Origin of the sequence: Paracoccus niistensis (genome assembly GCF_042432925.1) — a bacterium.
Classification (GTDB): Bacteria; Pseudomonadota; Alphaproteobacteria; order Rhodobacterales; family Rhodobacteraceae; genus Paracoccus; species Paracoccus niistensis.
In genome coordinates this window covers 441,774-496,705 of record NZ_JBHLWE010000017.1, presented here as the reverse complement: position 1 = coordinate 496,705, position 54,932 = coordinate 441,774, and the positions used below count along the sequence as shown (strand labels likewise).

Annotated in this window: 54 protein-coding genes, 1 tRNA gene and 2 pseudogenes (2 of these 57 cut by a window edge); 31 read left to right on the top strand and 26 right to left on the bottom strand. The window is 69.3% G+C overall.

Annotation, left to right across the window (positions count from 1 at the left end):
* The 4 genes from purB to ACFFII_RS06655 form a co-directional block, all read right to left on the bottom strand.
* Positions 1-759, bottom strand: the 5' portion of a protein-coding gene (purB, locus tag ACFFII_RS06670) for an adenylosuccinate lyase (protein ID WP_377698094.1). Its footprint begins 549 nt before the window's first position; the window shows 759 of its 1,308 coding nt (coding positions 1-759); its start codon is at positions 757-759; the stop codon falls past the left edge of the window.
* Positions 760-861: 102 nt separating this feature from the next.
* Entirely contained in the window at positions 862-2,031 is a 1,170-nt protein-coding gene (locus ACFFII_RS06665; protein ID WP_377698093.1) for a zinc-dependent alcohol dehydrogenase, read from the bottom strand.
* A 134-nt stretch (positions 2,032-2,165) separates the two neighbouring features.
* Positions 2,166-3,581, bottom strand: coding sequence for a type I glutamate--ammonia ligase (gene glnA, locus ACFFII_RS06660; protein ID WP_377698092.1), 1,416 nt, complete (start codon positions 3,579-3,581; stop codon positions 2,166-2,168).
* Positions 3,582-3,630: 49 nt separating this feature from the next.
* Positions 3,631-3,969, bottom strand: coding sequence for a P-II family nitrogen regulator (locus tag ACFFII_RS06655; protein ID WP_090752357.1), 339 nt, complete (start codon positions 3,967-3,969; stop codon positions 3,631-3,633).
* 156 nt (positions 3,970-4,125) lie between these two features.
* Here ACFFII_RS06655 and ACFFII_RS06650 point away from each other — a divergent pair, with 156 nt between their 5' ends.
* Both ACFFII_RS06650 and ACFFII_RS06645 read left to right on the top strand, forming a co-directional pair.
* Positions 4,126-5,796 (top strand): NAD(P)H-hydrate epimerase, encoded by a 1,671-nt coding sequence (locus tag ACFFII_RS06650; RefSeq protein ID WP_377698091.1) that lies wholly within the window; start codon positions 4,126-4,128, stop codon positions 5,794-5,796.
* A gap of 77 nt (positions 5,797-5,873) precedes the next feature.
* A tRNA-Leu gene (locus ACFFII_RS06645) sits at positions 5,874-5,958 on the top strand.
* A gap of 15 nt (positions 5,959-5,973) precedes the next feature.
* Here the strand turns inward: ACFFII_RS06645 and ACFFII_RS06640 are convergent.
* Complete coding sequence (locus ACFFII_RS06640) at positions 5,974-6,813, bottom strand: glycosyltransferase (protein ID WP_377698090.1); 840 nt, start codon at positions 6,811-6,813, stop codon at positions 5,974-5,976.
* Positions 6,814-7,011: 198 nt separating this feature from the next.
* On the opposite strand from ACFFII_RS06640, the gene tig reads away from it, so the two are divergent.
* On the top strand, positions 7,012-8,346 hold the full coding sequence (gene tig / locus ACFFII_RS06635; RefSeq protein ID WP_377698089.1) for a trigger factor: 1,335 nt from the start codon (positions 7,012-7,014) through the stop codon (positions 8,344-8,346).
* Positions 8,347-8,394: 48 nt separating this feature from the next.
* Here tig and ACFFII_RS06630 read toward each other — a convergent pair whose 3' ends face one another.
* From ACFFII_RS06630 to rpsF, 6 genes are all read right to left on the bottom strand, one after another.
* Positions 8,395-9,489 (bottom strand): YihY/virulence factor BrkB family protein, encoded by a 1,095-nt coding sequence (locus ACFFII_RS06630; protein WP_377698088.1) that lies wholly within the window; start codon positions 9,487-9,489, stop codon positions 8,395-8,397.
* 90 nt (positions 9,490-9,579) lie between these two features.
* The gene (locus ACFFII_RS06625) at positions 9,580-10,479 is read right to left on the bottom strand and encodes a hypothetical protein (protein WP_377698087.1); all 900 of its coding nucleotides are present in this window, start codon (positions 10,477-10,479) and stop codon (positions 9,580-9,582) included.
* 103 nt (positions 10,480-10,582) lie between these two features.
* Positions 10,583-10,786 carry a hypothetical protein gene (locus ACFFII_RS06620; protein ID WP_377698086.1) on the bottom strand — a complete coding sequence of 68 codons (204 nt, stop codon included), beginning with the start codon at positions 10,784-10,786 and terminating at the stop codon, positions 10,583-10,585.
* Between the two features lie 149 nt (positions 10,787-10,935).
* Positions 10,936-11,523 carry a 50S ribosomal protein L9 gene (gene rplI, locus ACFFII_RS06615; protein WP_377698085.1) on the bottom strand — a complete coding sequence of 196 codons (588 nt, stop codon included), beginning with the start codon at positions 11,521-11,523 and terminating at the stop codon, positions 10,936-10,938.
* 10 nt (positions 11,524-11,533) lie between these two features.
* Positions 11,534-11,761 carry a 30S ribosomal protein S18 gene (gene rpsR / locus ACFFII_RS06610; RefSeq protein ID WP_073060981.1) on the bottom strand — a complete coding sequence of 76 codons (228 nt, stop codon included), beginning with the start codon at positions 11,759-11,761 and terminating at the stop codon, positions 11,534-11,536.
* Positions 11,762-11,779: 18 nt separating this feature from the next.
* Positions 11,780-12,289, bottom strand: a complete 510-nt coding sequence (gene rpsF / locus ACFFII_RS06605; protein ID WP_377698084.1) for a 30S ribosomal protein S6 — start codon at positions 12,287-12,289, stop codon at positions 11,780-11,782.
* Between the two features lie 243 nt (positions 12,290-12,532).
* Between rpsF and ACFFII_RS06600 the strand changes: the two genes are divergently transcribed.
* On the top strand, positions 12,533-13,201 hold the full coding sequence (locus tag ACFFII_RS06600; protein ID WP_377698083.1) for a YceI family protein: 669 nt from the start codon (positions 12,533-12,535) through the stop codon (positions 13,199-13,201).
* Between the two features lie 69 nt (positions 13,202-13,270).
* Here ACFFII_RS06600 and ACFFII_RS06595 read toward each other — a convergent pair whose 3' ends face one another.
* Positions 13,271-14,569 carry a cytochrome-c peroxidase gene (locus ACFFII_RS06595; RefSeq protein WP_377698082.1) on the bottom strand — a complete coding sequence of 433 codons (1,299 nt, stop codon included), beginning with the start codon at positions 14,567-14,569 and terminating at the stop codon, positions 13,271-13,273.
* A gap of 142 nt (positions 14,570-14,711) precedes the next feature.
* On the opposite strand from ACFFII_RS06595, the gene prfA reads away from it, so the two are divergent.
* The 3 genes from prfA to ACFFII_RS17780 all read left to right on the top strand — a co-directional run bounded on the left by prfA (position 14,712) and on the right by ACFFII_RS17780 (position 17,774).
* Entirely contained in the window at positions 14,712-15,767 is a 1,056-nt protein-coding gene (prfA, locus tag ACFFII_RS06590; RefSeq protein WP_377698188.1) for a peptide chain release factor 1, read from the top strand.
* Entirely contained in the window at positions 15,764-16,594 is an 831-nt protein-coding gene (gene prmC, locus ACFFII_RS06585) for a peptide chain release factor N(5)-glutamine methyltransferase (RefSeq protein WP_377698081.1), read from the top strand. Before prfA ends, prmC begins: the two co-directional genes overlap by 4 nt.
* Positions 16,595-16,814: 220 nt before the next feature.
* Positions 16,815-17,774: a DUF4167 domain-containing protein gene (locus tag ACFFII_RS17780; protein ID WP_446686934.1), complete on the top strand. Its 960-nt coding sequence runs from the start codon at positions 16,815-16,817 to the stop codon at positions 17,772-17,774.
* Positions 17,775-17,878: 104 nt separating this feature from the next.
* On the opposite strand, the gene rsmA is transcribed toward ACFFII_RS17780, so the two are convergent.
* From rsmA to lptF, 6 genes are all read right to left on the bottom strand, one after another.
* Positions 17,879-18,739 carry a 16S rRNA (adenine(1518)-N(6)/adenine(1519)-N(6))-dimethyltransferase RsmA gene (rsmA, locus tag ACFFII_RS06575; RefSeq protein ID WP_377698080.1) on the bottom strand — a complete coding sequence of 287 codons (861 nt, stop codon included), beginning with the start codon at positions 18,737-18,739 and terminating at the stop codon, positions 17,879-17,881.
* A gap of 127 nt (positions 18,740-18,866) precedes the next feature.
* Entirely contained in the window at positions 18,867-19,838 is a 972-nt protein-coding gene (gene pdxA / locus ACFFII_RS06570) for a 4-hydroxythreonine-4-phosphate dehydrogenase PdxA (RefSeq protein ID WP_377698079.1), read from the bottom strand.
* 10 nt (positions 19,839-19,848) lie between these two features.
* A complete protein-coding gene (locus ACFFII_RS06565; RefSeq protein ID WP_377698078.1) occupies positions 19,849-21,198 on the bottom strand; it encodes a peptidylprolyl isomerase in 1,350 nt (449 codons plus the stop codon).
* Positions 21,199-21,229: 31 nt separating this feature from the next.
* Positions 21,230-23,569, bottom strand: a complete 2,340-nt coding sequence (locus tag ACFFII_RS06560; RefSeq protein ID WP_377698077.1) for an LPS-assembly protein LptD — start codon at positions 23,567-23,569, stop codon at positions 21,230-21,232.
* Positions 23,569-24,687 (bottom strand): LPS export ABC transporter permease LptG, encoded by a 1,119-nt coding sequence (lptG, locus tag ACFFII_RS06555; protein ID WP_377698076.1) that lies wholly within the window; start codon positions 24,685-24,687, stop codon positions 23,569-23,571. The genes ACFFII_RS06560 and lptG overlap by 1 nt, the downstream gene beginning before the upstream one ends.
* On the bottom strand, positions 24,684-25,826 hold the full coding sequence (gene lptF, locus ACFFII_RS06550) for an LPS export ABC transporter permease LptF (protein WP_377698075.1): 1,143 nt from the start codon (positions 25,824-25,826) through the stop codon (positions 24,684-24,686). The genes lptG and lptF overlap by 4 nt, the downstream gene beginning before the upstream one ends.
* 145 nt (positions 25,827-25,971) lie before the next feature.
* Here lptF and ACFFII_RS06545 point away from each other — a divergent pair, with 145 nt between their 5' ends.
* On the top strand, positions 25,972-27,585 hold the full coding sequence (locus tag ACFFII_RS06545; protein WP_377698074.1) for a leucyl aminopeptidase: 1,614 nt from the start codon (positions 25,972-25,974) through the stop codon (positions 27,583-27,585).
* Positions 27,586-27,597: 12 nt separating this feature from the next.
* Complete coding sequence (locus ACFFII_RS06540; RefSeq protein WP_377698073.1) at positions 27,598-28,044, top strand: DNA polymerase III subunit chi; 447 nt, start codon at positions 27,598-27,600, stop codon at positions 28,042-28,044.
* 96 nt (positions 28,045-28,140) lie between these two features.
* On the opposite strand, the gene ACFFII_RS06535 is transcribed toward ACFFII_RS06540, so the two are convergent.
* Positions 28,141-28,755 (bottom strand): retropepsin-like aspartic protease family protein, encoded by a 615-nt coding sequence (locus ACFFII_RS06535; RefSeq protein WP_377698072.1) that lies wholly within the window; start codon positions 28,753-28,755, stop codon positions 28,141-28,143.
* 191 nt (positions 28,756-28,946) lie between these two features.
* On the opposite strand from ACFFII_RS06535, the pseudogene ACFFII_RS06530 reads away from it, so the two are divergent.
* The 6 genes and pseudogenes from ACFFII_RS06530 to ACFFII_RS06505 all read left to right on the top strand — a co-directional run.
* Positions 28,947-29,123, top strand: a pseudogene (locus ACFFII_RS06530) (twin-arginine translocase TatA/TatE family subunit); the annotation flags it as partial.
* 186 nt (positions 29,124-29,309) lie between these two features.
* Positions 29,310-29,801 carry a Sec-independent protein translocase protein TatB gene (gene tatB, locus ACFFII_RS06525; RefSeq protein WP_377698071.1) on the top strand — a complete coding sequence of 164 codons (492 nt, stop codon included), beginning with the start codon at positions 29,310-29,312 and terminating at the stop codon, positions 29,799-29,801.
* Between the two features lie 3 nt (positions 29,802-29,804).
* On the top strand, positions 29,805-30,659 hold the full coding sequence (gene tatC / locus ACFFII_RS06520) for a twin-arginine translocase subunit TatC (RefSeq protein ID WP_377698070.1): 855 nt from the start codon (positions 29,805-29,807) through the stop codon (positions 30,657-30,659).
* Complete coding sequence (locus ACFFII_RS06515; RefSeq protein ID WP_377698187.1) at positions 30,649-31,491, top strand: ATP-binding protein; 843 nt, start codon at positions 30,649-30,651, stop codon at positions 31,489-31,491. The genes tatC and ACFFII_RS06515 overlap by 11 nt, the downstream gene beginning before the upstream one ends.
* Before the next feature lie 69 nt (positions 31,492-31,560).
* Entirely contained in the window at positions 31,561-31,914 is a 354-nt protein-coding gene (locus ACFFII_RS06510; protein ID WP_377698069.1) for a hypothetical protein, read from the top strand.
* A 9-nt stretch (positions 31,915-31,923) separates the two neighbouring features.
* Positions 31,924-32,727: a FliM/FliN family flagellar motor switch protein gene (locus tag ACFFII_RS06505; protein ID WP_377698186.1), complete on the top strand. Its 804-nt coding sequence runs from the start codon at positions 31,924-31,926 to the stop codon at positions 32,725-32,727.
* 219 nt (positions 32,728-32,946) lie between these two features.
* On the opposite strand, the gene dprA is transcribed toward ACFFII_RS06505, so the two are convergent.
* The gene (gene dprA / locus ACFFII_RS06500; RefSeq protein ID WP_446686933.1) at positions 32,947-34,284 is read right to left on the bottom strand and encodes a DNA-processing protein DprA; all 1,338 of its coding nucleotides are present in this window, start codon (positions 34,282-34,284) and stop codon (positions 32,947-32,949) included.
* Positions 34,285-34,337: 53 nt separating this feature from the next.
* Complete coding sequence (tldD, locus tag ACFFII_RS06495; RefSeq protein WP_377698067.1) at positions 34,338-35,756, bottom strand: metalloprotease TldD; 1,419 nt, start codon at positions 35,754-35,756, stop codon at positions 34,338-34,340.
* A 166-nt stretch (positions 35,757-35,922) separates the two neighbouring features.
* Between tldD and coxB the strand changes: the two genes are divergently transcribed.
* The 11 genes from coxB (at position 35,923) to ACFFII_RS06440 (ending at position 45,499) form a co-directional block, all read left to right on the top strand.
* Positions 35,923-36,825 carry a cytochrome c oxidase subunit II gene (coxB, locus tag ACFFII_RS06490; RefSeq protein WP_377698066.1) on the top strand — a complete coding sequence of 301 codons (903 nt, stop codon included), beginning with the start codon at positions 35,923-35,925 and terminating at the stop codon, positions 36,823-36,825.
* An 8-nt stretch (positions 36,826-36,833) separates the two neighbouring features.
* Entirely contained in the window at positions 36,834-37,772 is a 939-nt protein-coding gene (gene cyoE, locus ACFFII_RS06485) for a heme o synthase (RefSeq protein WP_377698065.1), read from the top strand.
* On the top strand, positions 37,772-38,041 hold the full coding sequence (locus ACFFII_RS06480; protein ID WP_377698064.1) for a cytochrome c oxidase system small membrane protein: 270 nt from the start codon (positions 37,772-37,774) through the stop codon (positions 38,039-38,041). Before cyoE ends, ACFFII_RS06480 begins: the two co-directional genes overlap by 1 nt.
* Positions 38,038-38,622, top strand: coding sequence for a cytochrome c oxidase assembly protein (locus tag ACFFII_RS06475; protein ID WP_377698063.1), 585 nt, complete (start codon positions 38,038-38,040; stop codon positions 38,620-38,622). The genes ACFFII_RS06480 and ACFFII_RS06475 overlap by 4 nt, the downstream gene beginning before the upstream one ends.
* Before the next feature lie 33 nt (positions 38,623-38,655).
* Positions 38,656-39,474, top strand: a complete 819-nt coding sequence (locus ACFFII_RS06470) for a cytochrome c oxidase subunit 3 (protein WP_377698062.1) — start codon at positions 38,656-38,658, stop codon at positions 39,472-39,474.
* Between the two features lie 96 nt (positions 39,475-39,570).
* A complete protein-coding gene (locus tag ACFFII_RS06465) occupies positions 39,571-40,245 on the top strand; it encodes an SURF1 family protein (protein WP_377698061.1) in 675 nt (224 codons plus the stop codon).
* 10 nt (positions 40,246-40,255) lie between these two features.
* Positions 40,256-41,644, top strand: a complete 1,389-nt coding sequence (gene thrC / locus ACFFII_RS06460; protein ID WP_377698060.1) for a threonine synthase — start codon at positions 40,256-40,258, stop codon at positions 41,642-41,644.
* Positions 41,641-42,906 (top strand): M16 family metallopeptidase, encoded by a 1,266-nt coding sequence (locus tag ACFFII_RS06455; protein ID WP_377698059.1) that lies wholly within the window; start codon positions 41,641-41,643, stop codon positions 42,904-42,906. Before thrC ends, ACFFII_RS06455 begins: the two co-directional genes overlap by 4 nt.
* Positions 42,906-43,487, top strand: a complete 582-nt coding sequence (locus ACFFII_RS06450; protein ID WP_377698058.1) for a GNAT family N-acetyltransferase — start codon at positions 42,906-42,908, stop codon at positions 43,485-43,487. Before ACFFII_RS06455 ends, ACFFII_RS06450 begins: the two co-directional genes overlap by 1 nt.
* Positions 43,488-43,557: 70 nt before the next feature.
* Positions 43,558-44,952, top strand: coding sequence for an FAD-binding oxidoreductase (locus ACFFII_RS06445; protein WP_377698057.1), 1,395 nt, complete (start codon positions 43,558-43,560; stop codon positions 44,950-44,952).
* Positions 44,953-45,049: 97 nt separating this feature from the next.
* Entirely contained in the window at positions 45,050-45,499 is a 450-nt protein-coding gene (locus ACFFII_RS06440) for a PACE efflux transporter (RefSeq protein ID WP_377698056.1), read from the top strand.
* Here the strand turns inward: ACFFII_RS06440 and ACFFII_RS06435 are convergent.
* Together ACFFII_RS06435 and ACFFII_RS06430 are read right to left on the bottom strand one after the other, a co-directional pair.
* Positions 45,469-46,008 (bottom strand): adenine phosphoribosyltransferase, encoded by a 540-nt coding sequence (locus ACFFII_RS06435; RefSeq protein ID WP_090752437.1) that lies wholly within the window; start codon positions 46,006-46,008, stop codon positions 45,469-45,471. The two genes, ACFFII_RS06440 and ACFFII_RS06435, sit on opposite strands and share 31 nt — an antisense overlap.
* On the bottom strand, positions 46,005-46,604 hold the full coding sequence (locus ACFFII_RS06430) for a flavin reductase family protein (protein ID WP_377698055.1): 600 nt from the start codon (positions 46,602-46,604) through the stop codon (positions 46,005-46,007). The genes ACFFII_RS06435 and ACFFII_RS06430 overlap by 4 nt, the downstream gene beginning before the upstream one ends.
* Before the next feature lie 136 nt (positions 46,605-46,740).
* Here ACFFII_RS06430 and ACFFII_RS06425 point away from each other — a divergent pair.
* Together ACFFII_RS06425 and ACFFII_RS06420 are read left to right on the top strand one after the other, a co-directional pair.
* A pseudogene (locus tag ACFFII_RS06425) lies at positions 46,741-47,226 on the top strand (GNAT family N-acetyltransferase); the annotation flags it as partial.
* A 97-nt stretch (positions 47,227-47,323) separates the two neighbouring features.
* Entirely contained in the window at positions 47,324-48,142 is an 819-nt protein-coding gene (locus ACFFII_RS06420) for an EcsC family protein (RefSeq protein WP_377698054.1), read from the top strand.
* A 55-nt stretch (positions 48,143-48,197) separates the two neighbouring features.
* Here ACFFII_RS06420 and ACFFII_RS06415 read toward each other — a convergent pair whose 3' ends face one another.
* Positions 48,198-49,748: an ATP-dependent DNA helicase gene (locus ACFFII_RS06415; protein ID WP_377698053.1), complete on the bottom strand. Its 1,551-nt coding sequence runs from the start codon at positions 49,746-49,748 to the stop codon at positions 48,198-48,200.
* A 136-nt stretch (positions 49,749-49,884) separates the two neighbouring features.
* On the opposite strand from ACFFII_RS06415, the gene ACFFII_RS06410 reads away from it, so the two are divergent.
* Together ACFFII_RS06410 and ACFFII_RS06405 are read left to right on the top strand one after the other, a co-directional pair.
* Positions 49,885-50,199 carry a hypothetical protein gene (locus ACFFII_RS06410; RefSeq protein WP_377698052.1) on the top strand — a complete coding sequence of 105 codons (315 nt, stop codon included), beginning with the start codon at positions 49,885-49,887 and terminating at the stop codon, positions 50,197-50,199.
* Between the two features lie 74 nt (positions 50,200-50,273).
* Entirely contained in the window at positions 50,274-50,831 is a 558-nt protein-coding gene (locus tag ACFFII_RS06405; protein WP_377698051.1) for a lipocalin family protein, read from the top strand.
* 61 nt (positions 50,832-50,892) lie between these two features.
* On the opposite strand, the gene ccrA is transcribed toward ACFFII_RS06405, so the two are convergent.
* Complete coding sequence (ccrA, locus tag ACFFII_RS06400; RefSeq protein ID WP_377698185.1) at positions 50,893-52,185, bottom strand: crotonyl-CoA carboxylase/reductase; 1,293 nt, start codon at positions 52,183-52,185, stop codon at positions 50,893-50,895.
* Between the two features lie 219 nt (positions 52,186-52,404).
* On the opposite strand from ccrA, the gene ACFFII_RS06395 reads away from it, so the two are divergent.
* Positions 52,405-54,381 (top strand): methylmalonyl-CoA mutase family protein, encoded by a 1,977-nt coding sequence (locus ACFFII_RS06395; RefSeq protein ID WP_377698050.1) that lies wholly within the window; start codon positions 52,405-52,407, stop codon positions 54,379-54,381.
* A gap of 65 nt (positions 54,382-54,446) precedes the next feature.
* Here ACFFII_RS06395 and ACFFII_RS06390 read toward each other — a convergent pair whose 3' ends face one another.
* Positions 54,447-54,932, bottom strand: partial view of a fasciclin domain-containing protein gene (locus ACFFII_RS06390; protein ID WP_377698049.1) — the 3' portion only. The gene runs 39 nt beyond the window's last position; the window shows 486 of its 525 coding nt (coding positions 40-525); its start codon lies beyond the right edge, outside the window; the stop codon is at positions 54,447-54,449.

The following is a 54,932-nucleotide window of genomic DNA, read 5'->3' as shown; positions in this document are numbered from 1 at the left end:
CTCCAGCACCTCGGTCCGCTGCATGTGGCGGATCTCGATGGCGATGTTCTCGATCGACGACGCGATGACGCCCAGCGTGGCGAAGAACATCGCGTGGCGGTCGCGGGGGATGACCTGCGTGCTGATCGGCTCGGGGCGCAGGCCCATCTTTGCGCAGACGTGTTCCTCGACGGCCGGGTCGATGTTGGCAAAGGTGCCGACGGCGCCCGAGATGGCGCCGGTGGCAACCTCCTCGCGGGCGCGTTCCAGCCGCTCGCGGCCCCGCGCCATTTCCGCATGGAAGCGGGCGAAGGTCAGGCCCATCGTCGTGGGCTCGGCGTGGATGCCGTGGCTGCGGCCGATGCGGACGGTGTCCTTGTGCTCGAACGCGCGCGCCTTCAGGGCGGCCAGAACGCGGTCCATGTCGGCCAGCAGGATGTCGGCGGCGCGCACAAGCTGGACGTTCAGGGTCGTGTCCAGCACGTCCGACGACGTCATGCCCTGGTGGACGAAGCGGGCCTCCTCGGCGCCGATATGCTCGGCCAGATGCGTCAGGAAGGCGATGACGTCGTGCTTGGTGACGGCCTCGATCTCGTCGATGCGGGCAACGTCGAACTGGACGTCCTTGGCCTTCCACACGGCCTCGGCGTTCTCGCGCGGGATCACGCCCAGGTCGGCCTGGGCGTCGCAGGCATGGGCCTCGATCTCGTACCAGATGCGGAACTTGGTTTCGGGCGACCAGATGGCCACCATCTCGGGGCGGGAATAGCGGGGGATCATGGCGGGCCTTCCGTCAGGTGGCGTTCGCCCGCCTCTTAGAACCCCCCGCGCCGCCTGCGCAACCGAATCGGGCCGCCGCGCGGGCCGGCACCGGTCAGCCGATCAGGGCGTCATCACGCATTTGGTGAATTCCGAGCGGTTGTCGCGGAAGTTCCTGTAGAACTCCGGCCCGTCCTCCAGCGTGCCGCGGTGGCTGATGATCGTGCTGGGGTCGATCTCGCCCGCCTCGATGCGCTTGAGCAGGCGGTCCATGTAGGCGCGGGTGTGGGTCTGGCCGCCGCGCATCGTCAGGCCCTTGCCGAAGGCCGCACCGATGGGGAACTTGTCCACGAAGCCCGCGTAAACGCCGGGGATCGAGACCGCGCCGCCCTTGCGGCAGCACATGATCGCGTCGCGCAGCGCGTTCGGCCGGTCGGTTTCCAGCATCATCGCGGTCTTGGCCTTGTCGTAGATGTTGCCGATGACCGAGGCGCCATGTGCCTCCAGCCCGACCGCGTCGATGCAGCGGTTGGGCAGCTTGCCGCCGGTCAGGTCCAGAAGCCGCTCGTAGCTGTCCTCCTTGGACAGGTTGATCGTCTCGGCCCCGGCCTGCCGGGCAAGGTCCAGCCGTCCTTCCTCGAAATCGAGCGCAAAGACCCGCTCGGCCCCCAGCAGGAAGGCCGAGCGGATGGCGAACTGCCCCACGGGACCCGCGCCCCATACCGCGACCATGTCGCCGGGGCCAGTGCCGACCTGTTCCACCGCCTGATAGCCGGTCGGAAAGATGTCGGTCAGGAACAGCACCTTCTCGTCGGGCAGGCTTTCGGGGACGGCAACCAGCCCCACGTCGGCATGGGGCACGCGCACGTATTCCGCCTGTCCGCCCGCATAGCCGCCGAACAGGTGCGAATAGCCGAACATCCCACCCGGCGACTGGCCGTAAAGCGGCTCGACCTTCTCGTGGTCCGGGTTGGTGGTGTCGCAAAGCGAGAAGGCGTCCATGCGGCAGAAGTCGCACTGCCCGCAGGCGATGTTGAAGGGCACCAGCACCCGGTCACCCTGCTTGAACTTGGTCACGCCGGAACCCACGGCGACGATCTCGCCCATGAACTCGTGGCCCAGGACGTCGCCCTTGCGCATCTCGGGGATGAAACCGTCGTAAAGATGCAGGTCCGAGCCGCAGATGGCGGTCGAAGTGACCTTGAGAACGATGTCGCCCGGCTCCTCGATGGTCGGGTCGTCGACGTTGTCCACCTGGACCTTGCCGGTGCCCTGATAGGTGATCGCGCGCATGGGTGCCTCCAACTGTTGTGGCAGTCGAACGGCAGCAAGCGCGGGACTGTTCCACCGATCCTTGTCGGGACGGTTCTGCCGCAACGGAAAAGGGCGCCCGACTGGGGCGCCCTTCCGGTGATCGTGCCGCGTTTTCAGCAGCTGTAATACATCGCGTATTCGATGGGGTGAGGGGTGTGCTCGTAGGCGTAGACCTCTTCCCACTTGAGCCGGATATAGGCTTCCAACTGGTCGCGGGTGAAGACGTCGCCCTGCAGCAGGAAGTCCATGTCCTTTTCCAGTTCCTCCAGCGCCTCGCGCAAGCTGCCGCAGACAGTCGGGATCTCGGCCAGTTCCTCGGGCGGCAGGTCGTAGAGGTCCTTGTCCGAGGCCGGGCCGGGGTCGATCTTGTTGCGGATGCCGTCCAGCCCCGCCATCAGCAGCGCCGCGAAGGCCAGATACGGGTTGGCGGACGGATCGGGGAAGCGGGCCTCGACGCGCTTGGCCTTCGGCGACTCGGTCCACGGGATACGGACCGCGCCCGAGCGGTTGCGCGCGGAATAGGCGCGCAGCACCGGGGCCTCGAAGCCCGGGATCAGGCGCTTGTAGCTGTTGGTCGAGGGGTTGGTGATCGCGTTCAGCGCCTTGGCATGCTTGAGGATACCGCCGATGAACCACAGGGCTTCCTGGCTCAGGTCCGCATAGCGGTCGCCTGCGAACAGCGGCTTGCCGTCCTTCCAGATCGACATGTTGACGTGCATCCCCGAGCCGTTGTCGCCCTTCATGGGCTTGGGCATGAAGGTCACGCTCTTGCCATAGGCGTGGGCCACGTTGTGGATCACGTACTTGTATTTCTGGATGTTGTCGGCCTGCTCGACCAGGCTGCCGAAGATCATCCCCAGCTCGTGCTGGCCGGTGGCGACCTCGTGGTGGTGCTTGTCCACCTTGATGCCCATCCGCTTCATGGTGGACAGCATTTCCGAGCGGATATCCTGGCCCTCGTCGATCGGGTTCACCGGGAAATAGCCGCCCTTGAAGGGTGCGCGGTGGCCTTGGTTGCCGGTCTCGTATTCGGTGTCGGTGTTCCAGGCGGCCGCGTGGGAATCGATCTGGAAGCTGACCTTCTGCGGCGTCACGGCATAGCGGACGTCGTCGAAGATGAAGAACTCGGCCTCGGGACCACAGTAGAAGGCGTCACCGATCCCCGAGGACTTCAGGTAGGCCTCGGCCTTGACGGCGGTGCCTCGCGGGTCGCGCGCATAGGGCTCACCGGTGTCGGGCTCGACCACGTTGCAGTGGATGCAGAGCGTCTTTTCGGCGTAGAAGGGGTCGAGGTAGGCCGAGGTCACATCGGCCATCAGCTTCATGTCCGACTGGTCGATCGACTTCCATCCGGCAATGGACGAGCCGTCGAACATGAAGCCTTCCTCGAACCAGTCCTCGTCGATCAGGTCCACGTCCAGCGTGACATGCTGCAGCTTGCCTTTCGGGTCGGTGAAGCGGACGTCCACATAGGCGACCTCTTCCGACTTGATGAGGTCCAGGACCTCGGCGACCGTTTTCGGGGCCATAAACTTCTCCTTGACCGCGTCTTTGCGGGTTAGTGGGATTCTGTCCGGTTCAGACGGCGTCGTCGCCGGTCTCTCCGGTGCGGATGCGGATCGCCTGTTCGACGGGCGACACGAAGATCTTGCCGTCGCCGATCTTGTCGGTGCGCGCGGCGCCGATGATCGCCTCGATGGCGGCATCGACCAGGTCGTCGGGCAGCACCATCTCGATCTTCACCTTGGGCAGGAAGTCCACGACATATTCGGCGCCGCGGTAAAGCTCGGTATGGCCCTTCTGGCGGCCGAAGCCCTTGACCTCGGTGACGGACAGGCCCTGGACACCCGCGTCCTGCAGCGCCTCCTTCACGTCGTCCAGCTTGAACGGCTTGATGATGGCTTCGACCTTCTTCATCGCGCTTTGCTCCTGTCCGGCTTGCCTTGAGACGTGAGTGGCGGGTTTGATGCAGGGCGTAAATGCGCGCGGGGTGTGCCCGACCCGCCGCGGCACACAACTGCTGAAAGGCGCCTTGAGATGCGGCAGACTGCACAAGAAACAGGCAAGCTGCGAATGGGGTGGACCGAGGCCCTGACCACGGCCGAGATGCGCGCGCTGGAAACGGCGGCCATGGCCAGCGGCGCCGTCACGGGGCTGGAGCTGATGGAGCGGGCAGGAACGGCCGTTGCCGACGCGATCCGCCTGCGCTGGCCCAAGGCCGGGCGGGTGACGGTCCTGTGCGGGCCGGGCAACAACGGCGGCGACGGCTATGTGGTGGCGCGGCATCTGACGCAGGCGAGCTGGCGGGTGCGCGTGCTGGGGATGGACAACACACCCGGCCCGGATGCGGCCGCCATGAAGCGGGGCTGGGCCGCGCTGGGCGGAATCAATCCGCTGACTGCCGCCTCCTTGGAAAGTGACCCCGGCGACCTGGTCGTGGACGCGATCTTCGGCACGGGGATGACCCGGCCGCTGGACCGGAAGATGGCGCTGATCAGCCGGTGGATGGGCGGCTGGACGCCCGCTCATGCCGTCACGCCGCCGCCCATCGTCGCGGTCGATGCGGTCAGCGGGCTGTGCTTGGACAGCGGCGCATGGCTGGGCGGTGAACGTGGCGAAGTCGGCGCAAACTGTCCGCGCGCTGCCCTGACCGTCACCTTTCATGCCCCGAAGGTCGGCCATCTTCTTGAACTGGGGCCTGTTCTCGGCGGCGAGCTGGTTGTTGCCGACATCGGCCTGAAGACGACCTCCTTGCGGGATACGGAGGGGAAGATGTGGTCCGGGCGCACGCTGGCCGTCATGGACCCGCCCCGGCACCTGCGACAGGACCGCGGTCCGCGTCCGTTGGGCAAGCGGGCCGGGTCCCACAAGTTCGACCACGGTCACGCCCTGGTGGTGGCAGGAACGGCGGGGCAGGGCGGCGCGGCACGGTTGTCCGCGCGTGCGGCTTTGCGGGTCGGGGCGGGGCTGGTGACGCTTGCGCCGCCCGCCGAAGCGATGGCCGAACATTTCGGCCCGCCCGACGCGCTGATGCGCCGCGCCGTGGATGACGCCGCTGCATTGTCGCGGCTGCTGGGCGACGATCGCCTGCGGGCGGTCTGCCTCGGCCCCGGCTGCGGGACCGGACGCGCCGCCGCCCTGCTGGAGCCGCTGCTCGCCTCGCGCCGACCGGCGGTGCTGGATGCCGATGCCCTGACTGCGCTCGCGCGCCGCCCTTCAGGTTTCGAGGGCCTGCACGAAACCTGCGTCCTGACCCCTCACATGGGCGAGTTCCGCCGCCTGTTCCCGGATCTCGCCACCCGGCTGGACCCGCCGTCGCGACCTCCGGCCCGGCCTCCGTCGCCCGAGCAGAAGAGCGCCTGGATCATTGCGTTGCAGACCTGGCGCCAAGCCCTGGTCGACATGCGCGGTCCGCTCTGCTCCCGGCTCGACGCCGCGCGCGAGGCGGCTGCCCGCAGCGGGGCAGTCGTTCTGCTGAAGGGCCCCGACACGGTGATCGCCGCCCCGGATGGGCAGGCCCGCATCCACTCGGCCTTCGACGCGCCCTGGCTTGCCACGGCAGGCGCGGGCGACGTGCTGGCCGGGATCATCGCCGGACTGCTGGCGCGGGGCCTTCCGCCCCTGGAGGCCGCCGCCACGGGGGCCTTCCTGCACGCCGCCGCCGCACGCCGCTTCGGGCCCGGCCTGATCGCCGACGACCTGCCCGAGCAGCTGCCCGGCGTCTTCCGCGACCTGGGGCTGTAGATTCCCCCTCGCGCGCCCGGAAGGGCTTTGCTAAGAGGGCCCGGCTCACGCGGACCTGCCGGTCCGCTTCGGGCGATGCGGGTGTGGCGAAATTGGCAGACGCACCAGATTTAGGTTCTGGCGCCGCAAGGCGTGGGGGTTCAAGTCCCTCCACCCGCACCACGGCAGGAGAAGGCCTCAGGCCACCGGGGCTGCTGCTTCCGTGAGGCCGGCGATCCGCTTTCCCGTTTCGGTCAGGAAGGGGAAGAACCGCTCTCTGGCCGCCCGAATTTCGTCCCCGGTCATTCTGGTCATGCCCCGACGCCTTTTGCGCACATCGGACGGCAGGTCCGTGTCATTCGTGCCGTCATGCGTCACAAGCGACATCCCGCGCGGCAGGGTCATGTGCGGAAATCTCTGCGGCAGCGCGTAATGCCCGTAGCGGAAGATGCTGCGCTTGGGATGATGCAGGGCGGCGCCGGCGCTGAAGAAGGCCACGGGCCAGTTGTAGACCCTGGGCTCTGTTTCCTCCAGGACCGAGAACATCACGCCCGTCAGGCTGGCTGCGAAGATGTCGTTCTTGTGGAGCCTGGGCAGGACATGGGTCTGCATGGCCTCGATATAGTCGGCACAGACACAATCGTCGTCATCCAGCCGGAACTGGAGCGTTTCACGGAAACGGATCCCCAGTTCCTCGAAAGCCAGTTCCTGCGCCCGTGGGGTCGGGATGACGGGAAAATACCGCAGCACGACCTGTGGGACCTGCGCGCACAGTGTCTCGAGCCTGTTCTGGTAGACCTCGGGCATGAGGCTGGAGGCAAGCACGACAAAGGTGAAGTCAGGGTTGGTCTGCGCCTTCAACGAGGCCAGCGTGAGATGCTCGAAGCTGGCAAGCCGCGCTTCCATCCGCCGGGTATCGAACAGGATCTTCGCCCGATCCCTGGCCACTGCCTGGAACTCGGCCGACGTCAGCCGGCGGGCGTCCTTCCAGTCGCCGCGTCCCAGCAGGGAGAAGCGGCACAGACCAACGATCCTCATGACATCACCCTGCGTTGACCATCCTGCGATGGACCAGACGCGGCCCGAGGACAAGACCGCGATGCAAAGCCATTCCCGCTGCCGCCGGCCCGGAGGCCCCGTTCCGCTTGCGCGCGGGGCCTCCGGTCCCTAGAAGGGCGGTCAAACTGCACGGCCGCCCCTGCCGCGGCCCCTGACGACATGACAGAAGGAACCCCCATGCAGGTCACGGAAACCCTGAACGAAGGCCTCAAGCGCGGCTACCAGTTCACGCTGCCCGCCGCCGATCTGGCCGCCGAGGTCGATCGCCAGCTGGCCGAGGCGCAGCCCAACATCGAGATGAAGGGCTTCCGCAAGGGCAAGGTGCCCATGGCCCTTCTGAAGAAGACCTATGGCCAGCGCGTCATGGGCGACGCCATGCAGAAGTCCATCGACGACGCCATCGGCAAGCACATGCAGGAAGGCAATGTCCGTCCCGCCATGCAGCCGAAGATCGAGATGGAGAACGGCGAGAACTGGAAGGAAGGCGACGACGTCGTCGTCAACGTTTCCTATGAACTCCTGCCCGAGATCCCGGAAGCCGACCTGTCGGCGGTCGAACTCGAGCGTCTGACCGTCCAGCCCGAGGACTCGGCCGTGACCGAGGCGCTGGAGAACCTGGCCAAGAACGCGCAGAGCTTCGAGGACCGGGCCGAGGGCGAAGCCGCCCAGTCGGGCGACCAGGTCACCATCGACTTCAAGGGCATGGTGGACGGCGAGGCCTTCGAGGGCGGCACCGCCGAGGGCTATCCTCTGGTGCTGGGCTCGGGGTCCTTCATCCCCGGCTTCGAGGAACAGCTGGTCGGCGCCAAGGCCGGCGACAAGGTGAACGTCAATGTCACCTTCCCCGAGGACTACGGCGCGCCCCATCTCAAGGGCAAGGAGGCGGTTTTCGAAACCACCGTCCATGCTGTCAAGTCGCCCAAGGCCGCCGAGATCGACGACGAGTTGGCCAAGCGCTTCGGCGCCGACGATCTCGAGGCGTTGAAGTCCCAGATCCGCGAGCGCCTGGCCGCCGAGTACCAGGGCGCCAGCCGCGCGCTGGTCAAGCGCCAGCTTCTGGACCGCCTGGACGAGCTGGTCAGCTTTGACCTGCCGCAGTCGCTGGTCGATGCCGAGGCCGCGCAGATCGCGCACCAGCTGTGGCACGAGGAGCACCCCGAAGAGCACGGCCACAACCACTGCTCGATCGAGCCCACCGACGAGCACAAGAAGCTGGCCGAGCGGCGCGTCCGCCTGGGGCTGCTGCTGGCCGATGTCGGGCAGAAGGCCGAGATCACCGTCTCCGACCAGGAGATGACGCAGGCCGTCATGCGCCAAGCCCGCAACTTCCCCGGCCAGGAACGCGCCTTCTTCGAGTTCATCCAGCAGAACGAGGCCGCCCAGCAGCAGCTGCGCGCCCCGATCTTCGAGGACAAGGTGGTGGATCACATCATCTCGGGCGCCAAGGTCACCGAGCGCGCCGTGACCAAGGAAGAACTGGAAAAGGCGCTCGAGTCGCTCGACGAGGTCTGATCCCCTTCCGATGGATCGAAAAAGGGCCGCCCCTCGGGGCGGCCTTCTTCATGCGTGGTTCAGGTCCTCGCGCGTCTTGGGCGGGACGCCGTTCTCGATCTTGATCTGCCGCTCGACTTCGGAGTTCACCTCGGCCCCCATCAGCACGACGATGGCCGCGATCCACAGCCACATCATCGTGGCGACGGCCGCACCCAGCGAGCCATAGGTCTCGTTGTAGTTGGCGAAGTTCGCCGCATACCAGGAAAACAGGATCGAGGCGACCAGCAGCCCCAGGGTCGCCAGCACCGCGCCGGGCGAGATCCACTGCCACTTGGGGTCGTCCTTGCTGGGGCCGAAGCGGTAGATCACCGCAAGACCCAGGATCAGCATCCCGGCCAGGATAGGCCAGCGCAGCCAGTTCAGCCAGGTCTCGAACCCACTGCCGGCAAGGATGGTGTTCAGCAGGACCGGCAGGATGGCGACCAGGCCGATCATCAGGATCACCCCGATGATCGCCCCCAACGTCATCGCAAGCGACACCAGGTTCAATTTGATGAAGCCGCGCTTCTCGGTTTCGAACCAGGCGATGTTCAGCGCCTCGATCAGCGCCTTCATTCCCCCATTTGCCGACCACAGCGCCACCAGGAGCGCCACGATCCCCGCGATCGACAGCGAGGTCTTGGGCGCCGAGGCGATGGCGATGACCTGCCCCGAGATCAGTTCCAGCGCGCTTTGCGGCAGCAGGTTCTCCAGCAGCGACAGGTGGTCCGCGATGGTCGCGGGGTCCGCCACCATGCCGTAGATCGACACCAGCGCGGTGATCGCCGGGAACAGCGCCAGCAGCGCGAAGAAGGTGACGCCGCCCGCGACCGAGGTCACGCGGTCGGCGGTGAATTCCTTGACAACGCGCTTGGCGACCTCGAGCCAGCTGTGCCCGCTGAGCTGCCAGGGGCTTTCCGGGGCGCCGGGCCTGCGGGGAGGTGGCGCGACATTCGCCTCGGCGGTCTTGGCCGCCGAGGCGGCGGATTCGCGCCCGTCCGACTGCTCGGCAGCTGTGCTGCGGTCCTTGCCGGGTTCCGGTGGCAGGCCCTTGCGTTCCCGCCAACCCTCGGGAAGCGGATCGAACAAGGCCTCGAAGACGTCGGGTTTCGGATTGGTCATGTCAGCCTCTGGTCGGAAAAAGCCGCGCCAGAAGTGGCGCGGCCGGATCGGGGAAGGGCGCGCACCCGCGCGGCCCTTGTGGCGCCGCCGTCAAAGCCGGTGGGTGCGCCCGCCATCGGCATCGCCCGAGGGTGCGCCCGAACCGCCCGCAACGCTGTCGGCCGGATCGCGCAGATCAACGACGTCGCTGCGCGAGGGACGGCGATAGGGGTCGCGGCGGGGGCCGCCGCGGCCGCCCTGACCTGCATCCCCCGTGCCCAGGAAGCTGCGGACCTGGTTGGCGGTATCACCGAATTCATGCAGGACGTCCTGCGCCTGCGACGCGACCGAGCGGAAGGCGGCCACGGCCGCGCTGATGCTGCCCGCGACCTCGTTCACCGTCCGCGTCAGGCGCTGGGCGGTCTGTTCCACGTCATCGATGAAGCCCATCGGCTGGAAGCCGCGGCCGGCCTGCGGGCGGCGCTTGCCCTCGTCACGCGGGCGGCGCGGCTTGCGGTCCTCGCCGCGGCCCGACTGGGCGTCGGCCCGCAGCCGGTCTCGCTCGGCATCGTCCTGGCGCATCCGGGCACGGGCGCGGGCGCGCATCGCCTCGCGCTCATGTTCCGGCATCGCGGCCATCCGCGGCGCGGCATAGCGGCCGTGCGCCTCGTCATAGACGCGCACGCGGGCCCGTTCGGCCGCGCGGTCGGCGTCGCGGTCCAGTTCGTCGTTGCCGGTCACGAGATCGGCCACCTTCCGCACCGTCAGGATGGCCCCCGCCGTGGCCGCCGCCGCGGCGATCCCCATGCCGCCATAGACCAGCACGCGCGAGGTCATCGAGGGCTGGGGCCAGACCCGCCGGCCATCGGGCGAGACATCCCCATGCGGCGGGATCGGACGCGAGGCATGGCCCGAGGGCCGGTAGGTTTCCTGGCGGCGATCGACCGGGCGGCCCAGCCCGCCGCTTTCGGGAATGTAGCTGTTCGAGGGCAGGTGATCGGTGTCGGCCATGACGGTTTTTCCTTGCTGCTGCCACGCTTTCGGCAATTCGGTGGATTGCACGACCAACACGCGCGCGGGCGGGATCGTTCCCGCAGCGGCGCGCGGCATGCCCTTACTCGGACTGAATGCGCTGCCTGCGCTCGCCGGGCTTGCGGTCGGCGTCGGCCGAGGCTGGCTGCGCCGTCGTGGAATCGTCCTGACCGAGGCCTTCGCCCGGCAAGCCGAGGTCCCGTTCAACGTCCAGCGAGGTCTTCTCGTCGTCGTCAGGCGCCTGCTGCTTGACGATTTCGCCCAGGATGGTGGGGTGGGTGCTCATGACGGCCTCCGCGAGGATCGGGTTCGGCGGATCAACCCCCGGTGCGGCAGGGATGTTCCGGCGGACCTAGGCAGGGGCAAGGCAGGCATGAAAAAACCGCGCCGGGATGCGGCGCGGTTTCGATGGGTTCACGATGAAAGGGGCGGCGCTCAGGCGCGGCCGCCCTCGTCCTCGTCGCGACCGGCCGAGCCGATGTCGTCGAACAGTTCGGCGATCTCGAATTCGGCGGCGGCGTCTTCCTCGGCGGCCAGGTCTTGGATCGAGCGGCCCGACGCCTGCAGCTCGGCCTCTTCGGGCGAGCGGGCGACGTTCAGCGTGATCTCCGCCTCGACCTCGGGATGCAGGTGAACCGTCACGTCGTGCAGGCCCAGATCCTTGATCGGAGCGGTCAGAACGACCTGGCGGCGCTCGACGGGGAAGCCGTCGGCAACGGCGGCCTCCGCGATGTCGCGCGGCGTGACCGAGCCATACAGCGCGCCGGCGTCCGAGGCCGAGCGGATGATGACAAAGGTCGCCCCGTCCAGCTTCTCGGCCAGGCTCTGCGCCTCGGTCCGGGTCTCGTCGTTGCGGGCGGCCAGGTCAGCCTTCTTCGCCTCGAAAGCGGCAATGTTGGCGTCGGAGGCGCGCATCGCCTTGCCCTGCGGCAGCAGATAGTTGCGGGCGAAGCCTTCCTTGACCTTCACCACCTCGCCCATCTGGCCCAGCTTGGCCACGCGTTCCAGCAGAATGACTTGCATCGTCAGTTCCTCACTTCACGGCGTAGGGCAGCAGCGCCAGGAAGCGCGCGCGCTTGATCGCCTGCGCCAGCTTGCGCTGGTTCTTGGCCGAAACGGCGGTGATCCGCGACGGCACGATCTTGCCGCGTTCGCTGATGTAGCGCTGCAGCAGGCGGGTGTCCTTGTAGTCGATCGCGGGCGCGTTGTCGCCCCCGAACGGATCGACCTTGCGGCGGCGGAAAAACGGTTTGGTCGCCATGATGTCGCTCCTTTACGATCAGAAACGGTCGGCGCGGGGCGCGCGCTGCTCGCGGTCGCCACGGTCGTCGCCGCGGGTTTCGGCACGGTCGCCGAAGCGGCGCTCGCCACCCCGGTCGCCATCGCGGCGGTCACCGTCGCGGCGCTCGCCACGCTCGCCGTCGCGGCGGTCGCCACGATCACCACGGTCGCCGCGGTCGCGGTCGTCGCGGCGCTGCATCTGGACCGAGGGGCCTTCCTGATGGGCGTCCACGCGGACGGTCAGGACGCGCATCACGTCGTCATGCAGGCGGGCCAGACGCTCCATTTCCTGCACGGCGGCCGAGGGCGCGTCGGTGCGCAGGAAGGCATAATGGCCCTTGCGGTTCTTGTTGATCTTGTAGGCGAGCGTGCGCACGCCCCAGTATTCGCTGTCCTTGACCGTTCCGCCGTTGTCGGCCAGCACGGTCGAGAAATGTTCGATCAGCCCTTCGGCCTGCGCGTTCGACAGGTCCTGGCGGGCGATCAGCACATGCTCGTAAAGCGGCATGGCAGTCCCTTTTCGTCTCGGGCGCGCTTCATAGGCGGGTCAATCCCTTCCGCGCCCCGCCACGAGAGGCTGCGCCGGTTTCGCAAAATTGCGGAAGAGAATGGGGCCTTATAGGGGAAAAGCGCCATTGTGCAAGCGAATTCGCCCCCGCAATCACATCGGCATCAGCGGGCGGAACGGCCGTTGCTTTTGCAGGTTCACCGGACAAACCATCACTGACCCATCATCGTGAAAGGAGCCTTCATGAGCCGGACCCTCTCTTTCCTCGCCCTGTCCGCCCTGCTGGCGGCGCCCGCAGCCGCGCAGACCGCGCCTGACGCGCAGCAGGCGCCCGCGGCCCCCGAGCCCGCCGCGCAGGCCGCAGCCGGTGCGGCTGCCCCGGCCGAAGGCGGCGATCTCAGCGGCACCTATGTGATCGATCCCGGCCACAGCCAGATCGTGTTCTCGTATGACCACCTGGGCTTCTCGATCAGCCACGGCATGATCAACGGCGTCACCGGCCAGATCACGCTGGATGCCGCGAACCCCGGGAACTCGGCGGTCGAGGCCAGCTTCCCGCTGTCGTCGATCAGCACCATCGACGCGGACCTCGACCAGCACATCTACGGCGACCAGATGCTGAAGGGCGCCTCGCCCGACACGCAGGTCACGTTCCGCTCGACCAGCGTCGAGGTCGAGGAGGAGGACGAGGCCAGGGTCACGGGCGACCTGACGCTGAACGGCGTGACCAAGCCGGTCACGCTGGAGGTCGATCTCCGCAAGGCGGCGGCCCATCCGATGACGCAGAAGCCCGCCGTCGGCTTCGTGGCCGAGGGCGAGATCAAGCGCAGCGACTTCAACCTCGGGATGCTGGCCCCCGCCGTGTCCGACGAGATGGAGATCCGGATCTCGGTCGAGGCGATCAAGGGCTGATCCAGTCGGAGCCCGGCATGAAAAGGGGCCGCCCCGCAGGGCGGCCCCGATCATTTTCAGGGGCGGGGCTCAGTTCGCCGCGGCGCCCGTGCTGGGGGGCGCGTCGATCGGCGCGGGCAGCGGCGTCTCCTCGGTGCGGACCGGCAGGGTCGGATGGACGATCTGCGGCTGCTCGCCCGTCAGCGTGCCCAGGAAGGCGGTGATGTCCTGGGCCTGCTCCTCAGCCAGCTCGGTCCCGAGCTGCGCGTTCGCCATGATCTTGACCGCTTCCTCGAGGCTCCAGACCTTGCCCGAATGGAAATAGGGCGCGGTCAGGGCCACGTTGCGCAAGGGCGCCGCGCGGAAGACATACTGGTCCTCGGCGGTTTCGGTCACGGCATAGCGGCCGACGTCGCCTTCCGGCCGCACCTCGGTGCCGGGCGCCTCGACCAGTCCGAAGGGATAGTATTCCTGCCCGCCGAAGTTCACGCCCGCGTGGCAGGCCGAGCAGCCCGCGTCGATATAGGCCCGCAGCCCGCGCTTTTCCTGATCGGTCATGGCGCCGTCCATGCCCATCAGCCACTGGTCGAAGCGCGAGTTGGGGGTGACCAGCGTCGTCTCGAAGGCCTCGACCGCCAGGGCGAAGTTGTCAAAGGTGATCGGGTCTTCCTCGCCGGGGAAGGCGGCCTCGAAGGCCTCGACATAGCCGGGCATGGACTGGATCGTCTCGATCAGGTTTTCGGGCGTGTTGTTCATCTCGACGCCCGCCTGGACCGGGCCCTTGGCCTGCTCGGCCAGGTCGTCGGCGCGGCCGTCCCAGAACTGGGCCGCGTTGAACACCGCGTTCAGCATGGTGGGCGAGTTGCGCGGACCCTGCTGCCAGCCATGGCCGATCGAGGTTTCCAGCGCGTCGGTCCCGCCCATGCCAATGTTGTGGCAGGATTGGCAGGAAAACACGCCCGACACCGACATGCGCGGGTCGAAGAACAGCATGGCGCCCAGGTCCACCTTGGCCCGGGTCACGGGGCGACCGCTCGGCGGCTCGGCCGCGCGCGGGATCACCTCGAAAAGCTCGGCCGCTTCCGTCCGCAACGCGGCGTCGGGCGAGGCGCTCGCGCCCTCGGTGGCGGCCTGCGGCGCCGCATTCGGATCGGCCACGGCACCGTCGGCCTGCGGCTCGACGGCGGTTTCCGCCGCCAGGTCCTCGGCCGAGGTTCCGGCCGGGCTCGCGTCGCCGTCGGCCGTCGCTTCCCTGGCCGGGTCGGTTGCGGGCAGGTCCTGCACGCCCTGCGCCTGTTCGACCACGGGTTCGTCGGCCGTCTGCGCGAAGGCGGTCGGTGCCAGCAGCACAAGCGCCGTGGTGAGATACATAAGGGGGCGGTAGGTCATCATGGCTTCCTTCGCTTGATGCAGATCACGCGCGTCGCAGGGACTATCGCCCTTAATGCGCGACAGTTCCCTGATGCAGATCAAACCTTTCTCCTTTCTCACCGGCCTTGCCGCGCAGCCGCGCGGGGTCTATGGCGCGGACATGCTGCCTGCCGACCGCCTCGACCAGATCGTGCAACGCTTCGACTTTCTCGAGGCGCGGCTGAACGCCGGACCCGCCGCCGACGAGATCGCCCGCGTCAGCCGCGAGTATTCCGAGCTTGGCCCCGTGGTGGCGCAGATCACCGAATGGCGCGCGGCCCAGGCCGGGCTGGCCGAGGCGCAGGCGATGCTGGCCGACCCCGACATGCGCGAGCTGGCCGAGGACGAGATTTCCCGCCTGCGCGCCCGGATGCCCGAACTGGAACAGGCGCTGCGTCTGGCCCTGCTGCCGAAGGACGCGGCGGATGCGCGCCCCGCGATTCTGGAGATCCGCCCCGGCACGGGGGGGGACGAGGCCGCGCTGTTCGCGGGCGACCTTTTGCGGATGTACCAGCGCCATGCGGAAGTGCAGGGCTGGGACTTTCGCCTGCTGGAGCTGGCCGAATCCGAATTGGGCGGGGTCAAGGAGGCTGTCGCCCATATCGCCGGGGAAGGCGTCTTTGCCCGGCTGAAATACGAATCCGGCGTCCACCGGGTCCAGCGGGTGCCGGAAACGGAATCGGGCGGGCGTATCCACACCTCGGCCGCGACCGTGGCGGTCCTGCCCGAGGCCGAGGAGGTGGACATCGACATTCCCGCCGCCGACATCCGCATCGACACGATGCGCTCGTCGGGCGCGGGCGGGCAGCACGTCAACACGACGGATTCGGCCGTGCGGATCACCCACCTGCCCACGGGGATCGTGGTGACGAGTTCGGAAAAATCGCAGCACCAGAACCGCGCCAACGCCATGGCCGTGCTGCGGGCGCGGCTTTACGACCTTGAACGCAGTCGCGCTGATGCCGAACGTGCCGCCGACCGCAAGTCGCAGGTGGGTTCCGGCGACCGCAGCGAACGGATCCGCACCTACAATTTCCCGCAAGGCCGCGTGACGGATCACCGGATCAACCTGACGCTTTACGCGCTTGACCGGGTGATGGGGGGCGACCTGACCGAGATCATCGACGCCCTGACCGCCCATGACCAGGCCGCCCGCCTGGCCGAGGCCGAAGGGTGAGCGAGGGCCGCGCAGCGCTGGCCGAGGCAACCGCCCGGCTGGTCAGGGCGGGGATCGACAATGCGGCGGGCGACGCGCTGGCGCTGATGGCCCATGCGCTGGATGTCCCGCGCCATGCCCTGCGCGACGCTTTGAGCCAGCCCCTGCCGCCCGAAGCCGCCGCCCGCTTCCAGGCCGCGGTGGAGGCACGGCTTGACCGTCAGCCCGTCAGCCAGATCATCGGCTTCCGTGACTTCTGGAAGCACCGCTTCCGCGTCACGCGCGACACGCTGGACCCTCGCCCCGAAACGGAAACGCTGGTCGCGGCCGTGCTTGAACTGCCCTGGGCTTCGGTCCTCGACCTGGGCACCGGGACGGGCGCGATCCTTCTGTCGCTGCTGGCCGAGCGGCCGGGAACGTGCGGCTTGGGCGTCGATCTGTCCTTGGCGGCGCTGGAAGTGGCACGCGGGAACGCCGCCGCGCTGGGGACAACAGCGGATTTCCAGCACTCGGACTGGTTCTCCGCCGTCGAGGGACGCTTCGACCTGATCGTCTCGAACCCGCCCTACATCACGGCCGAGGAAATGGCGGGCCTGTCCCCCGAGGTGCGCGACTGGGAGCCCCGCGCCGCGCTGACCGACGAAGGCGACGGCCTTGGCGCCTATCGCGTCATCGCCGCAGGCGCAGTCACGCATCTGACACCCGGCGGCTGGCTGGCGGTCGAGATCGGGCCGACGCAAGGCGCGGCAGTGTCGGCGCTTTTCGCGCGGGAGGGGATGCAGGACATCGCCATCCGCCGCGACCTCGATGGCCGCGACCGGGTGGTCCTGGCTCGGCGGAAAGCATGATTGGGCAATCTTTGTTCAATCTGTATTGAAGACATGCCGATTCCGCTTGCCTTGACGGGGCCTGCATGGTTAGCAGGCTGCGTGACAGGGGCATGACGCCCCGCACGGGTCATCCGCACACACCGTTGCCGGAGCGTTCCGCGAATCGCCGGGCGAACTGCCCGGCTCTTGCCGCAGGATGGCGACCCCAACCGCATCCAGGCGCCCTTTGCGCCGGACCATGAACATTGGCACGATGAGATCTTCCAAGTCCCGTTCGCGCAACAAGTCCCGCAACAATCCGCGGTCGCTTGGCAACGTCGTCAACCGCGTCTTCGACAGCTCGGGGCCCGAGGGCAAGGTCCGCGGCACGCCCCAGCAGATCATCGAGAAATACCTGGCCCTTGCCCGCGACGCGCAGCTTTCGGGCGACCGCGTGGCCGAGCAGAGCTTTCTTCAGCACGCCGAGCATTACACCCGGATGCTGGGTGAGGCGCAGCGCGAGCAGGCCGAGCGCCAGGCCCAGTTCGGCGGTCAGCAGCCCGGCTTCGACGGGCGCGAGGAGCGCAACGGCCACCCCTATAACGGCCACCAGCAGGGCGAGCGCCTTGACGATCGCGGCGAGAACCGTGGCGAGGCGCGTGGTGACAGCCGGAACGAGCCCCGCGGCGAGGGCCGGAACGACGGCCGCCGCGATGATCGGAACGAAGGCCGCCAGAACGACAACCGCCAGAACCGCCGCGACGACCGCCAGAACCGGCGCGAGGACCGCGAGGGCCGCCCCGAGCGGCGCGAAGGACGCGAGGACAACCCCGCCGAGGATCGCGTGGTCGCCCCCGAGCCCGTGACCCCCGAGGCCACCTCTGCCGAAGCCCCGGCCATCGCGCCTGCGCCGAATGAGCCCCCGACCAATGCAGGCCAGGAGAGGGACACTGCCGCCGGCGAGCAGCCCGGTTTCCCCGAGTTCCTGCAGGCGCCCCTGTCGGCTCTGCCCGAAGCGCGCGGCGACGAGGACGCGGCCCCCGTCGAGACGCCCGAGAACCGGACCGAGGCACCGGAAACCGCTGAGTCGGCAGCGCCTCGGACCCGCAAGCCCCGGGCCGCGGGTGCGGCTCCGCGCCGCGCCCCCCAGCGCCGCCGCAAGGCTGCCGACGAGGGCGAGGCCGCGCCGCAGGCCCCTGAAGCGGCCGTGGACGACTAACAAGCCGCAGGCCGGGCCGCGCGCAGCATGCGTGCCCCGGCCTGCCTTGCTGAGGCGGCTTCAGCGAGCCTTTGGCATCAGGGGCTCGCGCCCGCTTCCCCCATTCAGCCCGACGCGCCGGTCCGTGCGGCCCCTAGCGCGCGGGCCAGGGTGCAGAAGCGTTCCAAGTCGATTTCCTCGGCGCGAGCCGTCGGCGGGATGCCGGCCTGCGCCAGCAGGATCTCGATCTGCGGATGCAGGCCCCGCAGCGAGGCGCGCAGCATCTTGCGGCGCTGGTTGAAGGCGGCGCGGGTGATTTCCTCCAGCAGTTTCGCATCGGCGGGAAAGCGCGGCTCGGGCAGGGCGGTCAGGTGGACCACCGCCGATTCGACCTTGGGCGCGGGCACGAAGGCCTGCGGCGGCAGGGTCAGGACGATTCTCGCTTCGCAGCGCCATTGGGCCAGGATCGCGAGCCGGCCGTAGTCCTTGCCGCCGGGCTTTGCCACGATGCGCTGGGCGACCTCCTTCTGGAACATCAGCGTCAGCGACTGCCAGAAGGGGGGCCATTCGGGCGGCGTCAGCCAGCCGACCAGCAGTTCCGTCCCGATGTTGTAGGGCAGGTTCGCCGCGATGCGGACCGGGGGCGTCACATGGGCGAGCGGGTCGATCTCCAGCGCGTCGCCGTTGATGACGGTCAGGCGGCCGGGGTAGGCAGCGGCGATCTCCTCCAGCGCCGGAATGGCGCGGGTGTCCTTCTCGATCGCCAGCACATGCCGCGCGCCTTCGGCCAGCAGCCCGCGCGTCAGGCCGCCGGGGCCGGGGCCGACCTCGATCACGTCGCATTGCGTCAGGTCGCCGGCCGCGCGGGCGATGCGGGCGGTCAGGTTCAGGTCCAGCAGGAAGTTCTGCCCAAGCTGCTTCTTCGCCCGCAGGTCGTGGCGGGCGATCACCTCGCGCAGGGGGGGCAGGCCATCGATCGCGCTCATGCCGTTGAAGCCGGGGGCATTCTGCCCCCGCCTCGCCACTGCCGTGGCCTTCCTCGCTGAAAACGGTCCACTGAACCGTTTTCCTGGCGCTCGCAAGCCTTGAGGATATTTGCAGACAGAAGATGGATCATGCCGCGCCCCGTTTCTGCGCCATGTCCCAAGCCATCCTCAGCGCGGCGATGGTGCTGAAGGGATCGGCGCGGCCCTGGCCCGCGATGTCGAAGGCGGTGCCGTGGTCGGGCGAGGTCCGCACGAAGGGCAGGCCCAGCGTGACATTCACGCCGCCCGCGAAGTCCAGCGTCTTGATCGGGATCAGCCCCTGGTCGTGATAGCAGGCGACCGCCGCGTCATAGCGGGCGCGGGCGGGGGCATGGAACATGGTGTCGGCGGGCAGGGGGCCCGTGACCTCCAGCCCCTCGGCGCGCAGGCGCTGGCAGAGGGGCGCGATCCAGTCGAGTTCCTGCCGCCCCATTGCACCGCCCTCGCCCGCGTGGGGGTTGAGGCCTGCCACGGCAATGCGGGGCGTGACGATGCCGAAGTCGCGGATCAGGCCGGCATGGGTGATGCGGATCGTGCGTTCCATGAGATCGGGGGTCAGCGCCCGGGGCACGTTCTCCAGCGCGATGTGGATCGTGGCGGGCACGACGCGGCAGGGCGGCTGGACGGTGGTCGAGGCGAGCATCATCACCACCTCGACCCCGCCCGCGAGATGGGCGAGGTATTCGGTGTGGCCCGGGAAGGCGAAGCCTGCCCCTTCTTTCAGCGCCTGCTTGCTGATCGGCAGGGTGCAGATGCCGCCGGCCTCGCCGCGCATCGCCATGCCCACCGCGCGGGCGATGACGTCGATGACGCCCTGCGCGTTGGCCGGGTCAGGGCGGCCCGGCGTGGCGGGGACGGCGAAGTCGTGGCGCAGGACGGGCAGGGTGCCCGCGGGAACGGGATCGCCCGGCGCGGCCACTTCGGCCCAAGGAGTGCCTTCGGGCAGATGGCGCGGATCGCCGAGCCAGACAAAGGGCACACCCGCCGCCAGCGCGGGCGCGGCGAGTTCGGGGCCGATGCCGCCGGGCTCGCCGCAGGTCAGGATCAGGGGCGCGGTCATGGGCAGCGCGTCACGGCCGTCGCATCAGCGCGTCGGCGCGCAGCTCGGCCAGGTAGGCGTCGGCGGCAAGCGTGGCCTTGCGGTTGAAGATCACCGCCCGCACATCCTCGCGCGAGCGCAGGGGCGGGGCGCCGTCCGACGCGACGCCTGCCGCCTGGGCCGCGTCCGAGGCCGCGTTCTGCGCGTTCGGAGCCTCGGCGGCGCCTGCGGCAGGGGCCTCCTCGCGTCGCGCGGGCACGGGCAGGCCGGGCAGCGTGGTCGAGGGAGTCGTGTCCGCGATCAGCGAGGGCGTGCGGTCGCAGAGCATCACCAGCCGCGCGCCCGCGCCATAGTCGATGACCGTCCCCTCGTTCGGGTCCAGCGAGGCCAGCCGCTGCGCCACGTCCAGCGGCACCGCGTCCAGCGATTGCGTCTGGCGCCGGATCACGTCGCCCGGAATGCGGTTCGCCTCGACATAGACCGTCTCGCAGCTGTCGGCGACAGAGAGGATGCGCGCGCCTTCCGCCGCCGAGGGCAGGGAAAGTTCGACGTAATCCACCGTCTGCGCCTCGGCGCCCGCGCGCAGGCGTCCGCGCGTGTCGCGCAGGAAGAACAGGACCACCGCGCCCTGCACCGTCAGCGGCTGGCTGATCGAGCCCGGCTGCAGGCCGAGGATGATGTTGCGCAGGCCGGGGGCGAGGTTTTCCAGAGGAGTCCAGGGCACCTGCCCGCCCTGCGCGGCCGAGGGGACGGCCGAATACTGCCGCGCAGCGGCCGAGAATTCACCGGCGCTTGTTACGGTTTCCGACAGGCGCTGGGCCAGCGCCAGGGCCGCCTGCTCCTGCCCCGGAGGCGCGGGGATCACCAGTTCGGACACAAGAACCTGGGTGATGATGGGGGTCTCGATCTCGCGCGTCAGCTCCTGCTCGACCTCGCGGTCGCTGACGGTGATGGTGGGGACGATGCGCTGGCGGACGACCTCGCGCCAGGCGACGCCCGCGCGGACGAAGTCGCGGTAGGCTTGGCGGTCCACGCCTTCGCGGGCCAGCGCCTCGGTGAAGGCCTCGATGCTGAGGTTCGCCCGGCCCGCGAATTCCGCCAGACCCTGTTCCAGCCCCTGGTCGGTGACGGCGATGCCCATCTGCCTGGCGGCTTGCAGCTTCAGCCTGTCGTCGATCAGCGCCTGCAGCGCGGCCTCGCGGTTGGCATCGGGCGCGCGCAGGATTTCAAGGAAGCGGACGCGCTGGTCCAGTTCATACTGCGTCACGGCCGAGTTGTTGACATAAGCGACCGGCGACAGCGGCCCGGCCTGCGTCAGGGCGGGCAGGGCCGTCGCGGCCAGCAGCACCGCCATCGTCGTCGCGTGAATCATCTGCCGCATCGTCGCCTCATCCTCGTTCTTGCGCGCCAACCTAGCGCAGGCAGGACCGCCGCGCCACCGGGGCCGCGCCCGTGTCGCGCGAACGCCCGAAGCCGCCCAGCCGCACCGACAGTCCCACGTCCGTATCCGCCCGCACCGTGTCCGACGAGGTGAAGCGGCGCGACACCGACAGGTCCACGGTCACGCATTCGTTGCGGTATTCCAGTCCCAGTTCCGCCTTCTGCGCCCGGTCGGCGACGAAGTCGTAGCGCGTCTCGGCCGTGGCCCGCCACCCTTGGGCCACCTGCCAGCCGGTGGCGGCGGTCAGTTCCGACACGTCGCGGGCCTCGCCCTCCTCGGTCACGGCGTCGATCCACAGGTAGCCTGCCGACAGCTCGAACCCCGGCTTGAGCCAGCCCAGCCGCAACTCGTCCCGGCTGAGGTTCAGGTCGCTGTCGAACAGCGCGCGGTTGGCAATGGCAAGCCCGCTGGCGCCCGAGTAGGTCGCCGACAGCAGCCAGTCGGACTGGCGGCCTGCCAGCACCTCGCCATAGCGTTCGAAGGCCGGGTCGGGGTCGGCGCGCAGCACGCGGCCCGCGGTCAGGCCCAGGGACCAGCCTGCCGGGTCGATGCGCGTCCAGGTCACGCCGAGGTTCGCGCGCAGGCCCCCTTCCACGGCATCGCGGCCGGGCAGGCGGTCGAGGGCGAACAGGTTGCCTTCGTCGAACTCGACCAGGCGCGAATCCTCGTTCGGGACGCGGTCCTCGTCGTCGATGTCGGGGGACCAGACGACCTGCAGCACGGGCTCCAGCAGATGCGCGGCCCCGCCCCGCCGCGCCAGCAGGGGCCAGCGCAGCTCCACCGCGCCGATCGGGATGGCGCGGGCTTCCGTGCCGTCGAAGCGGCTGTCGTCGCGGATGCGGTAAAGGTCGGCATCCAGCCGCGCCTGCGCCGCCGCGACGAAGCCTCCGGCCAGAACCTGGCTGCGCCGCCAGTCCAGCCGCGCTGAGGCCCGTGCCATGTCGCGGCCGGCGATGTCGGCCCCGGAATCGCGCTGGTGGGCATGGACGGAAAACTGCAGCCCTGCTTCTCCGCCGATCAGGGCGGGACGGACGCGGCGTTCCCACAGGGCGTCGGCCACGAGCCCGGGCGAGGTCGCCTCGTCCTCGTCCTCGCGCAGCGTCTCGTAGCGGCCGACACGGGAGGTCAGCAGGCGGTCGCGCAGCACGCGGTCAAGGGTCAACCCGCTCCACAGCCGGTCGGCGTCGGTGACGTCGTAGTCCAGCAGATAGGCGCGGTCCGAGGCGGTCTGGACCTGCAGCCCCAGCCGGTAGTCGCGGGGCAGCCGGAAGGCGGCCGCGCCGAACAGGTAGCCGCGGGTGCCTTCTTCCAGGTCGTCGTCGCTGAGGGCGCCGTTGATCTCGGCCGCGCCGTTGGTGAAGGCCTGCCGATAGCGCAGCCCCAGCGTGGCCGTGCGGCTGGCCGAGACATAGGGCGTCAGGGTCAGGTCCGCGCTGTCGCCCAGCGTGATGAAGTAGGGCAGCATCACCCCGAAGCCCAGGCCCGAAGTCGTGCGGAAGCGCGGCTGCAGGAAGCCCGTCATCCGCTCGACCGTGGGATCGGGGGCGGAGAGTACCGGCAGGGTGGCGATGGGCAGGCCGAAGGCGCGGAACTGCGGACGGTCGAAATGGATGCGCCGGGTTTCCGCGTCATGGGTGATGCGTCGGGCCCGGATCTCCCACAAGGGCGTGGGGTCGGTGGCGCAGACCTGGCAGGAAGAGGCGACCACATGCGTCAGCGTGGTCATCCGGCCTTGCCCCGTGCGGCGCACCTCGGCGGCGGCGAACTGCAGTTCGCGCGCAAGGACCAGCCGCGCGCCGGTCAGCAGGCCGTCCTGCAGGTCCTCGTCCAATTGCGCGGCATCGGCGACCAGCACCGCTTCCGAGGGCGTTCCTTCCGCGCCGGGCTCGGTCAGGTGGATCGGGCCCTCGATCGCCAGCGTCCCGGCGTTGCCGTCATAGATCACCCGCTCGGCGATCAGGCGCGCACCGCGGAACCAGACCACGACTCCGCCCGAGGCGGTCAGGACCTGGTTTCCCGACAGCTCGACATGATCGGCCAGCAGCGTGGCCGCATCCTCGGGGCCGGGAGGCGCGTCGCCCCGCGCAGGGGGGCGGCGGGGCGCGATCACGACCGGGGGCGGCGTGAAGCTGGTGCCGTCCGCCAGCCGGTCGCCCGCCTGCATCGACCGGGTCGGGGCCAGCGCCGGGCCGGGCCGCTCGATCAGGGAGGCCACGCGCGGCGATTGCGCGGCGGCCGGGCCGGCCAGCGTCAGCGCGACTGCCATCGTGAGGGCGGCGCGGCGGGCAGGGGGAAGGGCAGCGCGGGTCATCATTCCTCCAGCCGCAGAAGGACGGTCAGTGCCAGAAGTGCTGCCACCAGAGGGGGCGTGAAGGCGGCAAAGGCGGGGGGCACCTCGCCCGCCTCGCCCAGCACCTGCGTCAGGTTGCGCAGGAAGAACAGCGCCACGCCGGCAACGAAGGCGGTCAGCACCAGCATCCCGCTGCGCCGCCCGCGCATGGGACGCATGGTGAAGACGGCCGCGACCATGACCATCGCGCCCATCAGGAAGGGCCGGGCCAGTTCCATCATCAGCCAGACCTTGTGGCGCAGGGCGGAAAAGCCCGCGCGTTCGAGCCCGCGGATGAAGTCGGGCAGCTGCCAGATCGGCACCGCCTCGGGCGCGCCGAAGCCGTCGCGGATGCGGGCGGCGGTCAGTTCGGTGGGCAGCGTCAGCCCAGGCAGCGCCATGGCGGCGTTTTCCGGGTTCGCCGCGCCCAAGGGCCATTCCTTGACGCCGGTCAGCGCCCAGGCGCCGTCCACCAGCCGGGCCGATTGCGCGACGATGCGGCGCACGGGGCCGCGCGTCTCGTCGAAGACGAGGAAGGTCGCGTCGTAAAGCGTGGTCGCGTCGGGGCTGGCGCGCGAGGCGCGGATCACGATCTGCCCGCCGTCCTCGCCCGTTCCCGCGGCCCCTGCGGGCACGCCTTGGCGCAGCCATACTGCGCCGCGCCCCAGCGAGATGGTCTGCGGCACCTCGCCCGCCGCGCGCGCGGCGGCCTCGTCGTAGCGCTTGGTGGTGGCAGCGACCATCGGGTTCATGACGCTGACAAGGACCGCCCCCAGCACCACGGCCGTAATCGTCGGCGCCCAGAGGATGCGCAGGCCCGACCGCCCCGCCGCGCGGATCGCCACCATTTCGGAACTGCGCGACAGGCCCAGGAACAGCGCGATCCCCGCCAGCAGCGCCAGCAGCGGCAGGATGCCGTAAAGGCTTGCGGTGATGTTCAGCGCGGCCAGCCCGGCGAGCCCCACCAGCCCAATGTCGCGGCCACCGAAACGGCGGATTTCCTCGATGATGTCGATCAGGAACAGGATCGCCACGAAGACCCCGAAGACCACGAGGAACTGGCGCAGGAAGCGCCGGGCGACATAGCGCTGCAGAATCATGTCGCGGCCCCGGGCGCGGCCTCGGCCGGACGCATCCGGCGCGGGCGCGCGGCGGTCCAGAGCGTGGCCGCGATGATCCCCGCCCCGGCCAGCGCGGGCAGGTAGAGCAGCGGCCAGGTCTCGGGCGCCTTGGCCGTGCGGGTGGCGGCAGCCGTCTGCAGGAAATGCACGGCCAGCAGCGCGACCACGGCCCAGATCACCTGCCGCCACACGCCAAAGCGTGAAAAGCCTCCCAGCAGCAGCATCGAAAAGCCCAGCAGCGCCCCGATGGGCGCCAGCAGGGGCTGGGCCAGCCGCTCATGCGCCTCGGCCCGCGCGCGGTCGGCCGAGGCGCCGGTCGCGGCCAGAAGCTCGGCGTCGGGGTTCAGAAGGCGGGGCGTCGAATAGTCGCGCAGATCGCGCCCGCGTCGTGCGCCGGCCGAGAAGAGCCCGCCGATGTCATGGGTGAGATCGGCAAAGCGCGTCGTGGACAGGCGCGGCTCGAGCCCAGGCTCGCTGCGCAACGTCTGGACCATGCCGCGCGCCATCGCCAGCCGGGGGCCGTCCTCGCTGCGCAGGACCAGCGCCTCCTCGGCGGTGTAGATGGTCTGGCTGGCCGGGTCGCGCGCGTCCTCGAGGAACAGGTCGATCAGCCGCCCGTCGGGGGCGATCTCGCCGATGAACAGCGTCACGCCGTCGGAAGGGTACTGGAAGGCGCCCGGCCGCAGGAAGCGGGCGGTCACGTTCTCGGCTATGTCGGCCTGGCGCTCGGCCAGCCGAGTCCGCGCCATCGGCACCAGCCCATGCGCCAGCACCGCCACCATCAGGGCCACCAGCAGCCCGAAGACCAGCGCCGGCCGTGCCATCCGCCAAGGCGAAAGCCCCGCCGCCTGCATCACCGTCAGCTCGGATTCCGACGCCAGCCGGTTCGTCCCGTAGGCCGCCGCGGCAAAGGCCGCCACGGGCAGCACCAGCGCGATCACCACGGGCAGCGTCAGGGCGGTGAACTCCAGCACCACCAGCGCCGTCTGGCCGTCCTGGATCAACTGCTCGAACAGCCGCACGGCGCGGTTGATCCAGTAGACCGAGACCAGCACCAGCGCGAAGAACCCGAACTGGGTCAGGAACTGCGACAGCATGTATCGGTCGATCCGGGTCATGTCCCATCCTGGCTCGGGTGGCTTCCTGCTTATCCGCCCCGGTGCCGCCGCGAAAGCCCTTCGCCCCTTTGTCGCGGTGCGTCTGGTCAAGGCGCGGGGGCAGGTCTAGGGTCGGGAACGCTTCCGAACCGAAGGCTCCTGCGCGATGACCCATCCCGTCGAAATCCGATTCCAGCCCCTTGCCGATGCCGACCTGTCCGCCCGCTCCGGCAGGCTGGTCCTGGTCCTGGATGACCGCGCGCAATTGCCCAAGGGCCTGCCGCAGGCCACCCGCAAGGCGCTGGGCCGCGCGGTCGCCGCGAAAGCCTGGGCCGACCTCAAGCCGGGCGCGGCTATGGAGATCGCCTTTCCCGCGGGCCTCGCCGCCGAGGCCGTGCAGCTGATCCGCCTGCCGCGCGGCGCGGATGCGGCCCTGGCCCGCAAGGCGGGCGCGGCCATTGGCGCGCGCATGGGCAAGGGCGAGGTGACGGTGGTCTGCGGCGCCCGCTGCCCGGTGTCCGAGCTGACGCTGGGCCTTGCGCTGCGGGGCTACGAGTTCTCGGCCTACAAGTCCTCGCCCCAGGCCGACGAGACGAAGCCGGCCGAGGACGTTCCCGCCGCCGAACCCCAGAGCGTCACCCACGGCACCGCCCCCGAGGCACGCCTGAGCGATGCCGCCGCTGTCGAGCCCGCGCCTGCTGACGAACCGCAGGACCAGCCTGCCGAGCCGCCGCAGCCCGAAAAGGCCCGTGTCACTGTCCTGTGCGACGACCCCGAGGCGGCTGCCCGCGACGCCCAGTCCGGCGCGGCCCTGGCCGAGGGCGTGTTCTTCACCCGCGACCTCGTGAACGAGCCCGCCAACGTCCTGACCACCACCGATTTTGCCGACCGCCTGCTGGCGATGCGCGAACTGGGCCTCGAGGTCGAGGTTCTGGTCGAGGAGGAGCTGACGCGCCTCGGAATGCGGGCGCTGCTGGCCGTGGGGCAGGGGTCGGAAAGCCCCTCCAAGGTCGTCGTGATGCGCTGGCAGGGCGGCGGGGAGGAAGCTCCCTTCGCGCTGGTCGGCAAGGGCGTCGTCTTCGACACCGGCGGCATCTCGATCAAGCCCGCGCAGGGGATGGAGGAGATGACCATGGACATGGGCGGCGCGGGCGTCGTCGCGGGCGTCATGCGGACGCTGGCGCTGCGCCGCGCCAGGGCCAATGTCGTGGGGTTGGTCGGGCTGGTGGAAAACATGCCTGACGGCCGCGCCCAGCGTCCGGGCGACATCGTGCGGTCCATGAAGGGCGACACGATCGAGGTCGTGAACACCGACGCCGAGGGGCGCATGGTGCTGGCCGACGTGCTCTGGTACGCGCAGGACCGCTTCCAGCCTGCGGCGGTGGTGAACCTCGCCACCCTCACGGGCGCCGTCATCATCGCGCTGGGCCATGACAAGGCCGGACTCTTCAGCAACGACGACGGGCTTGCGGGCGATCTTCTGAAGGCCGCCGACGTTGCGGGCGAGGGCCTATGGCGCTTGCCGCTGGCACCCGCCTATGACGACCTCATCAAGTCGCGGCTGGCGGACATGAAGAACTCGGGCGGGCGGCCTGCGGGCTCGATCACGGCGGCGCAGTTCCTGCAGCGCTTCATCCGCAAGGGCACGCCCTGGGCGCATCTGGACATCGCCGGCGTGACGCTGCCGCCCGGGGAAACGACGCTGGCGCCCAAGGGGCCGACCGGCTGGGGCGTGATGACGCTGGATCGCCTGATCCGCGACCGCTTCGAGGCGAAGTAAGGCCGCAGCAGCTTGGGCAACGCGCTGTTCTACCACCTGACGCGCTCGACCGCCGAGACGCTGGTGCCATCCCTCATTGCCAAGTCGCGGCAGGCGGGCTGGCGGGTGGAACTGCGCGGCGCCGAAGCCGCGCGGATGGCGCGGCTGGACGAGCTGCTTTGGCAAGGGGACGGCTTCCTGCCGCACGGACTGGCGGGCGGCCCGCATGACGCTATGCAGCCGGTGCTGCTGACGGTGGCGGGGCAGGGAACGGCCGGGGCCGACTGCCTGATCGCCATCGACGGGGCCGGGGTGGACCCGGCCGAATGCGCAACGGCGCAGCGCGTCTGCATCGTCTTCGACGGCAATGACGAAAGCGCGTTGAACGTCGCACGCAGCCAGTGGCGAATGCTCACGGGCGCGGGCGTCCCTGCGGAATACTGGTCCGAGGCCGGCGGGCGCTGGGAAAAGAAGCGCTGACGCCGCCCGTGCTTCAGCTAAGCCTTTGCCCGACCAGACAGTCTTTCTTCTTCGTCCAAGTATCCCGGGGGTCCGGGGGCTGGCCCCTGGCCGGCATCACCGTTCCAGCACCAGCATGCCGCCCTCGAACCCGACGCGGGCGAAGCGGCTGAGATAGTCCATCCCCAGAAGCGAGCGATCCACCTCGCCCCGGATCACGAGCGCGGGGACGTTCTCGTCCAGGATCTCGCCGATGGCGACGCTGTCCAGCCGGACGGTCGCGGTGGGCACCAGCCCGTTCGCCGTGCGGGCACGGCCGGCAAAGACCAAGCGGTCCAGGTCGATGCCGACCCGCTCGGCGTCACGCGGCCGCAGCGCGATCGAAGAGGCGCCGGTGTCCACCACAAAGCGCACGGGAACGCCGTTCAGCTCGGCCGTCAGGTGGAAATGACCGTCCGGTCCGACCGGCACCTCGATCCGCGTGGGGCTGACGACCGCCTGGCGCGGCAAGACGTCGCGCCGGACGTCCTCCCACAACCCGGCGGCAGCGACAACGGCGACGAAGATCAGCCCCCAGGCCACCACCGCGCGCAAGGCCGAGCCTGCGTCGCGGCGAAACTCGACCACCAGGAATCCGCCAAGCGCCACCAGCAGCAGCGCAAGAAAGACCAGGCGGGCAGGATCGGCGATCATGGGACGGGGCTCCTCGGTCACGGGGGCGTCGCGCCACATCTTGGGTGCGCGGGGGCCAAGCGCCAGTGCGGACCATCATTTTTCGGCGGGACGGCACCGGTCGCGCCCGGACGCGCGGCTGTGACTGCAAAAGGCCTTTCGGCGGCCGCGCGCTGTCCTTATATGCATCCAGGCGGCCGTCCGCAGACATCCGCCGCAGGGGCCCATCGGCCCGACAACGGAGAGAGACGATGCACGCACCTTCACCCATGGCGCTTCTTCTGATCGCCATTGTCGTCCTGGTCCTGTTCGGCCGGGGCAAGGTTTCGTCCCTGATGGGCGAGGTCGGCAAGGGCATCACCGCCTTCAAGCGCGGCGTTCGCGACGGTGCCGAGGAGATCGAGCGCCCGGTCGATACCCCGGCCGAGCGCGCTGCGGTGACGGCCGAGCATACCGCCGACGATCTCGAACTGCGCGCCGCCAAGGCCCGCGCCGAGGCCGACCGCATCCAGGCCGAGGCCGAGGCTGCCCGTGCCCGCCGGGCCGACGCGCTGCGCGACGTGACGCCGCGCGACGCCGACCGCCTGTAATCGGGCGGAACAGGCGGGCAAGCCATGTTGGATGTCGGCTGGACCGAGCTTCTGCTGATCGGCGTGGTCGCGCTGATCGTCGTCGGCCCCAAGGATCTGCCGGTGATGTTCCACGCGCTGGGCCGGATCACGGCCCGGGCGCGGGGCATGGCGCGCGAATTCTCTTCGGCGATGGAGGACGCGGCCAAGGCGTCGGGCATCCAGGACGCGACAAAGGACCTGCGCGACCTGCAGAAGATGACCAATCCGCGCGCCATGGGGTTGGACGCCCTGGGCCGCGCCGCCGACAAGTTCGAGAAGTGGGACCCGCTGCAGCCCGTGCGCGAGGCGGCATCGGCCGTCCCCGATCCGGCTGCGCCGCCGCCCGCCACGCCGCCCCAGGCCACGCCTGCGACACCCGCGCCTGCCGCTGCGGCTTCGCCTGCCACGGTGCCTGTCGCCAGTGGCGCACCGTCAGCCGAACCGCAGCCCGGCGCCCGGCGCCTGCACGCGGTTCGCCGCACTGACCGGAGCTGAGGCTTGGCCCAACGTCCTGACGACATCGACGACAGCTCGGCCCCCCTGATCGAGCATCTGGCCGAATTGCGCACCCGCCTGATCTGGTCGGTGCTGGCCTTCGTCCTAGCCGCGATCCTGTGCTATTTCGTGTGGCAGCCGGTCTTCAACTTCCTGACTCACCCGATCTGCGGGGCGCTGGCCAAGCGCGGGCAGGAATGCGGGCTGATCATGCTGAAGGTGCAGGAAGGCTTCTTCCTGGCCATGCAGATCGCCATGTTCGGCGGCTTCATCCTGGCCTTCCCGGTGATCGCCTATCAGTTGTGGCGCTTCATCGCGCCAGGCCTCTACCGTTCGGAAAAGCAGGCCTTTCTGCCCTTCCTCATCGCCTCGCCGGTGATGTTCGCCCTGGGCGCGGGATTTGCCTATTTCATCATCCTTCCTTGGGCCTTTGACTTCTTCCTCGGCTTCCAGAGCGGACCTCTGGCCCTGCCCGACGACCCGGCCCAGCCGGTGACGAGCGATCCCGAGATGGCGGGCATCGTCTTCCAGGGCTCGATCAGCGAATACCTGTCGCTGACGACCAAGTTCATCCTGGCCTTCGGCCTGTCCTTCCAGCTGCCGGTGGCGCTGACGCTGATGGGCAAGGCCGGGCTGGTGTCGGCCGCGGGTCTCGCGTCCATGCGGCGCTATGCGATCGTGCTGATCCTGGTGCTGGCCGCCATGGTGACGCCGCCTGATATCGTCAGCCAGATCGTGCTGTTTTCCGTGATCTATGCGCTTTACGAGGTGGCGATCCAGCTTGTGCGCCGGATCGAGGCCAAGCGCGAGGCGCAGTTGCGTGCAGAAGGGTTGTGGGTCGATGTTGATGACGAGTGATCCGGCGCTGACGCGCATCGCCGACGCGCTGGACCGTTTGTCGCCGCCGCCCGCTGCGCTTCCCAGCTTCACGGAAGCCGACGCCTATGTCTGGCACACCGGCCCCGACCGGCTGGAGCCTGTGCGCCGCGTGGCTCGCGTGCCGCTGGAGCAGCTTGTCGGCATCGACCGCGCCCGTGACACGCTGCTGGCCAACACCCTGCAATTCGCGCGAGGGCACGCCGCCAACAACGCGCTGCTGTGGGGCGCACGGGGGATGGGCAAGTCCTCGCTGGTCAAGGCGGCCCATGCCGAGGCCGTGGCGCAGGGCCTTCCCCTTGTGCTGGTCGAGATCAGCCGTGACGACCTTGACTCGGTCGGGCGGCTGCTGGCGATCCTCGGGGACAGCGACCGCCGCTTTCTGCTGTTCGCGGACGATCTTTCGTTTTCCAGCGACGACGCACAGTACAAGTCCTTGAAGGCGGTGCTGGACGGCGGCCTTTCGGGCCGTCCGCCGAACGTGGTGCTGTATGCGACCTCGAACCGGCGCCACCTGATGCCGCGCGACATGATCGACAACGAGCGCGCGACTGCCATCCATCCGGGCGAGGCGGTCGAGGAGAAGGTTTCGCTGTCCGACCGCTTCGGGCTGTGGCTCGGGTTCCACCCCTGCGGGCAGGATGAATATCTCGCCATGATCCAGGGCTATTGCGTGGCCTACGGGCTGCAGGTCGATCCCGCCACGCTGCGGGCCGAGGCGATCGAATGGCAGGCCACGCGCGGGGCGCGCTCGGGCCGCGTGGCCTGGCAGTTCTTCACGGATCTCGCGGGCCGCAAGGGGCTGGCGCTCTAGGCCGCTAACCGGGTGGTAAGGTTTGCCTGCGACAGTGGTGGCAGGAAACCACGGCGATTCGGACGGGCGATGCAGGGCGCGGCGGACAGCACGGATGCGACGGCGCGGGGCAGCCTGGTGCTGCGGCGCCATGTCGCTGCCCTGACCGCAGGGCGCCGCGCCATGCGATCGGTGGAGGAGGCTGCGCAGCCTTCCCCCGGCGCGCCTCTCCCGCGTTCGCCCGAGCGGATCATCGCGGGCGCAATCGGGCGCGCGGCCGAGCGGGTGCATGGCCTGCCCCTGTTCTTCGACCGTGTCGAAGTCCGGCAGGCCGGGCTGGCGGAACTTGGCGAGGTCCTGCCCGAGGCGGCGCTGATCCTCGTGGCCGAGGGCCCGGCCGAGGCCTTGGGCACGGTGGCGATCTGCCCGGGGCTGCTCGCCTAGGTGATCGAGATGCAGGCGGTGGGACGCGTCTCGTCGCGGGCCGTGCCGATGCGCCGTCCCACGCGGACCGATGGCGCGATCTGCGCCGATCTCGTGAACGCCTGCCTGTTCGAACTGGGCGACGAGCTTGCCGCGCTGCCGGGGTTCGAGGGGTTGCGCGGCTTCCGCTACGCCAGCTTCCTGGACGATCCGCGCCCCCTAGGCCTGATGCTTGAGGATACGGCCTTTCACCTGCTGTCGCTGAGGCTGCGGGCAGGGGATGCGGGGCAGCGCGACGGGCGCATGGTCATCGCGCTTCCGGTGGCCCCGGCGGCCCTTCGTCCTGCAGCAAGATCCGTGCTGCCTGAACCCGAGCCGAAAGGCCCGCAGCCCAGGGCGACCGGCGATGACCGGCCGAGGGACTCGCTGGCCGCTGCGGTCAGGTCCGTTCCCATAGATCTGGTCGGCGTCCTCTGCCGGCGCATGATCTCGCTGGGCGAATTGCGCGCCCTCTCCCCCGGCGACACGATCGTCCTGCCGGCCGACATCCTTGCCGCCGCAACGCTTGAGACGACGGCGGGGCAAGCCCTGTTCCGGGGCAAGCTGGGTGAGTTCGCCGGCCGCCACGCCTTGCGGCTGCTCGGGGGGAACGAAGCGAAGGCTCCGGCCGCGAGCGGCTGGACCGAGCACCAGCAGGCGCCGGTTCCCGCCCTGACGCATGAGCCTCCCATCGCCGATCTGGAGGACCCGGATGCCTTCCGGGAAAGCGAGGCCATGTCGCCTGTGCAGCCATCTGGGCTGATCTCGGAGCCCAAGGCTGCAGCAGTCGGCTAGGCAGTCCGAACTGCATTCTTCAGGTCTTCACCTGGAACAGCGGTTCGAACGACACGGAAGACGAGTGCCAAGGCGTCAGGCTGCGATGGCAAGCTGGCAGTTGGGGCTGCACTTTTCAGGTATTCCCCTGAGGACGGCCCTGCAAACGAACCGGTGGGCGAGTGCCGTCGCGACGAGGGGCGGCAGTTGCGGCTCTGGTCCTGCCTGTTCCTTTCCCTCTTACCCTGCCAAGGCGATCCGACCGCCGGGCAGGCGGATGACCCGGCCCTCGAGTTCCAGGTCGAGAAGGGCGGGGGCGAGATGGGCGGGCGGGATGCCGAGGTCGCGGATCACGCTGTCTTCCTCGGCGGGGGAGGGGCCGAGAAGGTCGAGCAACCGAACCTTCAGGTCGCTCCTGTCGGTAGGTGCAGACGCGACGTGAAGCACCCCCGGTTCTGCCGGCTTTCCGGCAGAACGACGGTGATCTGCGCGGCCGGTGTCCTCAGTTCCCTGAGCAGGTCTTCCCGGAAGGGCTCCTTCGGCCATGTCCCGTGTGGAAGGTCTGCGGGGGACCGACGACTTGTCCCCTGCCTCGCCTTGGCTGTGAAAGGCTTTACCAGTTGGCCGGTCCGCATCTGCCTGGTCCTCGAAGCGCAGCATCGCGCCACTGGCCTCAAGGGCTCCGATCACGTCCTCGGCATTGCGCACCAGCGTCGCGCCGTCGCGGATCAGGGCGTTGCATCCTGCCGCGCGGGCATCCAACGGATGACCGGGCACGGCCATGATCTCGCGCCCCTGGTCGGCGCCGCAGCGTGCGGTGATGAGGCTGCCCGAGCGATGGGCGGCCTCGATCACCACCACGCCCGCCGACAGGCCCGAAACGATGCGGTTGCGGGCAGGGAAGTGGCGGGCGACCGGCTCGATCCCGGGCGGCTGCTCGGTCAGAAGGCAGCCGTTCCCGATGATGCGGTCGGCCAGAGTGCGATTCTCGGCCGGGTAGATGACGTCGATGCCGCCCGCCATGACGGCGACCGTGCCCGCGTCGCAGCTTGCCTCATGCGCGGCGGTGTCGATCCCGCGCGCAAGACCGGCCGTTACCGTCAGCCCGGCCTCGGCCAGGCCCCGTGCCAGCCCCCGCGCCATCCGCAGCCCCAGCGAGGAGGCATTGCGCGCGCCGATCACCGCAATGGCGGGCCGCTCCAGCACCTCGATGCGTCCGCGCATCCACAGGACCGGGGGCGCGTCCGGAATCGTCGCCAGCAGGGGCGGATAGGCCGGGTCGTCGAAGCGGATCAGCCGCGCGCCCGCCCGTCGGCCGGCGGCAAGCTCGGCATGGGCCACCCCTGCGGGGCAGGGCTCGTAGCCCTTGATTCCCGCTTCGGCGGCGATGCGGGGCAGAGCCTCCAGCGCGGCCGCCGCGCTGCCATGCTCGGCCAGAAGGCGGTGAAAGGTCGCCGGTCCCACGCGGCGAGAGCGGATGAGGCGAAGGACCGCAAGGTCATCTTCCCTCGGGGTGGGTGGGGCTTCGGGGGTAAAGAGAGTAAATGATCGCGCCTGCAAAGCCGGTCCCTGCCTCATCCGCAAGGACGATCTCGCACGGGATTGGTTAAGATTCGGTTAGCCCCGCCCGGTCACGCCGCCGAGCCGCCGACCGTCAGCCCGCCGATCAGCAGCGTGGGCTGACCCACGCCCACCGGCACCCACTGGCCCTGCTTGCCGCAGTTGCCGACGCCGGGGTCCAGCGCGAGGTCGTTGCCGACCGCCCGGATCTGGCGCAGCGCGGTCGCGCCGTCTCCGATCAGGGTCGCGCCGCGAATCGGCTCTCCGACCTCGCCGTTCTTCACGCGATAGGCCTCGGTGCAGGAGAAGACGAACTTGCCGTTGGTGATGTCCACCTGCCCGCCGCCGAAGCCCACGGCGTAGATGCCGTCCTTCAGGCCCGACAGGATCGCCGACGGGTCGTCGGGCCCCGGGTCCATCATCGTGTTGGTCATGCGCGGCATCGGCGCATGGGCGTGACTTTCGCGCCGCCCGTTGCCCGTGGGCGCGACCCCCATCAGCCGGGCGTTCTGGCGGTCCTGAAGATAGCCCACGAGGATGCCGTCCTCGATCAGCACGTTGCGCTGGGGCGGCGTGCCCTCGTCGTCCACGGTGATCGAGCCGCGCCGGTCGGGCAGGGTGCCGTCGTCCACAACCGTCACGCCGGGTGCCGCGATCCGCTGGCCCATCAGTCCCGAGAAGGCCGAGGCCTTCTTGCGGTTGAAGTCGCCCTCCAGCCCGTGACCCACGGCCTCGTGCAGCAGGATGCCCGGCCAGCCCGGCCCCAGCACCACGTCCATGACGCCCGCGGGCGCCGGGACGGACCGCAGGTTGACCTGCGCGATCCGCAGCGCCTCGCGCACGAGGCCCTGCCAGTGCGAAGGCTCCATCAGGGCGGACAGACCGAATCGCCCGCCGCCACCTGCAGTTCCGGTCTCGCGCCGGGCGTTCGACTCGACGATCACCGACACGTTCAGCCGTGCCATGGGACGGATGTCGGACACGATCCCGCCCTCGGGGCGCAGGATCACGACCTCCTGCAGCGAAGAGGCGAGCGACGCCGTCACCTGCACCACGCGCGGGTCGAGGTCACGGGCAAAGGCGTCGATGTCGCGCAGGGTGGCGATGCGGGCGCCGAATTCGATGCCCCCGACCGGGTCGGCATTCGTGTAAAGCCGCGGCCCCGGGCCGGCGGGCGGGGGCGCCAGCACGCCGCCGCCGTTGCCCACGGCCAGCCGCGCCATCGCGGCGGCGTCGCGCAGGGCCTGTTCGGTGATGTCCGTGGAATGGGCGTAGCCCGTGACCTCGCCCCGCACGGCCCGCAGGCCGAAACCCTGCGAGGCGTTGTAGCCCGCGCTGCGCAGCCGCCCGTCGTCGAAGACCAGGCTTTCGCCGCGGGCGCGTTCCAGGAACAGCTCGCCATCCTCGGCGCCCGCCGTCGCGTCGCGCAGGACGGCAAGGGCCCGGTGGGGGTCGATCAGGTCGGCGAAGGGGTCGAAGCGATCACTCATGATTGCTACCGGAGGTAGGGGTTTTTTGGGGCCAAGTCGATAGCAATGGCTTGTCCGGTGGCGTCAGATGTGGTTGTGACAACATGACGCGATGGGGAGAGGGGGGCCGTCCGCGGCCGCCCCGACCGGACCCTGTCGAGACGCAGGACAGAACGGGAATCGACGAATGGCGAACTGGGCAAGGGGCCGCGTGACGGCAGGGCTGATGGCGGCGGGCCTCGTCGCGGCGAACCTGGCGATGACGGGCGCGGCGATGGCGCAGGATGTGCTGGGCGAGCTGCCGATCATCGGCAAGCCCGAGCCCGGCGCGATCGGGTTCCAGCCCGCGTCCAGCCCGCTGGCGCATGACCAGCAGTGGCTGGACCGCTTCGTGCTGTGGATCATCACGGTCATCACGATCATCGTCTGCCTGCTGATCCTGTGGTGCATCGTCCGCTTCAACCGCCGCGCCAACCCGGTGCCCGCGCGCTTCACCCACAACACCCCGGTCGAGGTCCTGTGGACGGTCACGCCGGTCCTGATCCTGCTGACCATCGGCATCTTCTCGCTGCCGGCGCTGTTCCGCCAGCAGGAAATGCCCTCGGACCCGGACCTCGTCATCAAGACCATCGGCCACCAGTGGTACTGGTCCTATGAATACCCGAACGACGGCATCGCCTTCGACGCGCTGATGCTGGCGCGCGAGGAACTGGGCGACTACGGCTATACCGAGGACGAATACCTTCTGGCGACCGACAACGCCGTCGTCGTTCCGGTCGGCGCGACCGTGCTGATGCAGGTGACGGCCACCGACGTGATCCATTCCTGGACGATCCCCGCCTTTGCCGTGAAGCAGGACGCCGTTCCGGGCCGCATCGCGCAGCTGTGGTTCGAGGCGGACAAGGAAGGCGTCTACTTCGGCCAGTGCTCGGAGCTTTGCGGCATCAACCACGCCTACATGCCGATCGTGGTGAAGGCCGTCAGCCAGGAGAAGTACGACGTCTGGCTGGCCGAGGCCCAGACCACCTTCGCCGCCGACGCTTCGGATCACCTGCCAGCCGCGCCCGTGCGGCTGGCCCAGGCGAACTGACCAGGGCGGTGAGCGACATCCGCGCATATGAGTCCTCGTCCCCCCGCATCGCGGCCGGGGGCGAGGGCGAGTTCGGCGATTATGTCGCGCTGCTAAAGCCGCGCGTCATGTCGCTGGTCGTCTTCACGGCCTTTGTCGGGCTGTATGTGGCGCCCGTGTCGGTGAACCCGGTGGTGGCTTTCGCCTCGGTGCTGTTCATCGCGCTGGGGGGCGGCGCCTCGGGCGCGCTGAACATGTGGTATGACGCCGACATCGACGCGGTGATGAACCGGACGCGCAAGCGCCCCGTTCCCGCAGGCCGCGTCAGCGCCGGGGAGGCGCTGGGAGTCGGGCTGTTCCTGTCGGGCCTGGCCGTGCTGATGCTGGGGCTGGCGGCCAACTGGTTCGCGGCCGCCTTCCTGGCCTTCACGATCTTCTTCTACGCCGTGATCTACACGGTCTTCCTCAAGCGATCGACGCCGCAGAACATCGTGATCGGGGGCGCGGCGGGCGCCTTCCCGCCGATGGTCGGCTGGGCCTGCGCGACCGGCGGCATCTCGATCGAGCCGCTGCTGATGTTCGCGCTGATCTTCTTCTGGACGCCGCCGCATTTCTGGGCGCTCGCGCTGTTCATGAAGGAAGACTACCACAAGGCCGGCGTGCCGATGCTGACGGTCACCCATGGCCGGACGGCCACGCGCCGCCACATCTTTGTCTATACGCTGGTGCTGGCGCCCTTCGCGGTCGCGCTGGGCCTGACGCCGGTCGGCGGGCCGCTGTACCTGTCGGTCGCGCTGGTGCTGAACGTGCTGTTCATCCGCGGCGGCTGGCAGATCCTGCGCCGGACCGAGGCGCAGGCGCAGGCCGATGACTACCGCACGGAAAAGGGTTTCTTCCGCCTGTCGCTGTATTACCTCGCGCTGCATTTCGCGGCGCTGGCGCTGCAGGCAACGGTGGGGACATGGTGATGGGACTGCAGACCGAACATGAACTGCACCGCCGCCGCAGCGGCCGCAACATCGGGCTGGGCATCGTGCTGGCCCTGTTCGTGGCGCTGGTCTTCACGCTGTCTGTGGTGAAGGTGCAGCAGGGCGGCCTGTTGCAGGGCTTCGACCACCGCCCGCCGGCCGCGGCGCCAGTGACGGCGGTGCCCGGCCCGGCTGCGAATCCGGTGGCCGCGCCCGGAACCCCCGGCGCGGACCTGCCGAACGCCCAGACCGCCCCGGTGCGGCCATGAGCGCCCATCCCGACGCGAATAAGCGCCTGGTCTGGCGACTGCTGGCCGTGGTCGTCGTGATGGGCGCGCTATCCTGGGTGGCGGTGCCCTTCTATTCCTGGTTCTGCCAGGTGACGGGCTTCGCCGGGACCACGCAGGTCGCCACGGAAGGCTCTGACCGCGTGCTGGACCGCACCGTGCGCGTCCGCTTCGACGCCAACGTCATGCCCGACATGGGCTGGACCTTCCGCCCTATGCAGCGCGAGATGACCGTCCGCCTCGGCGAGACCGCGATGGCCTATTACGAGGCCGTCAACGTGTCGGACCAAACCGTGACCGGCAGCGCGACCTACAACGTCGCCCCCGACGACGCGGGCTATTACTTCGAGAAGATCGAATGCTTCTGCTTCACCGAGCAGACGCTTGCCCCCGGGGAGCGGATCGAGATGCCGCTGACCTTCTTCGTCAGCCCCGACATGGTGGACAGCCGCGACGCCGGCCACATCCGCGACATCACGCTCAGCTACACCTTCTTCCGCCAGGACGCGCAGAAATCGGCCCGTGCCGATGTGGACGCAGCCCCGGCGACCGCCCTAAACTGAACGCCCACGACGACCCGAGAGAGAGCCCGCGACATGGCCCACGCCAAGAACCACGATTATCACATCCTGCCGCCCTCGCTTTGGCCGTTCCTGGGCGCGGTCGGCGCCTTCATCATGCTGACGGGCGCGGTCTTCTGGATGAAGGGCATGGGCGTCCTGGGCCTGCCCTCCTGGGCGATGTTCGCGCTCGGCGCGCTGACGGTGATCTACACCATGTTCGGCTGGTGGTCCGACGTCACGCACGAGGGCAACACCGGCGACCACACCCCCGTCGTGCAGATCGGCCTGCGTTACGGCGTGATCCTGTTCATCATCTCGGAAGTGATGTTCTTCGTCGCCTGGTTCTGGGCCTTCTTCAAGAACGCGCTTTACCCCATGGGCGAGATGAGCCCGATCGTGGACGGGGTCTGGCCGCCGGAAGGCATCGTGACCTTCGATCCCTGGCACCTGCCTTTCATCAACACGCTGATCCTGCTGCTGTCGGGCTGTGCCGTGACCTGGGCGCACCATGCACTGGTTCACGAGAACGACCGCAAGACCGTGATCCGCGGCCTGGCCGTGGCCGTTATCCTTGGCATCGCCTTCACCATCCTGCAGGGCTATGAATACAGCCATGCGGCCTTCGGCCTGGCGGACACCGTCTATGGCGGCGTCTTCTACATGGCGACCGGCTTCCACGGCGCCCATGTGATCATCGGGACGATCTTCCTGCTGGTCTGCCTTGTCCGCTTCATGCGCGGCGACATGAACGACCGCCAGCACATCGGCTTCGAGGCGGCCGCCTGGTACTGGCACTTCGTCGACGTGGTCTGGCTGTTCCTCTTTGCCGCCATCTACGTCTGGGGCCGCTGATCCCCGCCACCCTTCCACAAGGCGCGCGGGCCCGTCCTGCGCGCCTTCGCCATTCCGGGGACCTGCGCCCCTGCCGCCCGATCAAGGCACCTGCCCATGCTGCGCCGCCTGCTTGTCCTGCTGATCCCCGCATTCGCCCTGACCGCCGTCCTGGTCTCCCTTGGCGTCTGGCAGTTGCAGCGGATGGAATGGAAGGCCCAGCAGCTTGCCGCCATCCAGCGCGGGATCGAACAGCCCGCCGGTCCCCTTCCCCCTGCCGTCGACCCGTCGATGCGCTACCTGCCGGTCGTCGTCTCGGGCCGCACCACGGGGCAGGAGATCCTGGTCCTGTCTGGCACCAAGGAACTCGGCGGCGGCTACAACGTCGTCTCGGCCTTTCAGACCGCCGACGGCCGCCGGATCATGGTGGACCGGGGCTTCATCCCGCAGGATGACCGCCACGCCGCCCGCCCACCCGCGCAGTTGACCGTCACCGGCAACCTCCACTGGCCCGACGAAAAGGGCCGCGCGACGCCCGAGCCGGACCTGAAGGCCAGCATCTGGTTCGCCCGCGAGGTGCCGCGCATGGCCGAGCACCTGGGCACCGAGCCCGTGCTGATCGTTGCCCGCGCCGTGCAGGGCGAGGCGCAGGGGATCATGCCGATGCCGCTCGACGTCAGTGGCATCCCGAACAACCACCTGTCCTATGCGGTGCAGTGGTTCCTTTTCGCGCTGATATGCTTCGGGATGACAATGGCGCTGGCCTGGCGTATCCGGCGGCAAACCGACTGAAGGGAAGACGATGCGCTATATCTCGACCCGCGGGCAGGCGCCCGTGCTGCCCTTTGCCGAGGCGATGATGACCGGACTGGCCCGAGACGGCGGGCTGTATGTGCCGGAAACGATCCCGCAGATGGACGCGGCCGAGATCGCCGCGCTGGATGGGCAGTCCTACGAGGAGGCCGCCTTCCGCGTCATGCAGCCCTTCGTCGCGGAAAGCTTTTCCGAGAACGAGCTGCGCCAGGCCATCCGCCGTGCCTACCAGGGCTTCGGCCATGCCGCCCGCGCGCCGCTGGTGCAGCTCGCGCCGGGTCATCATCTGCTGGAGCTGTTCCACGGTCCGACGCTGGCCTTCAAGGACTTCGCCATGCAGCTGATCGGCCAGCTGTTCCAGGTGGCGCTGGCTCGCGAAGGCCGCCGCGTCACCATCGTCGGCGCGACCAGCGGCGACACCGGCTCGGCCGCTATCGAGGCCTTCCGGGGCCTGCCGAATGTCGATGTCTTCATCCTCTATCCGCATGGCCGAGTCAGCGAGGTCCAGCGGCGTCAGATGACGACGCCGGACGACGCGAATGTCCATGCGCTCGCCATCAACGGCACCTTCGACGACGCGCAGGCGCGGCTGAAGGATCTGTTCAACGACCACGACTTCCGTGACGGCGTCGGGCTGGCCGGCGTGAACTCGATCAATTGGGCGCGGGTGCTGGCGCAGGTGGTGTATTACTTCACGGGCGCCGTGTCGCTGGGGGCGCCGCACCGGCCCGTCAGCTTCACCGTGCCGACCGGCAACTTCGGCGACATCTTCGCGGGCACGATCGCCAAGGCCATGGGCCTGCCGGTGGACCGTCTGGTGATCGCCACCAACCAGAACGACATCCTCGACCGCGCCATGCGGACCGGCACCTACGAGGTCGGCCGGGTCGAGCCCTCGGTCTCTCCCTCGATGGACATCCAGGTCAGTTCCAACTTCGAGCGCGCGCTGTTTTACGCGCTGGCGGGCGACGGCGCGGCCGTTGCGCAACTGATGCAGGAATTGAAGGCGGGCAGCTTCACCGTGCCCCAAGGCGCGCTGCAGCATCTGCGCGAGATCTACGACTCGGGCCGGGTGTCCGAGGCGGAAACCCTGTCCACCATCGCCCGCGTCCGCGCCGAGACGGGCGAGGTCGTCTGCCCCCACACCGCCGTCGGCATAAAGGTCGCGGACGATCACCGCAAGCCGGGCGTGCCGATGATCACGCTGGCAACGGCCCACCCGGCCAAGTTCCCCGATGCGGTGGAACAGGCCGTCGGCATCCGCCCGCCCCTGCCGCCGCACATGGCCCGGCTGTTCGACCTGCCCGAGCGGGTCACTCGGGTTGAAAACGACAACGAGGCGCTTAAGTCCTTGATCCTTGAACGGAGAATGGCTTGAACGACGTCCAGATCACGACCCTTCCGAACGGCCTGCGGGTCGCCACCCGCCTGATGCCGGGACTGCATTCCGCATCCGTCGGCATCTGGGTCAACGCCGGCGGGCGCGACGAACGCGCCGAGCAGAACGGCATTGCGCATTTCCTGGAACACATGGCCTTCAAGGGCACCGCGCGCCGGTCCGCCCTGCAGATCGCGGAAGCCATCGAGGACGTGGGCGGTTACATCAACGCCTATACCTCGCGCGACGTGACGGCCTATTACGCGCGCGTCCTGTCGGGCGACGTGGCGCTGGCGCTGGACGTGATCGGCGACATCGTCCTCAACCCGGCCTTTGATCCGCGCGAGATCGAGGTCGAGCGCGGCGTGATCCTGTCGGAAATCGGCCAGAGCCTCGACACGCCCGACGACGTGATCTTCGACTGGCTGCAGGAAGCGGCCTATCCCGGCCAGCCGATGGGCCGCACGATCCTCGGTCCCGCCGAGCGCGTCTCGCGCTTTTCGCACGAGGACCTGGCGGGCTTCGTGGGCGAGCATTACGGCCCCGGTCAGATGATCGTGGCCGCCGCCGGCGCCGTCGATCATGAGGCGCTGGTCGCCCAGGCCGGAGAAATCTTTGGCCACCTCAGGCCGCTTCTGGGCGTCACCCGCGAAGCCGCCGTCTGGCAGGGCACCGAGGCCCGCCGCGTCAAGAAGCTGGAGCAGGCCCATTTCGCGCTGGCCTTCGAGGGGCCCGGCTATCTCGACGCCGACTTCTACGCCGCGCAGATCTGGACCAATGCGCTGGGGGGCGGCATGTCCTCGCGCCTGTTCCAGAAGATCCGCGAGGAGCGGGGCTTGTGCTATTCCATCTTCGCGCAGTCGGGCTTCCACGACGACACCGGCATGGTGACGGTCTATGCGGGCACCTCGGGCGACCAGGTCGCGGACCTCGCGCATCTCACCATCGACGAGATCCGGCGGTCCGCCGAGGACCTTGGCGAGCCCGAGGTCGCGCGCGCCAAGGCGCAGCTCAAGGCCGGGCTGCTGATGGGGCTGGAAAGCCCCTCTGGCCAGGCTGAGCGGATCGCGCGCGCCTTGTCGATCTGGGGCCGGGTGCCGGATGCCGAGGAGGTCGCGCGCCGCATCGATGCGGTGACCGCCGCAGACGTGCGCGACCACGCGCAGCGGATGATCGCGCGGGCGCAGCCGGCGCTGGCGCTTTACGGTCCCGTCCGCAAGGCCCCCGCGCGCGAGGCGCTGGCCGAACGGCTTGCCGCCTGATGTTCTTTCGCCGCCATGCGCCCCGGCTGGAAACCGAGCGCATGGTGCTGCGCCTGCCGGCGCATGGCGATTATTCCGCCTGGTCGAACCTGCGGGCCGAAAGCCGCGAGTTCCTGACCCCGTGGGAGCCCGTCTGGCACGCCGACCACCTGTCCCACCGCGCCTTCACCAACCGCGTCTACTGGGCGGCACGGGCCAGCCGCAGCGGCACCTCGCTGCCGCTGTTCCTTGTGCGCCACGACGGCGTTCTGCTGGGGGCGATCACGCTGGACGGCATCCGGCGCGGGCCCGCGCAGATGGGGACGCTGGGCTACTGGATCGGGGCGCCCTTCGCGCGGCAGGGCTACATGAGCGAGGCGATCGGGGCCGTCGTGGCCCATGCCTTCGGGCCGATGGACCTCAGCCGGATCGAGGCCGCCTGCTTGCCCGAGAACGCCGCCAGCCGGGGGGCGCTGGAAAGCTGCGGCTTCAAGTACGAGGGCGTCGCGCAATCCTACCTGCAGATCAACGGGCGCTGGCGGAACCATGTCCAGTATTCGATCCTGCGGGCCGACAGGCGCGGGCGGACCGAGGCGGGATAGGTATGGGGGCGCTGCCCCCGAGCCACCTCCGGTGGCTCTCCCCCGGGATATTTAGGCAAAGGAGAACTGCATGCTGAACCCCGCCGATGATCGTCTGATTGCCGCCTTGCCCGAGGGCGTCGTCCGCCCTCTGGAGCCGCGGCACCTGGACGAGCCGCGCGGCTATTTCGCGGGGCAGGGCGGGCTGCTGGCCGCGCCGCGCAACGTCGAGGAAGTGGCGGCGGTCGTGCGCGCCTGCGCCGAGGCGCGTGTGGCCATCCTGCCGCGCGGCGGCGGTACGGGGCTGGTCGCGGGTTCGGTCATGCCGGAAGGGCCTGCGCCGCTGGTCCTGTCGCTGGAACGGATGACCGCCATCCGCGACGTCTGGGCCGACGAGGATGCGCTGGTCGCCGAGGCGGGCGCCACGCTGCAGCAGGTGCAGGAGGCCGCGGCGGCTGCGGACCGCCAGTTCCCGCTGTCGCTTGCCAGCCAGGGCACGGCGCAGATCGGCGGCGTGCTGGCGGCGAATGCGGGCGGCACGGGCGTGTTGCGCTGGGGCAATGCCCGGGCGCTGTGCCTAGGGATCGAGGCGGTGATGCCCGACGGGTCGATCCTGCGCGACCTCAAGCGGCTGCGGAAGGACAACACCGGCTATTCCCTGCGCGACCTTCTGATCGGGGCCGAGGGCACGCTGGGGATCATCACGGCGGCGACCCTGAAGCTTGCCCCGCGCCCCGCCGCCGTCGCGACCGCGATGCTGGAGGTGCCGGACCCGGCAGCGGCCCTGCAGCTGCTGTCGCTGGCGCAGGCGATGATGGCGGGCTGCGTGACGACCTTTGAACTCATTTCGGGGCAGGGCCTCGCCTTCGTGGCCGAGACGCTGCCGGAAATCCGCCAACCTTTGCCCGGCGCGCCTTGGTCGGTGCTGCTGGAACTGTCGCTGCCCGAGGGGCTGGACCCCGACGGGGCGGTCGAGGGCCTGCTGGGCCGGGCAATGGAGGAGGAGCTCGTCACCGACGGCGCCATCGCCCAGTCGGGCCAGCAGGCGGCCGAGTTCTGGAACCTGCGCGAGCATCTGCCCGAGGCGAACCGGCGCATCGGCGCGATCTCGTCGCATGACATCAGCCTGCCATTGTCGGAAATCCCGCGCTTCATTCAGGACGCGGGCGCGATGATCGCGGGCATGGGCGACATGCGGATCAACTGCTTCGGCCACCTGGGCGACGGCAACCTGCATTACAACGTCTTCCCCGGTCCCGGCCGCTCGCGCGCCGACTATGCCGACCTGCGGTTCCGGCTGCCCGAGGCGGTCTACCAGATGGTCGTGGAACGCGGCGGCTCCTTCTCGGCGGAACACGGGGTGGGCCGTCTCAAGGTCGCGGATCTGCAGCGCTGGGGCGACCCGGTGAAGCTGTCGGCCATGCGCGCGATCAAGGCGGCACTGGACCCGCACGGGATCATGAACCCCGGCGCGGTGCTGGCCTGAGTTGAACCCCTTCGCCGCCCGGACTATATCGGGCGGCGAAGGACGACCTTCCCCCTCATGGGCAGCATCCGGGACGGCCCGCAAAGGAACCGATCCCATGCGCACGACCCTTGACCGCATCCGCCACGCCATCCTGTTCGAACTGATCGGGCTTGTCCTGCTGATCGGCGGCGGCTCGATCCTGACCGGCTTCGACGCCCATGCGCTGGGGGTGATCGGCGTGGTGTCCTCGCTGGTCGCGACGGCCTGGAACTATGTCTACAACCTGATGTTCGACCGCGCGATGCTGCGGCTGCGGGGCAGCGTCCTCAAGACCCACCCCATCCGCGCCCTGCACGCCCTGCTGTTCGAGGGCGGGCTGCTGGTCCTGCTGCTGCCCTTCGTCGCCTGGATGCTGGGCGTCTCGCTGTGGCAGGCCTTCCTTTTCGACCTTGCCATCGCGATCTTCTACATCGTCTACGGCTATGCCTATAACTGGGCCTATGACCGGGTCTTCCCCATGCGCGAGGCGCGCGGTTACGCCCCCTCGAACTCGCAGAGGGCGTGAACCTCGACGCCCAGCGCCTCGATGGCGCGGCGCCCGCCGAGTTCCGGCAGGTCGATGACGAAGGCCGCGCCCACGACCTCCGCGCCGAGGCGGCGGCACAGCTCGATGGCGGCGCTTGCGGTGCCGCCGGTGGCCAGCAGGTCGTCCACGATCAGGACGCGTTCGCCCGCGCGGATGGCGTCGTCGTGGATCTCCATCACCGCCTCGCCGTATTCCAGCGCATAGGCCTGGCTGATGACGGCGCCGGGCAGCTTGCCCTTCTTGCGGATCGGCACGAAGCCGGTGGTCAGCTGGTGGGCCACCGCGCCGCCCAGGATGAAGCCGCGGGCTTCCAGGCCCACGACCTTGTCAATGGGAATGCCCGCATAGGGCGACAGCAGCTGGTCCACGCAGATGCGGAAGCCGCGCGCATCGGCGAACAGGGTGGTCACGTCGCGGAACAGGATCCCTTCATGCGGGAAATCCACGATGGTGCGGATGTAGTCCTTGACGCTTTTCTGCCGGTTCATGCCGGGCGCTCCATCTCGAACAGGTCGGTGACGATCGCATAATCGCGATAGCCCATCCGTGCCAGCCAGCCGTTGCGGCGCAGATCGAACCGGCCGTCCACCACGCAGTCGTCGCGCAGGTGGATGCCGGTCACGACGCCCAGCACCATGTGGTTCGACTCTCCCGCCAACCGGATGATCCGTGTGGCCCGGCATTCAAGGCTGGCCGCCGCTTCGGCCACGCGCGCGCAGTCGATGGTCTCGCAATCCACCGCGCTCAGCCCCGCGACCTCGAACTCGTTCCGGCCCGCCGGCAGGGGGGCCGACGAGGCGTTCATCGCCTCCTTCAGCGCCCCGTCCGCGATGTTGACGCAGAAGACGCGCGTCTCGGCAATCTGCGCCACCGTGTCCTTGGTGTTGGGCCGGTCCCCCTTGGCGCCGGTCGAGGCGAACATGACCTGCGGCGGCACATAGGCCGTGGCATTGAAGAAGGAATAGGGCGCAAGGTTGTCGCCCTGCCGCCCGCGGGTGGAAATCCAGCCGATGGGCCGGGGCGCGACAATGGCGTTCCAAGGATTGTGCGGCAGGCCGTGGCCCGCTTCGGGACGATAGAACATGGGGCGCGGGCCTTTCCTGTTGCGGCGCGGCCATATGAACACGCCGGCCGCCTGCGGCAACCGCCTGCACGGCATTGTTTCTTTCACCCCTTGCCGGTCGGTGCTAAGGGCGCGCGACTTGCGGCGATGAGGTCCGATGTACAGGCTCTGCCCCGAAACCGACGCCGACACGCCCGAGGTCGAGGCGCTGCTGGACCTGTGTTTCGCGCCGGGCCGCACGGCGCTGTCCTCCTATCGCCTGCGGGACGGCGTGCCCCCGGTGCGCGAGTTGTGCCTGCTGCTGCGGTCGGGCCCGGCGCAGGGCGATCCGCTGGTCGCCGCCATCCGCTACTGGCCCGTGCGCGTCGGCGGCAGGCCGGTCCTGCTGCTGGGTCCCGTCGCCGTCCACCCGACCGCGCAGGGCGAAGGCCTGGGCGGCTTCCTCATGCGCGAAAGCCTGTCCCGCGCCGAGGCGATGGGGTGGGACCGGGTGATGCTGGTGGGCGACGCGCCCTATTACGGCCGCTTCGGCTTCTCCAGGCTCGATCACGTGGAAATGCCGCCGCCCACCAACCCGGACCGCGTGCTGGGTCTGGAACTTCGCCCCGGCGCCTGGGTTGGGGTGCGGGGCGCAGTGACGCGCGAGACCCGGCCCGAGGTGCTGGCGGGGCTTGCGGAACCGGGCGCACCGGATCTGCGCTCATCCTGCGCCGATGTCGAGGTTACGAAGGACAGACCCCATGCCCGCGACAAGCATCAGCTCGCGCCAAGCCATTCTGCCGCCGATCGATGATCCTTCGGTCCATGTCCAGATCGACAAGCTGGCACGCCGCTATGTCGATGCCGGCGGGCTGATCATGGAGATGCTCGCCTCTGTGGGCGGCAGCGCGCAGGGGCTGATCGAGCGCCTGCCGGGCTTCGTGCGCAAGCGGATGGACCGGATCACGCTGGTGGCGCTGAACCGGGCCTTCGACGCGGCCACGCGCTCGCGCCGCTATGTCCGCGACCGGGGCGACTGGTTCAACCGGCTCGCCTCGACCGTCTCGGGGGCGGCAGGCGGCATGGCGGGCCTGCCGGGCGCGATGGTCGAACTACCGCTGACCGTGACGATGCTGCTGCGCGCGATCCTTGAAATCGCCGCCGAACACGGCCTTGACCCCGAAAGCGAAGAGGTGCGGATGGAAGCGCTGCGCGTCTTTGCCGCCGCCGGCCCCATGTCCGAGGACGACGGCACCGACCTCGGCCTGCTGGCGGCCAAGCTGTCGATCACCGGCCAGACCGTTCAGGGTATCATCGCGCGCATCGCGCCGCGCCTGTCGCTGGTCCTGGGCCAGAAGCTCGCCGCCCAGGCCACGCCCGTCTTCGGCGCCATGGCCGGCGCCTCGATCAACTTCGCCTTCGCGGGATACTACCAGGAAATCGCCCGGGTCCATTTCGGCATCCTGCGCCTCGCCCGCGAAACCGGCCTGCCGCGCGAGGCGCTGACCGAGGCCCTGCGCGACCGGATCGAGCAGCTTCAGTCCCAGCGCGGCACCAAGGTCCGCAAGGCCGAGGCCTGAGCCTGTATCTTCTGTCTTCAAATATCCCCGCCGGAGCCTCCGGCGGTTCAACCCGTCACTCCGCTTCGGCCTCGGGCGCCGCCAGTTCCAGCGGCGCCGCCTCGACTGCCAGATCATCCACCGACAGCCCCGCCTTCGGTCGCGCCAAGGCTGCGCGGGTCACCCAGAACAGCCGCTCCTGCGCGCGGGTGATGGCAACGTAAGCCAGCCGCTTCCACAGGGGCAGCCCCGCCTCGGTCCGGTTAGACCATGCGGCGGCCGACAGGTCGGGGCCGAAGACCTGCACCTCGGGCCATTGCGAGCCTTGCGCCTTGTGGATCGTCACCGCTGCGCCATGCAGGAAGGTTGCGCCCATGCGGGCGGCGAAGGGAATGAAGGGCTCCTCGACGTCGGGCGTCTCGATCTTGACGATGCTGGCCGCGGACAGGCGCGGCTCGGGCGTGCCGATGACATGCAGGCGGGAAAAGCCGGGCTTCTTCCCCGGCCCCAGATAGATCACCTGCGCGCCCTTGATCAGCCCCCGCGCTTCCAGGTCGATGCGCTTCTTGCGGTGCTTGAGCGGCAGCTCGATCCCGTCGCAGACCAGCGGCTCGCCCGGCAGCAGCAGGTCGCCCGGCGCGCCATGGGCGGCGCGGAAGGCCGTGATCAGCCGCACCCGCGTCGCGTTGCGCCAGACCAGCGCCGGGCTGCGGGCCATCAGGTCGGCGTCCATCCGTTCCGCCCAGACGACGCGCGGATCGCTGGCCGCCGCCTCGCGCACCAGCCGCTCGAAGGCCGGAAAGTCCACCGCCGGATCAGACAGCGCATGAGCCAGGTCGAGGATCGGGCTGTCGTCCGCCTGCCGGTGGATGCGGTGCAGTTCCAGCTTCTGAGACGCGGCCAGCCGGTCGAAGACCATTTCTCCCGACTGCCCCACGGGGGCCAGCTGCGCGGGGTCGCCGAACAGGACCAGCAGCGGAAAGATCTCGCGCAGGTCGTCGAACTGCCGCTCGTCCAGCATCGAGGCCTCGTCGATCAGGCCGACGTCCAAGGGATCCTCGCGCCGCTTCCAGCCCTGGATGAAGTCCGACCCGCGCAGGCCTGCCGCCGCCAGCGCGCCGGGGATCGACCCATGCTCCTGATAGAACAGCAGCGCCCGGTCCAGCGCCTCGTCGGTCAGCCCCTCGATCCGGGGCCGGTCGCCGGTGCCCGTCAGCCACTCGGCCAGCCGCTCGTATTCCGGGTCATAGACGGGCGTGTAAAGGATGCGGTGGATCGTCGTGGCGGGCACGCCGCGCGTCCGCAGCACGAAGGCCGCCTTGTTGGTCGGCGCGAGGACCGCCACCGTCCGGGCGTCCTTCTTCCGCTTGCCCTCGTAATCCCCGCTGACGACCTGCACGCCCGAGGCCACCAGCGCGCGGGTCAGTTCCGACAGCAGCAGCGTCTTGCCCGACCCGGCCTTGCCCAGCACGGCCATGACCCGGCCCTTGCCGGGCTGCGCGGGCGCGATCTCTTCCGAGACGAGGTCGATGCCCGCGCCCGCAAGCGCCTCGGCCAGTGCATCCCATGCTTCGGCCTGATCGGGCGAGAAGCTGGGCAGGGTGGGGGAGGCCGGGGAGAGTTCCATGCCGCATCCTAGCGGGGCGGGCGGCGCACCGCCACGCCCGGCGGCAATTTTCGCCGCGACGGACCCAGCGGCGGGGCACGGCGTTGAGCGGCTGAAGACGCCTGAGCGCGTCGCCACCAACAGGAAAGGATATCCAATGAGATACCGGCACCACCACCGCTCCGACCCGCTGCTGCCGCTGCTGGCGCTGGCGGGGATCGCCGCGCTGACGGTCTCGTTCCTGCGCGACAGCGCGCCCCGCCGACGCCCGACGCGGCGGGCGTCCCCGCCCGAGGGGCTTGCCGCGATCAGCCCGAAGGTGGCCGAGGGGGCCGAGGAGGTCGCCGGCCCCAGCTTCGTCCGCGACGCCGGCCCCGAATCGATGCGCGACCGCCCGCGCCGCGGCTGGGATCGCGTGGACGAGCAGGTGGACGAATCCTTCCCGGCCAGCGACCCGCCCGCCAACTACTGATCGTGACGGCGCGTGAGCGAACGGCGCGGCGGGGCGGGTGTTGTCCCGCCGTGGAAGGAACAGGAGATTCCAGGATGAGAGTTGCCCTTGGCCTTGCCGCGTCGCTGCTGATGACGGCGCCCGCATTCGCGCAGGACGCCGGCACCACCGCCGCGACCGAGATCGACCCGCAGGCCTATATCGGCACCTGGTACGAGATCGCCCGCACCCCCGCCCCCTTCCAGGAGATGTGCGCAGGCGGCGTGACCGCCACCTATGAACTGGTCGATGCCGGGACGGTCAAGGTCACGAACCGTTGCGACGGGAAGGACGGCCAGCCGCAGGGCATCACCGGCGAGGCCGAGGTCGTGAACAACAACTTCAACACGCTGAACGTCGAGTTCTCGGTCGGCGAGCGGAACCAGGGCGTGAACTATGTCGTGGCCGCCGCCAGCGATATCGAGGGCGGGAAATACCAGTGGGCGGCCGTCCAGTCGCCCGAAGGCCCCATCGGCTGGATCCTCGCGCGCGAGCCGCAGATCGACGCCGAGACCCGCCAGCAGGCCGAAGCCGCGCTGAGGGAGGCCGGGATCGACGTGTCGCAACTGACCGACACCGCCCAGCCGCCGCAGAGCTACCAGCCCGGCCAGTAATCGTTCGGGAAAAGAAGAAGGCCGGCGTCCCGAGGGGCGCCGGCCTTTCCCTGTCAAAAACTCAGCGGCCGGGGCCTGCCTCCAGCGCGTCCTCGAAGGTGCGCAGGCCGGTGCGCGGCGCCTGCACCAGCACCGCCATGTTGCCGGGCTTGTGCTCGTTGCGAAGCATCTTCACATGCGCCTGCGGGATCTCGGCCCAAGGGAAGACCTCGGACATGCAGGGGTCCAGGCGGCGCTCCAGCATCAGCCGGTTGGCGGCCGCGGCCTGCTTCAGGTGCGCGAAGTGCGAGCCCTGCAGGCGCTTCTGGTGCATCCACATGTAGCGGACGTCGAAGGTGCAGTTGAAGCCGGTGGTGCCTGCGCAGATCACCACCATGCCGCCCTTCTTGCAGACGAAGACCGACACCGGGAAGGTCGACTCGCCCGGGTGTTCAAAGACGATGTCGACGTTCTGGCCCTTGCCGGTGATGTCCCAGATGGCCTTGCCGAACTTGCGGACCTCGTTGAACCAGTCCTTGTATTCCTCGGACCCGACCTTCGGCAGCTGGCCCCAGCACTTGAAGTCCTTGCGGTTGAGGACGCCCTTGGCGCCCAGCCCCATGACGAACTCGCGCTTGTCCTCGTCCGAGATCACGCCGATGGCGTTCGCGCCCGCCGCGTTGATCAGCTGGATCGCGTAGGACCCAAGACCCCCCGAGGCGCCCCAGACCAGCACGTTCATGCCGGGCTTCAGTTCGTGCGGCTCGTGCCCGAACAGCATCCGGTAGGCGGTGGCCAGCGTCAGGGTATAGCAGGCGGCCTCTTCCCAGGTCAGGTGCTTGGGGCGCGGCATCAGCTGCTGGGCCTGCACGCGGGTGAACTGCGCGAACGATCCGTCCGGCGTCTCATAGCCCCAGATGCGCTGGGTCGGCGAATACATCGGGTCGCCGCCGTTGCATTCCTCGTCGTTGCCGTCGTCCTGGTTGCAGTGGATCACGACCTCGTCGCCCACCTTCCAGTTGCGGACCTTGTCGCCGACCTTCCACACGATCCCCGAGGCGTCCGAGCCCGCGATGTGATAGGGCTGCTTGTGGACGTCGAACATGCTGATCGGCACGCCCAAGCCCGCCCAGATGCCGTTGTAGTTGACGCCCGCGGCCATCACGAGGACCAGCACTTCGTTGCTGTCGATCTCCCAGGTGTCCACGACCTCGACCTGCATGGCCTGATCCGGCTCGCCCTGCCGTTCGCGCCGGATCGCCCAGGCATACATCTGTTTCGGCACATGGCCGAGCGGCGGCATCTCGCCGATTTCATACAGGTCCTTGATCGGCGCGTCATAGGGCGCGATCGCGGATGGGGCGTCCAGGGCCATGATGATCTCCTCGCGTTCATGCCGCAGCGCAGAAGCCGGGCTCATGACTCGAGTGCTATGCAGGCGAACGCAACATTGCAATAGATGCGACGCAAAATGACGCAACAATATGTCTGTGCCGTGAAACGATGTTGCGGGCGCCACGTTACGCTTGTGCCGCGCTGCGGCGAGTTGACGGCGCATCATCCTGTCCCTTAACTCGCCTCAAGCGACAGATTCTTGCGAGAGGGGCGCCGCATGGCCCAGAAGGACAAACCCTGGCTGTTCCGCACCTATGCCGGCCATTCGACTGCCGCCAAGTCGAACGAACTGTACCGCACCAACCTGTCCAAGGGGCAGACCGGCCTCTCGGTGGCCTTCGACCTGCCGACCCAGACGGGCTATGACAGCGACCATGTGCTCGCGCGGGGCGAGGTCGGCAAGGTCGGCGTCCCCGTCTGCCACCTCGGCGACATGCGGGCGCTGTTCGACCAGATCCCGCTGGAACAGATGAACACCTCGATGACGATCAACGCGACGGCGCCCTGGCTGCTGTCCCTGTATGTCGCGGTCGCCGAGGAGCAGGGGGCCGATGTCGCCAAGCTGCAGGGGACGGTGCAGAACGACATCATCAAGGAATACCTGTCGCGCGGCACCTATATCTGCCCGCCGAAGCCCAGCCTGCGGATGATCACGGATGTCGCGGCCTACACGGCGCAGCACCTGCCCAAGTGGAACCCGATGAACGTCTGTTCCTACCACCTGCAGGAGGCGGGGGCGACGCCGGAACAGGAACTCGCCTATGCGCTGGCGACAGGCATCGCCGTGCTGGACGACCTCAAGGGCAAGGTCGAGCCTGCCGAGTTCCCGGCCATGGTCGGGCGCATCAGCTTCTTCGTGAACGCGGGCATCCGTTTCGTCACGGAACTCTGCAAGATGCGCGCCTTCACCGAGCTGTGGGACGAGATCTGCCGTGACCGCTACGACATCGCCGACGAGAAATACCGCCGCTTCCGCTATGGCGTGCAGGTGAACAGCCTCGGCCTGACCGAGCAGCAGCCGGAAAACAACGTCTACCGCATCCTGATCGAGATGCTGGCGGTGACACTGTCCAAGAACGCCCGCGCCCGCGCCGTCCAGTTGCCTGCCTGGAACGAGGCGCTGGGCCTGCCGCGTCCCTGGGACCAGCAGTGGTCGCTCAGGATGCAGCAGATCATGGCCTATGAGACGGACCTGCTGGAATACGGCGACCTTTTCGACGGCAACCCCGTGGTGGCCGCGAAGGTCGAGGACCTGAAGGACGGCGCCCGGGCGGAACTGAAGCTGCTGGACGAGATGGGGGGCGCGATCGCCGCCATCGACTACATGAAGTCGCGGCTGGTCGAATCGAACGCCGCGCGCCTGAACCGGGTCGAGGATGGCGAGACGGTCGTCGTCGGCGTGAACCGCTGGCAGGGGGGCGAGCCCTCGCCCCTGACCGCGGGCGACGGCGGGATCATGGTCGTCGATCCGGCGGTCGAGCAGGACCAGGTCGCCCGCCTGAACCAGTGGCGCCAGACCCGCGACAGCGCGGCCGTCGAGGCCGCCCTGTCGCGCCTGCGCGCTGACGCCGAGGCCGGGCGCAACATCATGCCCGCCTCGATCGCGGCGGCGAAGGCGGGGGCCACGACCGGCGAATGGGCGGGCATCATGCGGCAGGTCCATGGCGAATACCGGGGGCCGACCGGCGTGTCCCCGAACCCCTCGAACCGCACCGAGGGGCTGGAGCCGATCCGCGAGGCGGTGGACGCCGTCAGCACCCGGCTTGGGCGGCGGATGAAGTTCGTGGTGGGCAAGCCGGGTCTCGACGGCCATTCCAACGGGGCCGAGCAGATCGCCTTCCGGGCGCGGGACTGCGGTATCGACATCACCTATGACGGCATCCGCCTGACGCCGGAACAGATCGTGGCCGCCGCCCGCGACCAGCAGGCCCATGTGGTCGGCCTCTCGATCCTCTCGGGCAGCCACCTGCCGCTGGTCCGCGACGTGATGGAGCGGATGCGGGCTGCGGGCCTGGGCCATGTGCCGGTGATCGTCGGCGGCATCATCCCCGAGGAGGATGCGGCGCAACTGCGCGCCATGGGCGTGGCGCGGGTCTATACCCCCAAGGACTTCGAGCTGAACCGGATCATGATGGACCTGGTCGCGCTGGTGGACCCCGCCGCGCAGGCGGCCTGATCCCCGGCACATGAAGAAAGGGGCGCAGGCGGCGCCCCTTTCCCCTTTCCGCTGCACGCGGTGGCTTACGAGGCGGGCAGCAGAACTCCGTCGATCACGTGGACAACGCCATTGCCGGCTTCCAGATCCGCGGCCGTCACGGTGACGGGCGTCCCGCCCGCGCCGCCGATCATGACCTTGCCGTCCATGCTGGTCGCCGTCAGGCGGCAGTTGCCCAGCGTCGTGATCTCGGCGCTGCCGTTGCCGTCGGCGATCATCTTGGTGACATCCGCCGCCATCGCCTTGGCCTCGACCACGTGGCAGCCCAGCACGCCGACCAGCTGCTCCTTGTTCTCGGGCTTGAGCAGGTCATCCAGCGCACCCGCGGGCAGCGCCGCGAAGGCTGCGTTGGTGGGGGCGAACACGGTGAAGGGACCTGCGCCCTGCAGCGTTTCGGCCAGCCCGGCGGCGGTCACCGCCTGCACCAGCGTGGTGTGATCGGGCGAGCCCACCGCGACGTCGACGACGGTCGCGGGGGCGTCCTGCGCAAGGGCGGCGCCTGCGCTGGCAGC

What these genes read in the sequence shown, in the direction of transcription:
- ACFFII_RS06665 (WP_377698093.1), bottom strand. Translation starts at nt 2,031, where the DNA reads ATGCGCGCGATCACCTATCAGGGCACCGGCAAGGTCCAGGTGGACAAC.
- glnA (WP_377698092.1), bottom strand. Translation starts at nt 3,581, where the DNA reads ATGGCCCCGAAAACGGTCGCCGAGGTCCTGGACCTCATCAAGTCGGAA.
- ACFFII_RS06655 (WP_090752357.1), bottom strand. Translation starts at nt 3,969, where the DNA reads ATGAAGAAGGTCGAAGCCATCATCAAGCCGTTCAAGCTGGACGACGTG.
- ACFFII_RS06650 (WP_377698091.1), top strand. Translation starts at nt 4,126, where the DNA reads ATGGGGTGGACCGAGGCCCTGACCACGGCCGAGATGCGCGCGCTGGAA.
- ACFFII_RS06640 (WP_377698090.1), bottom strand. Translation starts at nt 6,813, where the DNA reads ATGAGGATCGTTGGTCTGTGCCGCTTCTCCCTGCTGGGACGCGGCGAC.
- tig (WP_377698089.1), top strand. Translation starts at nt 7,012, where the DNA reads ATGCAGGTCACGGAAACCCTGAACGAAGGCCTCAAGCGCGGCTACCAG.
- ACFFII_RS06630 (WP_377698088.1), bottom strand. Translation starts at nt 9,489, where the DNA reads ATGACCAATCCGAAACCCGACGTCTTCGAGGCCTTGTTCGATCCGCTT.
- ACFFII_RS06625 (WP_377698087.1), bottom strand. Translation starts at nt 10,479, where the DNA reads ATGGCCGACACCGATCACCTGCCCTCGAACAGCTACATTCCCGAAAGC.
- ACFFII_RS06620 (WP_377698086.1), bottom strand. Translation starts at nt 10,786, where the DNA reads ATGAGCACCCACCCCACCATCCTGGGCGAAATCGTCAAGCAGCAGGCG.
- rplI (WP_377698085.1), bottom strand. Translation starts at nt 11,523, where the DNA reads ATGCAAGTCATTCTGCTGGAACGCGTGGCCAAGCTGGGCCAGATGGGC.
- rpsR (WP_073060981.1), bottom strand. Translation starts at nt 11,761, where the DNA reads ATGGCGACCAAACCGTTTTTCCGCCGCCGCAAGGTCGATCCGTTCGGG.
- rpsF (WP_377698084.1), bottom strand. Translation starts at nt 12,289, where the DNA reads ATGCCGCTTTACGAGCATGTGCTGATCGCCCGCCAGGACCTGTCGAAC.
- ACFFII_RS06600 (WP_377698083.1), top strand. Translation starts at nt 12,533, where the DNA reads ATGAGCCGGACCCTCTCTTTCCTCGCCCTGTCCGCCCTGCTGGCGGCG.
- ACFFII_RS06595 (WP_377698082.1), bottom strand. Translation starts at nt 14,569, where the DNA reads ATGACCTACCGCCCCCTTATGTATCTCACCACGGCGCTTGTGCTGCTG.
- prfA (WP_377698188.1), top strand. Translation starts at nt 14,712, where the DNA reads ATGCTGCCTGCCGACCGCCTCGACCAGATCGTGCAACGCTTCGACTTT.
- ACFFII_RS17780 (WP_446686934.1), top strand. Translation starts at nt 16,815, where the DNA reads ATGAACATTGGCACGATGAGATCTTCCAAGTCCCGTTCGCGCAACAAG.
- rsmA (WP_377698080.1), bottom strand. Translation starts at nt 18,739, where the DNA reads ATGAGCGCGATCGATGGCCTGCCCCCCCTGCGCGAGGTGATCGCCCGC.
- pdxA (WP_377698079.1), bottom strand. Translation starts at nt 19,838, where the DNA reads ATGACCGCGCCCCTGATCCTGACCTGCGGCGAGCCCGGCGGCATCGGC.
- ACFFII_RS06565 (WP_377698078.1), bottom strand. Translation starts at nt 21,198, where the DNA reads ATGCGGCAGATGATTCACGCGACGACGATGGCGGTGCTGCTGGCCGCG.
- ACFFII_RS06560 (WP_377698077.1), bottom strand. Translation starts at nt 23,569, where the DNA reads ATGACCCGCGCTGCCCTTCCCCCTGCCCGCCGCGCCGCCCTCACGATG.
- lptG (WP_377698076.1), bottom strand. Translation starts at nt 24,687, where the DNA reads ATGATTCTGCAGCGCTATGTCGCCCGGCGCTTCCTGCGCCAGTTCCTC.
- lptF (WP_377698075.1), bottom strand. Translation starts at nt 25,826, where the DNA reads ATGACCCGGATCGACCGATACATGCTGTCGCAGTTCCTGACCCAGTTC.
- ACFFII_RS06545 (WP_377698074.1), top strand. Translation starts at nt 25,972, where the DNA reads ATGACCCATCCCGTCGAAATCCGATTCCAGCCCCTTGCCGATGCCGAC.
- ACFFII_RS06535 (WP_377698072.1), bottom strand. Translation starts at nt 28,755, where the DNA reads ATGTGGCGCGACGCCCCCGTGACCGAGGAGCCCCGTCCCATGATCGCC.
- tatB (WP_377698071.1), top strand. Translation starts at nt 29,310, where the DNA reads ATGTTGGATGTCGGCTGGACCGAGCTTCTGCTGATCGGCGTGGTCGCG.
- ACFFII_RS06515 (WP_377698187.1), top strand. Translation starts at nt 30,649, where the DNA reads ATGACGAGTGATCCGGCGCTGACGCGCATCGCCGACGCGCTGGACCGT.
- ACFFII_RS06510 (WP_377698069.1), top strand. Translation starts at nt 31,561, where the DNA reads ATGCAGGGCGCGGCGGACAGCACGGATGCGACGGCGCGGGGCAGCCTG.
- ACFFII_RS06505 (WP_377698186.1), top strand. Translation starts at nt 31,924, where the DNA reads ATGCAGGCGGTGGGACGCGTCTCGTCGCGGGCCGTGCCGATGCGCCGT.
- dprA (WP_446686933.1), bottom strand. Translation starts at nt 34,284, where the DNA reads ATGAGGCAGGGACCGGCTTTGCAGGCGCGATCATTTACTCTCTTTACC.
- tldD (WP_377698067.1), bottom strand. Translation starts at nt 35,756, where the DNA reads ATGAGTGATCGCTTCGACCCCTTCGCCGACCTGATCGACCCCCACCGG.
- coxB (WP_377698066.1), top strand. Translation starts at nt 35,923, where the DNA reads ATGGCGAACTGGGCAAGGGGCCGCGTGACGGCAGGGCTGATGGCGGCG.
- ACFFII_RS06480 (WP_377698064.1), top strand. Translation starts at nt 37,772, where the DNA reads ATGGGACTGCAGACCGAACATGAACTGCACCGCCGCCGCAGCGGCCGC.
- ACFFII_RS06475 (WP_377698063.1), top strand. Translation starts at nt 38,038, where the DNA reads ATGAGCGCCCATCCCGACGCGAATAAGCGCCTGGTCTGGCGACTGCTG.
- ACFFII_RS06470 (WP_377698062.1), top strand. Translation starts at nt 38,656, where the DNA reads ATGGCCCACGCCAAGAACCACGATTATCACATCCTGCCGCCCTCGCTT.
- ACFFII_RS06465 (WP_377698061.1), top strand. Translation starts at nt 39,571, where the DNA reads ATGCTGCGCCGCCTGCTTGTCCTGCTGATCCCCGCATTCGCCCTGACC.
- thrC (WP_377698060.1), top strand. Translation starts at nt 40,256, where the DNA reads ATGCGCTATATCTCGACCCGCGGGCAGGCGCCCGTGCTGCCCTTTGCC.
- ACFFII_RS06450 (WP_377698058.1), top strand. Translation starts at nt 42,906, where the DNA reads ATGTTCTTTCGCCGCCATGCGCCCCGGCTGGAAACCGAGCGCATGGTG.
- ACFFII_RS06445 (WP_377698057.1), top strand. Translation starts at nt 43,558, where the DNA reads ATGCTGAACCCCGCCGATGATCGTCTGATTGCCGCCTTGCCCGAGGGC.
- ACFFII_RS06440 (WP_377698056.1), top strand. Translation starts at nt 45,050, where the DNA reads ATGCGCACGACCCTTGACCGCATCCGCCACGCCATCCTGTTCGAACTG.
- ACFFII_RS06435 (WP_090752437.1), bottom strand. Translation starts at nt 46,008, where the DNA reads ATGAACCGGCAGAAAAGCGTCAAGGACTACATCCGCACCATCGTGGAT.
- ACFFII_RS06430 (WP_377698055.1), bottom strand. Translation starts at nt 46,604, where the DNA reads ATGTTCTATCGTCCCGAAGCGGGCCACGGCCTGCCGCACAATCCTTGG.
- ACFFII_RS06420 (WP_377698054.1), top strand. Translation starts at nt 47,324, where the DNA reads ATGCCCGCGACAAGCATCAGCTCGCGCCAAGCCATTCTGCCGCCGATC.
- ACFFII_RS06415 (WP_377698053.1), bottom strand. Translation starts at nt 49,748, where the DNA reads ATGGAACTCTCCCCGGCCTCCCCCACCCTGCCCAGCTTCTCGCCCGAT.
- ACFFII_RS06410 (WP_377698052.1), top strand. Translation starts at nt 49,885, where the DNA reads ATGAGATACCGGCACCACCACCGCTCCGACCCGCTGCTGCCGCTGCTG.
- ACFFII_RS06405 (WP_377698051.1), top strand. Translation starts at nt 50,274, where the DNA reads ATGAGAGTTGCCCTTGGCCTTGCCGCGTCGCTGCTGATGACGGCGCCC.
- ccrA (WP_377698185.1), bottom strand. Translation starts at nt 52,185, where the DNA reads ATGGCCCTGGACGCCCCATCCGCGATCGCGCCCTATGACGCGCCGATC.